The following is a 54,659-nucleotide window of genomic DNA, read 5'->3' on the forward strand; positions in this document are numbered from 1 at the left end:
AAGGACCTCGACAATCCTCATTCTTGCTGGTCAGAGGCACTTTTCGTTTATCTGACCATCCGTCGGACACCAGACTTCATGAAAGCGCGAGGTTAGTGGCGTAGCCAAGGATGCCGGAGGCGTCGACTACCCAGGCGTGCGGGCTGTCCAGGTCGAGGTTCTGGACAGCGAGGGGGTGGCCGGCGGGGCACTCGAACAGCCCGTCAGCGAGAGCACGAAACTCGGTTCCAGGGCGCCGGGATGGCTATCGGACCACGCCTGCGACGCCGGGGCCGCGGTCAGCGTTTGATGCGTCCACGGATGGCGAGGACGCCGAGGGCGAGGAGGGTGGGTTCGAGGAGACGGGACGCCATCTGGATGTAGGTGCCGGCGGTCGTGGGATTCTGGCCGCTGGAGCGGAAGACGACCGAGTTGACAGCGACACGCGTGGCTTTCTCCGCGCGGGCCCCGGTCATGCGCTGCGGCCATCCACCATAAAGAGCCGGGTCGGGGATGCTGGTGTTGAGGCTGATCCTGCTGCCATTCAGGGTTCCAGTGGTGGCGGGGTCGGGGTCGTGGGTGGGCAGACCGATGCCCATCAGGAGCAAAATGGTCACGCTCATGGCGGCCAGCAGCCAACTGAAGGCACGGGAGGCGCGCAGTCCGTAGCCGGACAGCAGCCAGTACCCCCACAGCAGGCGACGCTCGCCCTTAGTGGTGCCGACTCGGTCGTGGCGTCGCATCTCGCATTCGCCGTAGTAGAAGTCGGCGGCACCGGGTTCGTTCTTGCCGTCCTCGAAAGCCTTGCGCAGATGCCGGTACAGGGCGGCGACGTCTTCCGGGTCGGGGGTGCGGGCGGGATCGGTGGGGTGCGGGCCGGGACGCCACCTGCGGGACCCGAGGCCGGCGGTGTGGGCACGCCAGTGGTGTTCCTCGGCGAGGACACGTCGACGGGTGAAGTGGGCGGGTTGGATGCCGTGGCGGTGCCAGCCGGTGGGGGCATTGGCGAAGGTGGTGCGGCCTTCCAGGCGGATTTGGTCGAGGTGAAAGGCTCCAGAGAACAGGCAATCGGTCAGGTCGGTGTCGGTCAGCACCAGGTGCGCGGCATCCACGCCCTGTACGGAGACAAGCCGCACCTCGTGCGAGATGCTCGGTTGCAGGCTTGGGGCGGTCAGAAGGTCCTCAGTCACAGGCGTGCGATAGTCGTTAGAGGGGGTGGGATGGGTAATGACCGCGACAGGGGCGGTCAGGACCGCGTGACTGAGGTCCACGCTCGCGTACCGGACCCGCACGGTTGCCGTCGACTCCCACCGTGTCCGCTCACACACAATCTCCCGCGCCGCTATCTCCAGCGTCACCGGTAGTACAAAAACGGCCCTCGATAACATAACCCCTTCCGCGCACACCAACGGTCCCAACACTGACACACCCTCAAACCGCGCCCCGTTGAACCAGGCGGTATCTGAGAACTGCGCCCCGCCGAATCCGGCGGGGCCGGAGAATTGTGCCCTGCCAAACCAGGCTTCGCCGGAGAACTGAGCCTCCTCAAAATCCGCGTCGCCGGAGAGCTGTACCCGCTCAAACCGCGCGGTGCCGGTGAACTGCGCCCTGCCAAACCAGGCCGTATCGGAAAACTGCGCCCCGCCGAACTCAGCGTTGCTGGAAAACTGAGCCCCGCTGAATCCGGCGAAGCCGGAAAACTGTACCTGCTCGAACCGGGCGTCGCCGGAGAAATGCGCCTCGCCGAACTGGGCGTTGCCGGAGAAATGCGCCTCGATGAACCAGGCGATGCCAGAGAAGTGCGCCCCGACGAACTGGGCGTTGCCGGAGAAATGCGCCTCGATGAATCCGGCAGCGTCTGAGAACTGCGTCCTGCCGAACCGGGGGTCGCGGGAGAAATGCGCCTCGCCGAACCGGGCGTCGCGGGAGAAATGCGCCTCGCCGAACCGGGCGATGCCGAGAAATGCGCCATGTTGAACCAAGCGTCCCGAGAGAACTGCGCTCCGATGAACCCCGCCTCGCCGGTGAACTGCGCCCCGTTGAACCAGGCCGTATCGGAAAACTGCGCCCCGCCGAACTGAGCATTGCCGGAGAACTGTGCCTGGGTGAACATGGCAATGCCTAGGCGAGGTTTGCCGGTCGAGGGGTCGATGAGGGCGTTAAGGAGGGCCTGTAGCAGGTTTGGGGTGAAGGGGGTGCCGCTGTGGTTGATATCGGCGCCCGGGGGCAGCCTGCTCAGATAGGCGTCGCGGTTGGTGTCGGTGAGGTGGGCCAGGCAGGCTGTGTGGCCGGGGACGTAGATGCCACGACAGCCGACCGGGTCGATGACCGGGTCCGCGTCGTGTCCGCAGTGAGACCAGGGCGGCGGTGAGGGTGTGGTCATGGTGCGGCAGCTCCGCGGGTGTGGGTAGAGCATGTACGAACAAGGACGTGCTCTCGACCAGATCCGGTTCGAGTAACAAGTCGCGTCGGGGAGTGCCGCCGAAGTCTGCTGTCCGCTCCGAACGTGCCGTACATATCCGAAGAGCCCACGACGCGATCCATCTGCAGGACGGCACCCCAAGTCCCCTGAGTTTTAGCTAAAGCTCCGGAAATCGAGCGCTGCATTGGCTAATGTGGCGTCAGCGGGCGGCGGGTTGCCGTCCTGTATGCGATGGAGGGGGCACAAGCATGCGTATCGTCGAGGGTTCACCACAGGAGCTCGTGGAGTACGAGCGCCTCAACGGGACGGCCGCACAGACACCGGACGAGGACGGTGCCGCTTCGACCTGGAACCCGGCCAGCGGCCCGCCGTCCTGGCGGCATGGCTGCCACCCCCGACGGAGCGGTCCTCGCCGCCCAGACCCTCCACCGCGCAACCAACCTCGACGACACCGAATCCGAACACGTACAGACCAACGAAGCATGGGCCGCCCAGGCCCGCGACGCTCTCACCGCGCGCTTGGCCGAACACCTCGCTACGGCAACCCAACAACCCGCCTCACGACTCACCGAGCAAGACAGCACCCTGATCTGGATGTGGCGCCACACCGCCCCTGCCGGCATCCGCTCCTGGCTGCGCAACCGCCTCGACAACGGCTGGGAACTCCTGCCGCTCCTGGCCGCATTGATCACCCCCAAGCAGTTCCCATTTCCTCTCCTCGACCCTGCCACCCTGGCTGGCCTCGACGCGATGTTCACCCTCGACGCCCTCTACACCCACCTCGCCCCCCCTCCTCGAAAACCCGCCCGATCCACAACTCACCGATCAACACCACCTGAACCATGCAGCCATCCACGCCCAGCCCGCACGGGAACAGCCACCTAGTCACTCCATGACCGCAGTTACTCAACCCCTGCTCTTTGCTCAGGCCCCCACCCAGAACTGGCTGACGCCCACCCACTGCCGCCCCACCGCTCAGCCACATCTCTGACCAGCGCGAACTCTGCACCCGCTATAGCAGTCGGCGTGAGAATGACCTGGTCGTTCGTCACTCACGTCAGCAACCGGTGAGCACTACCCGTCAGTGCCAATCACCAGGTCGCGGAGGCTGTGCCGCTGACACTCAGATGACGATGTCCAACTGACACTCGCCCGCAGACTGTCACTCCCCGACCGGGTTGGTGCCTCCGTAGGAGCGCATCGGCTCGATCTCCATGGCCGCGTCTCCGAGCCGCCACTGGACGCTGCTCATGGTCTCGACCCAGTCCCGCCCCAGCTTGACCAGCTCGTCGTAGCGCTGCTGGGTCACACTGCCGACCATCCCGGTCATCCGGACACCACCCCCACGAGCCCCGGGGACAACACCCTTGCATGCCGTCAACTCGCCTGGAAGCCCGTCACTTCGCACCATCCGACCGACTCGCCCGGCAGAGAAGGGCTTACGGCCCCGGCGCCCGAAGGGGCCCCGCGTCCATCGAACGCGCAGGCTCACGCCTCGCCGGACCGGGCGCGCCGCGCATGCCAGGCCCGTCTGCGGCAGGCGGGAGAGCAGAACACTGCCGAGACCAGGCGGTCGACCCCGACCGTCCACGCCACCCCGCACTGCGGACACGAAGCTGTCACGCCAGCCTTCACCGCCTCGGTCCGAGCCCTCGTTCGGCGCATCCGCCGCGGGTGCCCCGAACGGCACGCCGCCTCACAGAACACCGCCGTCGACGACTTCGCCGACGGCATCAACGGCCCACCGCATCCCCGGCACAGCCTCGGGCCGCCCCCGTCGACCGCGACGACGACCAGACGCAGCCGGGGTACTCCGCCCCTGCCCATACACCCACCGTACGGCGGGCGGTGCCTGCGGCCCAGCCGTCGCTTCGCGCGGATCCGCCCGAAGCGACGAGCCCCTGAACTGCATCAACGGACCAATCGACTTGACACGCAAGGAACTGACACAGGCCCTGCTAGTCGGCCTGCAGGACGAAGAACAGGAAGCACAGGAAGCGCGGCTTGGCCGCGATGGCCTCGGGGAACATCTCGCGGGCGGCGGGATCAGGCTCCGGCTCGCTGATGACCGTGATCCGGAAACCGGCCCCGGTGAAAGCCTCGACCATCGCGTGCAGCGGCCTGTTCCAGCGACTCACCAGGGCGGTCTGGCCGCCGATGGTCCACTCTACGGTCCATTTGGTGGTGTCGAAGTAGTTGTACTCGGCCTCGCGGCCGGCCTCGCGGTGTATGAGGTTGATGGCGAAGGGATGGTCGACGGAAGCGATCAGCCGACCGCCGGGCTTGAGTATGCGTCGCAGCTCGGCCAGCGCCGGCCCCCAGTCCTCCAGGTAGTGCAGCACCAGGGACGCGACTACATCGTCGAACGTGTCATCAGGGTAAGGAAGCGGGCTGCCCAGGTCCGTCACCTGCAGGTCCGCACCGTCGCCGAGCCGCTGCCGGGCCAGCTGCAGCATCTCGGCACTCGCGTCGAAGCCACTCACAATGGCGCCACGGTCGCGCAGCGCGGCAAACAGGGGCCCCGAGCCGCAGCCGGCGTCGAGGATCCGCCGGCCGGCCACGTCTCCAGCGAGGGCCAGCATCGCGGGCCGCTCGTAGTAGGCATTGACCAGGTTGGTTTCGTTTGCGGCCGTGTACGCCTCGGCGAAGCTGTTGTAGTCGTTGGTCTTCGACGGATCCACACTCACTGCGGACGGCGAGACCAGCCTGGTGGAAATCGTGTGCTCTTGGCGCTCGCTTGAGATCATGGTGCGGGAGACGTGTGCTGCAGCAGTTCGGTTCCTGGCCCCTTCCGGTCGCCCTCACAGCCCTGAAGATCCAACGAGCCGTTCGTTTAAGCGTCACGACCACCGTCATGTCATGTCGGCCTCAGGAACAGGCACTAACGAAGGCGTGGGCCCCGCCGCGAGGTCGTCGGCGCGATCCGCTACGTACGCTCGCCTGGTAAGGAAGGACGGGCCGTCGGAGGCGTCGTGCCAGGTCGTGCCGTTGTCCCGGGACCGCAGAACGCCTTGACCGCCGGTGATCACCGCCGGGTCACCCGGGTACCAAACGCTGGCCCTGGAGGCGAACAGCACGCCGTCATGCTGAGCGAACGCGACGGGGCGCAGGGGATCGCGTCGCTGCAATGCCCTCAGACACCCCGCTTGAGCTGGTCCTCAGCGGGGGCTTCGGCGTCCCACCGGATTACTGCCCGGCGTCGACCAGTTCCTTGTTCCTGACTGCGGCGTCGAACAGCGCCGCGGCTGCCGCGCGGGCGGTCGTCGCCGCGGACGGGTCCCGGTCCATCCGCGCCGAAACACCCGCGCCGTCGTACAGAAGGTGCAGCTGCCGCGCCAGGCCCTCGGCGTCGGCGACGTCGGCCTCCCGCGCCAGATCCGTGAACATGGTCCGCACCCACAGCCGGTACCGGTCCACGGCGCCCTCGACGGGGCCGCCGTGCCGCGCCTCCGCGCTGGCCGTCATGTGCGCACAGCCGTTGAAGTCGGGCTCGGTGAACAGCTGGCCTTGCGCGTCGAAGACTCCGAGCAGGCGTTCGCGTGGCGTCCGGAACCGGGTCAGGGCGCGTTCGACCTGGTCACGGGTGTTGGCGTGGCGGGCGTCGAGGTATGCCTGGACCAGTTCTTCCTTGCTGCCGAACAGGTTGTAGAGGGATGCCTTGGCCACGCCGGCCTTCTGCACGATGCGGTCGATGCCGACGCTCTGCACGCCCTCGCTGTAGAACAGCTCGTCGGCGGCGGCCAGCAGACGTTCACGCACGGACGGCTTCGAGGCGTTGGCCTTGGTGGGCATGATGGCTTCCTTCTTTCAGACTGGCGGTCCAGTCTACGGCTCCTCGCGGGGACTCATTCGCCTCCTACCCCGTCCAACAGAGCCAGACAGACCTGTCTTCCCTCGCTGACGAGCAGAGGCGGTCACCGTGCTGCGGTGACCGCCTCTGCTCTGTGGGGCCTGCTGCCTGGCCGCCACGTCCTAGCGGTCGAGGAAGAGCTTGGTGTGGGTGACGAACCGCTCGGGGTACTGGAAGTGGGCGCCGTGGTTGGCGTCCGGGTAGAGGATCAGCTCGGCGTTGGGGAGGAACTGCTGGAGGATGTACGAGTTGATCGTCGGGATGATGATGTCGTCGGTGCCGTTGACCACCAGGACCGGGATCGTGATGTTCTTCAGGACCGAGTACGCGGGGTCCTTCGTGGCGCCGTAGGTGTGGATGGCGGTGCCCTGGCCGGCGAAGACCTGCTCGCCGAACGCGGAGTCGTCGCGGTCCTTGCGGGCCACGATCCGATCGACGTATGCGCGGCCCAGCTTCTGGCTGGTTTCGGTCGGCGCGAAGAGGACCGGGAGCCACATGTCTTCCTGCCGGGGCAGCTTGACGGTGAACAGTGCGGCGGTATCCGCCGGCGTCTCGCCGATGCCCACGCCGCCGCGCGGGCCGGTGCCCACCAGGACCAGTTTGCGGGCCAGGTCGGGGCGCTGGATGGCGACCTGCTGGGCGACCAGGCCGCCCATGGAGTGGCCGACCAGGTCCACGCTCGTCAGCCCGAGGGCGTCGATGAAGCTGCCCGCGTCGGTGGCCATCTGCTCGATGGTGTCCGGGACGTCGCCGCTGGTGGAGGCCACTCCGGTGTTGTTGAACAGGATGACCTCGCGGTCTGCGGCGAATCCGTCGCTGATCGCCGGGTCGTGGTCGTCCAGGTTGCCGATGAAGTGCTGGAAGAACACGACCGGTGTCTGGCCGGCGGCTGTGTTGCCGAAGCGCCGGTAGGCGAAACGGATGCCGCCGGCCTCGACGAACTGGGTCGGGGCGGTGTCGTGGGTGTGATCGGGCATGCTGGCGCTTCTCCTCGGATCAGCATGTGGAGGTGAGATGGTGGGCCGGGCGGCGGTTTCCGGCAGCCGCATGTGGGGGGCGTCCGGGTGCACAGGGAAGCTCTGCACCCGGAGCGGATCAGTTGGCGCTGTGGCCGCCGTCGGCGTTGAGGATGTGGCCGGTGATGAACGACGCCTGCTCCGATGCGATGAACACGATCGCGTTGGCGACTTCCTCCGAGAGGCCGAGGCGGGCCAGCGGGACCTCGCTCACCAGGGCCGCCTTGTTCTGGGGTGTGCCGGTGAAGCGGGTCAGCATGCCGGTGTCCGTGGGGCCGGGGGCCACACCGTTGACGCGGATCCCCGAGGCTGCGACCTCCAGGGCCACCGACTTGGTGATGCCTTCGACGGCGTGCTTGCTGCCGACGTAGACGGAGGCCCCGGCGGCGCCCTCGTGCCCGTAGGTCGAGGAGATGTTGACGATGCTGCCGCTGCCCTGTTCCTGCATGACGCGGACCTGGTGCTTCATGCTCAGGAGCACGCCCAGGACGTTCGTGTCGAACGTCGCGTTGTACGTTTCCGCGCTCTGGTCGGTGATCGGGCTGGGCCGGCCTTCGGTGCCGGCGTTGTTCACCGCGACATCCAGACGGCCGAACCGTGCGACGGTCTCGTCGACCATGGCGCGTACGTCGTCCTCGTTGCGGACGTCGGCGTTGATGAACTCGGCCCACGAGCCGGCCGCACGCAGTTCCTCGACCAGGGCCTTGCCGGCCTCATCGCGGCGTCCGGTGACGACCACGTTCGCGCCCTGCCTGGCGAAGGCGACGGCGGCGGCGCGGCCGATGCCGGTGAGGGCACCGGTGATCAATACGACGGGATTGTCCATTGCTTTGCTCGGTTTCTGTAGCGGTGGGGGTCAGACGGCGGTGCGTCCGCCGTCGACGGGAATGACAACGCCGGTGATGTAGCCGGCGGCCGGCGAGGCCAGGAACGCGATGACGTCTCCGATCTCCTCGGCCTCCGCCGTGCGGGCCAGGAGCGTGGTCTTGCCCAGGGCCGTGAGGCGCTCCCTGGATGAACCGCCGGTGTAGACCGGCCCGGGGGCGACGGTGACGACCCGCACACCCCGCGGGCTGTACTCGGCGGCCCAGGAACGGGTCAGCGAGGTGAGCGCGGCCTTGGTGGCGCTGTAGGCGGCGCCACCCGCCAGGCCGACCTGCCCGGCCATGCTGCCCAGGTTGATCACGACGCCCTGGCCGCGCTCGGCCATCGCCGGCGCGATGGCAGCCGTGAGGTAGTAGGCGCTGCGCACGTTGGCGTCGAACAGCGCGTCGTAGGTGTCGGGCTCCAGGTCGGCGGTGGGGCCGAACCAGGAGAACCCGGCATTGTTGACGAGAACGTCGATGTCCCCGGCCGTGGCCGCAAGCTGCCTGACAACACCGACATCGGCGAGGTCGGCGGCGAGGAACTCGGCGCTGCCGCCTGCGCTCTCGATCTCCTTGACCACTGCGGCTCCGCGGTCGGCGTCGCGTCCGTGGACCAGGACCTTGAACCCGTCCCGGGCGAGCTTCAGCGCTGCGGCCCGGCCGATGCCGGACGTCGCGCCGGTCACCAGGGCTGTCTGCGACTCGGACATGATCGCGACCCTTCTAGATTTGGTTAGACCGGTCTGTCTTCTTTCGCTATCCAGCTAAACAGGTCGGTCTAGTCTCGTCAACTCGACGAGGACGTCAGAGCATCTCATCTGGTGTTTGACACATCGATGAGCCGCTTCTATGGTTCAAGAAATAAATGAACAGACTGGTCTAATCACTCTTCGATGCAGGGAGCAGCGCATGAGTAGCGCCTTCTTCGGCGCGTCGTTCGACGCCACCGACGCCGTACGCGCGGCGCAGTTCTGGGCCGCGGTTCTGGACCGCACAGTCGCCGACGGGGCGGACGAGCACGACGCCGTGGTGGAGGCCGGTGATCCCGGCAGCGGACCACGGCTGGCCTTCCACCAGGTGCCGGAGGCCAAGACCGTCAAGAACCGGTTCCACCCGGATCTGATCACCAGGGACTATGAGGGCGAGAGCGAGCGTCTGCTCGCTCTCGGGGCGACCAAGCTCCACGAAGTCGTTCGTGGCGACGCCCGGTGGACCACGTTCGCCGACATCGAGGGCAACGAGTTCGACCTCATCTCCGGCTAGACCACCCACCACCAGGAATCGAGGAGAAGACCATGACGACGACACGGGAACCCAAGATCCACGGTCCCGACCATCCGATCACCATCGAGCCCACCGGCATGCGCGTCGTGGCGCGCGCCGGCGGACAGACCGTCGCCGACACCACCCGGGCCCTGACCCTGCACGAGGCCAACTACCCGCCCGTCCAGTACATCCCGCTCGACGACGTCGACCAGTCGCTGCTCACATCCAGCGCCACCCAGACGTACTGCCCCTACAAGGGCGACGCGTCCTACTACGGCATCGCCCTCCCCGGAGGCGGGCTCCCCGACGCGGTGTGGTCCTACCGCGAGCCGTACGACTCTGTCGCAGCCATCGCCGGCCACGTCGCCTTCTCCACCGACCAGGTAGACATCCAGGTCAGCGCCTGACAGCCGCGGGAGGAGGCCGCGGGCCTCCTCCCAGCCGGCCGGCGCTCCCACCACCCCGGCCAGCGAGACGAGCAGAGAAAAACCACCGCGAGCGTCGAAGAGTCCACACCGCCTGCCACAGGCAGTCTCCAGGAGAGCCTGCCTGGCGGTCCTGGCCGTGGCAGTGGGTAGCTTCACCCTCGTCCCCAACGAGTCCCCGACGTAAGACCTGCCCAGCCGCATCAGCAGCACAACGGTGAATTGCGCAGCATCGAAACACTGCCTCTTCACCAGTGGCACGCGGACACGGTCGACGCCACCGTGGTCGGTTTCACCGGCACGGCCCGGCATCCGTAGGTGCTCGCCGTACGGCTGCCCGACGACCGGGTGGCGCTCTCGCAGCGGCTGACCACCACGCTCGCCTCCGTCGTCGGCCCGCGCCTGGCCCCCAGGCTGGGCGAGCGTCTACGAAAGCCGGCGGCTCCTACACGCCCGCCGCCGGTGATGTGGTGGCGGAGGCCGTGGTGGGCACGACCCGGCACGCGGTCGTCACCGTGGTCCGCCTGCGCTGACCCGCGACATCGCCATAGTCAGACTGCCCACGACCCAAACTGGGTGGCATATGGCGCCTTCATGTCTTCGGGCCGTCAACAAGTCGTTCGTGATCTCATCGTCGGTCCTCATACAGTCGACCTGTGACAAGCACATGGAGACGGCTGTCTGAACCGTCCGGCGGGAAAGACCGAACCGGAAGCTCTGTGGGCAGAGGGTGTGCCGGACCACATCGACGTGCCCATCACTGAATGGCTGTACGAGGTGCTGCGCACGTTCGGCATGGCGACCCCCGTGGCGGTGCGGCTGAAGCTTCCATCCAAGATCCTCAGGACCAGCGATCCAAACCAGACGCCGGCCACACTCAGCGACCCGAAGAAGCCGATGCTCCGACTGGAGATCATCGACGCAACGCTGCGGTGCGTACAGCAAGCCTTGCGCGGGGCAGATTGGCACCACCAGCAAACGGCTGCTTCCCACGCCCGCCAGCTGGAGGGCATCCTGCGCGAGGGCGACTGCGCCTTCACAGTCTCCCAAGACGGCAGCAGGCTCGAGCGCCGTATGGACGAGGCGCTCCACGCCCCCTACGACAAAGCCGTAGACGCCGGGGCTTCGAAGGCAGAGACGGCCGCCGATCATCTCCGTGCAGCATTCACCGAGACATACGGGATCAAGCCCGACCCGAGCGCCGCATACTCTCGTGCCATCAAGGCCGTTGAGGCCATCGCCAACCCGCTCTTCCTGCCTAAAGACCCGGAACCCACCCTCGGCAAAGTCCGCTCCCGCCTGGATCAGGGGCGGCACAAGTTCGAGATGGTCATCGCCGACAGGACGGGAGCGCCTGCAGACATCGACGCTGTCGTCGCGCTGATCAGCCTGCTCTGGCACGGACAGCGAGACCGTCATGAGGCAGGACCCACCAGCGCCCCCGTGACTCAAGAGGCTGCAGAAACAGCGGTGCACACAGCAGCCATCCTGGTTCACCGGACCTCAAGCGGCAGCATCCGTGAGAAGTAGCCGAAGGATCCTGCCCGCTGCGCCCCACGTCTACGCGTCATCCCGGCTGGAGGAGACGGCCGCCTGTCCCGACCCCTTCGACCGCACGGAGGCCCTCGCAACGTGACGTGGGCGGGCCCCGCTTGTCGGACGGGTCTGCAGAGCAAGGGACAAGCCTCCGGGACCGGTTGGGCCCCGGAGGCCTCGTCGACCCCCTCGCGGGTGGTCAGGAGGCGCGCCGGGCCGCGCCAGCCGGGCCGATCGCGTGGGGCCCGAACCTGGCGCGAACCCGGTCAGCCGCCCCCTCCATGACCAGCCGGGCTTCGCGGCGGGGATCAAGGCTGAGCTGCTCAGCAGCGGTATCGGCGGCGACCGCGTCGTCGCCTTTCAGCACGATCCCCCTCAGGCGCCCGCGCTGGAGACCTGCCGCGTCCATCAGCTGGGAGACCGCCATGCGCAGGTCGCTCTCGCTGACCTCTTCCCTGCCAGTGGACCCGGCAAGAAGGCATGAGCGGCGCGCGAAGATCTCCCGGTACTGCTCGGCGGTGATACGGACCACGGCATCATCCCTCCAGCGCGGGTACCGGCTCCGGTAACCTGCCAACGCCGGCCGGGCGCGTGCGGGCGAGCACCTCACGGACCCCTGGCACCGCGTCCGAGAGCTGATCGCGGGAACGGGTTGAGGTCACAGCAATCGGTCGACCAGCCCGTCGATGTAGTCCGGGGTGAGCGGGACCATGCCGAACAAGACGCGGATATACATCGGGGCCAGGATGTGGTCCAGCACGTCGAACGCGTCAGGTGCGTGCTCGCCACGGTCACGGGAGCGATCGAGCATGGACTGCAGTTGCCGGGTGCGCTCGGCACGGAGGCCGGCACCAGCCCGCAGGCCCTGCTCACCACTGCTCGACAGGGCGACGGCCAGATGCAGCACCGCCGGACCGTCGGGTCCGGTGATCTCGCGGGCCACTTGGGCCGCGTACGTGCGCAGGTCACCGGCGAGGCTCCCGGTGTCGGGCATCGGCGACTGCGCATTGAGGCGAGTGAGCACCACGTCGGTGAGCAGGTTTTCCAGGCTGCCCCACCGGCGGTAGATGCTGCTGTCGGCTACACCTGCGCGAGCTGCGACCTCGCCGACGGTGAAGTTGCCGTAACCGCGCTCGCCGATCAGGCCGGTGACGGCCTGGTGCACCTGCGCACCGACACGGGCGCTGCGCCCGCCGGGCCGCCGGGCCCGCTGTCGCTCGTTCATACCCCCCACCTTAACGCAGTCATCGCTTGCGTTTGCGAGGCGGCCCTCCCTATAGTCGACTAACGCAGTCACCGACTGCTTTAGGGTGCTCAGGTGTATCGCCCCCGCGTCGACCGCGACCGGGCGCAACTCACGATCGAGGGGGATCCCATCGCCGCATCACGTGCGACCGCAGGCAGTCGATCAAACCGGGCCGTGCTGCTCACGGTGGCCTGCCTGGGCCAATTCATGGTCCTGCTCGACAACACGATCGTCGGAGCGGCACTGCCCGACATGCAGCACCGGCTGCACACTCAGCTGACCGGACTGCAATGGATCGTCGACGCGTACGTACTGCTGGTCGCCATGCTGCTGCTGTCCGGCGGGGTCTTCGCCGACCGATTCGGCCGCAAGCGGGTGTACCTGACCGGCGTGGCGGTGTTCACCGCCGCGTCGCTGCTGTGCAGCCTCGCGCCCTCGCTCGGCTGGCTGGTCGCCGGCCGGGCGCTGCAGGGCATCGGGGCCGCGGCGCTGAGCCCCGCCTCGCTCGCCCTGCTCGCCGCCGCCTGTCCCCTGCCGCAGGAACGCATCAAGGCGATCGGGCTGTGGGCCGGACTCAGCGGAATCGGTCTGGCCGCAGGCCCCGTGGCCGGCGGCGTGCTGACACAAGCCTTCGGCTGGCCCGCCATCTTCCTGGTCAATCTGCCCATCGGCGTGGTCCTGCTGCTGGCCGGCCTGCGCCACCTCGGCGAGTCCCGCAACCCGAGCGCCCCCGCGATCGACATCCCGGGCACGCTGCTGTCCGTTCTGGCGGTGGGGGTACTGACCTACGGGCTGATCGAGGGGGGAGCCCGCGGCTGGACCTCACCGGTCATCCTGGGCAGCTTCGCCGCCGCGGTGATCCTCCTCGCCGCCTTCGCCGCCGTCGAAGCGCGCCGCTCCGCTCCGATGCTGCCGCTGCGGCTGTTCGGGCAGCGCCTGTTCACCGTGTCCAACACCGCCATGACCGTGGTGGGGTTCGCGCTCATGGGCTCGTCGTTCTTCTTCTCCCAGTTCTTCGTGTACGTCCAGGGCAGCTCAATCCTGCGCGCCGGCCTGCAGACCCTGCCGGTATCCCTCGCCATGGTGATCGTCAGCCCGTACGCGGGCCGACTCGCCGCCCGGTACGGCTTCCGGATCGCGGTCACCACCGGCCTCGCCCTGGCCGGCCTGGGACTGCTGGCGCTCGGCACAGTGCACGCCGACACCGGCTACAGCAACGTGTGGTGGCGGCTGGGAGCCATCGGCACCGGCTTCGCACTGGCCATGTCCCCACTCACAGGCGCCGCCATCCAAGCAGTCAGCCCGCACGAAAGCGGCCTCGCCTCAGGCATCACCAGCACGACCCGGCAAATCGGTGCGGTGCTCGGCGTGGCGGTCCTCGGAGCCATCGTCCGCCCCCGGAAATCCGGCGGCACATCCCTCGAGACCGGCCTCAACAGCGCCTTCCTCACCGCCGGCACCGTCACCGTGGCCACCGCCGTGCTCACCGGCTTGTGGCTCGCAACGTCCAAGCCCGCCAAAAGCTCCACCGCGCCACAACGCTCCACTCACCGAGAAGCGGCCACCACTCCCAACAAGACACCCACGAACAACCGATGACAACAACAACCACCCCAGCCAGGAGAAACCGCAACACACCAAAGCACCAACATCACCATGCCGCTGCCGAGGCCCCCTGGGCGAACGGGCACCCGCTGCCCGCTCATGACCGCGTGATGTTCCTCAACTCGCTGGTCACGTGCGCGCCTTCGCCCGCATGGTCACCCAGTTGCAAGGCGACCGGCTACCCGAAAGGACCGCAGCGGCCACCCCAGCCACCAAACCGCCCAGTCTCCGCCGGTTCGCGCAGCACCTCGAACGCGACCTCGCCGCCGTCATCGCCGGCCTCTCACAGCCCTGGAACTCCGGCGTCGTGGAAGGCCACGTCAACCGGAGCAAAATGATCAAGCGCCAGATGTACGGTCGGGCCGGCTTCGGCCCGTTGCGGAAGCGAGTCCTGCCAGCCTGACCGCAGCTTTGTCGCTCAACGAGCGGGTCCGTTCAGCTGACCGCGAGCGGCACAGGAACCACGCCCAGCTTGTTCCGGCATGAGTCCACGGCCCGGATGACCCAGGCAGTCACGGCGTCGCAATCCGGCGCGATCACGTGAAACTCGCGTACCTTCTCCCGCCCCTTCGGCCATCCACGGGGCCAGCGGGTCCTCTCGAAGGACTCACCCGAGGAGTTCGCGGGCCGAATCCGGGCCACCCACCAGAGCGGCCGCGACCCCGGCGTCGAAGCCGTCCCAGAGGAATCCCCGTCGCACCGGCCTGGAAGCCAGGTACCGGGCTACATTCTGCAGATCCGGGAACCTCTCCCTCAGCACCCTCACGTTCGCAGCCACCTGCCGGCTGAGTCCAAGTGCCAACCGCCTGAACTGGCCCTCGGCGCGAAACAGCTCGGAGCCGGTCCGGACCACGTCCGCATCGAAAGCCAAGAGGTCCACGTCGTGCCACAGCCACATCGCACCGACGCACAGACCCGAATTCTCCCCCCTCGGCCACACCCACAGGCCGATCGCCACGGCCGCCGCGGCAGTGACCGCTCCTGCCCCAATCCACCGCTTCCGCGCTGGTCGGGCACTCTGCTCGGCGATCCCTACCGCCACGATCACGGCAGGTTCCGGCTCAGCCCCAGCTGCCGCGCTGGGTGCCCCGACGACGTCCTCCAGGGCGAAGCCGGCCGGCATCGGCGCGCGTGGCCAGGTCCACGATCTGCCCGTCGACCAGCGGGCGCAGCACCGCTTCCGCTGCCGGGGCGAACTCGAACGTGCTCCCGGCGGCGGAGAGCGTCACCGCGTCGTCGCCGACGTCCAGCACGGCGCGGGCGGTCGTCAGCCGCACCCGGAGGCCGCCGTCGGCGGGAACGCCGTCGATGTACGGCAGGCTCGGCACCATCCGACCGACGGCCTGGCCGTCCATCGCGGCCCGGTAGCGGGCGAGCAGCGTCGGGGCGTCCAGCAGTTCGGCGAGCCGCTTGCGCATCCCGTCCACGGCGTCGGCCTGAACGTCCGGTGAGACGAGCAGCGGCAGGTCGCGCCGCCAGTCCTCGTGCGCGAGCAGCTGCTCGCACACCCACGCCATCAGGTCCGTCGCGGTGTGGGTCTGCAGACCGCAGGTGCCATGCAGGGAGCGGACGCCCTGGTCGGCGGAGACCGCGTGCCACACGCAGCGCGGCACGTACAGAACGTCGCCGGGATGGAGGACCATGTCGGCCACGGGCTCGGTGGATGCCTCGCCGGGGTCCTCGATGTCGCGGTAGAGCGGGAACGGGCGGGTCGTGCCGTAGATCCGCCACCGCTCCAAGCCGTCCAGCTGGACCACGACCGTGTCGTGGTCGTCCCAATGGACGCCGAACCCCTCGATGCTGGTCCAAGAGGCGTACAGGTTCGCCTGCACACGGGTACAGAGGTCACGCTCGATCGCTTCGGCGAGGCGGGCGATCGGCGGGTGGAGTTCGTCGACGCTGTCCAGAGCGAGCAAGGCGCCCTCCTGGAGGGGTGCAGTTCGGCCGGGTGAAGGCGGTGCCACACGGTGTGCCGGCGCGTGGACACCGGGGCGGTGTAGCCGCCGACCAGCAGCGTCTCGCCATCGCGGGACAGCCTCATGCGCGGCGGCTGAAGGCGGTGGCCGGCCAGGATCTGGTTGAGTCGTCCCAGGTCATCATCCCGGCCACGTCGATCGCGCCGTCTTCTCCGCGGGCGGGCAGTACGGCTGCCGGCGTCAGCGGGTCGGTCAGACCTGGTACTGACCGACGGTGATGAAGTAGCGCAGTTCCTCCGGCGTTGCCGTCGATGGCCTTTTCGTCCGCGGCGCGCAGGGCCTTGCTGATGCCGGGGCGGGCCAGAATCCGAGCGACGGCGACGCGGTCGTCCTCGGCCTGGGCGAGCCGCAAGCCGCTCTTCAAGAATGCGGCCCGATCAGTGACCGATCCCGCTGGCAAACAGATGGAAATGATCGTATGTCAGCTGATGGTTCGTCATCGAAAGTATTGATCTCTGCGTTGACGAGGGACGGCGTCGGGTCCACGCCGGAGCTGCCCGGCCACGATGACACCGCAGTCACGAGCGTCGTATGCGACGAGATGCTTCACGCCCGGTCAGGCATGTCATGATCATGCGATGCACTATTCCCTTCCTCTTTCCCGCATGCCTACGAAAGTCGCGCTGCTGGCCCGCCTGACGGCGATCTGCTCGCTGCTGCTGGGAAGCATGTACGTGATGGCCGGCCCGGCGCAGGCGGCCAGCGAGATCGCCCCGATCCCTGCCGGCGGGTTCAAGCTGTCGCTCGACAGCGACTCGACCTCGGCCGTCAACGAGGGGGAGGCAGCCAGCACCCAACTCAGCAAGGTCGGGCTGACCACCCTCGCCGGGAGCGGCACGGCGGGGCAGGACGGTCTGTGCTACCCGGCTCCTTTCAACCCGGGTGTCGACGCCGACGGCTACTGCTGGAAGAACGACGGTGACGACAGTGGCACGAACGGCTGGAGCCCGCAGGGGCTCTCCGTGCCGCACAACGACGTGGCCGACGGCTCGTGGGAAGGCCACCTCTGGGACGTCGTCTCCTGGCACAACGAGGACAACACGCTGGCGAGGCTGCGCTTCGTGAGCCACGCCGCGGCCACCCCCCGGTACACCGACGTGCTCCTGACGACCCTGTCCGCGGACGGCAAGCTGACCCCGCTCGCCTCCCACGCCGACAGCGTCGTCTGGTACAAGGACAACCTCTTGGTCGGCAACGGCCGGTATCTGCACGTCTTCCGCCTCACCGACCTGATGCGCGCCACCAACCGACCCTCCGGCTTCGACTACGTCCTGCCCAGGTCGTACCTCTACCGGACGCCCTCGGACAGCAGTTCATCCTGCCAAGCGGTCACTGGCGACGCTCCCTGCCTCACCTCCCTCAGCTTCGACCGGTCCACCGGAGCCTTGCTGTCCAGCGAGTACGTCCAGAAGGCGGCGGGCGGCCGTCTCGTCGAATGGCCACTCGACCTGACCGCCGGCCTGCCGAGGACGGGGAACGGCAACTCGGTCACCGCCTCCGCCGCCTGGACCTCACCGGTCTGGGGCATGCAGGGCGCGGTCTACGCGCAGGGCTCCTTCTTCCTCAGCGGTCTGTGCCCGTCGTCCTTCGACACCGGGTACCGCGAGAGCGCCTGCGTCCACAAGGCCGGGCGCAGCGAGGCCCCGCACGTCCTGACGGCGGTTCCCGACATGACGCAGAACCTCGACTGGGACGGCTCCAGCGGGCGTGTGCGCGGGATCAACGAGGTGGCCCAGTCCACCCAAGTCCTTCCCCAGCGCCTGGTCTTCAACTTCTCGCCCACCGCTCGTTCCATCGAGACCGTCAGGCTCCGGAACATCAACAGTGACAAGTGCCTCCTGCCATACGGCTCCAGCCTCAATGACGGGGCGAACGTGGTCCAGTGGGACTGCAACGGTACGAGCGCGCAGAACTGGTACTGGGACGGATCCCGCATCCGCAACTTCCAGAGCAACCGCTGCCTTTCCGTGTACGGCAGGAGCACCTCCGACGGCGCCCAGATCACCCAGTGGCGCTGCAACGGCGACGCAACCCAGAACTGGTCACGGGCCAGCGGAACGGCCGGCGGATCCGTGCTCGTCAACGGCGGCAGCAACCTCTGCCTCACCATCTACGGACGGAGCACGTCCAACGGCGCCAACTCCGTGCAGTGGACCTGCCAGCCGGACCACACCGACCACAACTGGACGGGCTCCGGCACCTGACGCCATCCCCGCCGACATGGACCAGGTCGCCAGGCCGGGCTCGTTCGTCGGGACAACGGCCGCGCGCTGGTACGGAATCCCCTCGTGAAGGCCCGCCCACTCGGTCGTACGAGCGTCCGTGTCAGCACGCTGGGATTCGGTGCCGCCCCTATCGGCAATCTCTGCAGCCCGATCGACGACTGCCAGGCACAGGCCACCCTCGAGGTCGCCTGGGACGTGGGGGTGCGCTACTACGACACCGCCCCGCACTACGTCCTCGGACTGTCCGAACGGCGGCTCGGCGATGCCCTCGCTCACCGTCCACGGGCGGAGTTCACCATCTCCACCAAGGTCGGCCGGCTGCTGGAACCCCACCCGGCACCCACCGGATCCGACCTGGCGGCAGGAGACTTCGCCGTACCCGACACGTTGGTCCGTCGCCCCGACTACTCACGGGACGGTGTCCTGCGAAGTCTGGAAGGCAGCCTGAATCGCCTGCGACTGGACCATGTGGACATCGTCTACATCCATGATCCCGACGATCACCTGGACGCTGCCCTCGACCATGCCCTGCCCACGCTGACGGCTCTGCGCGACCAAGGTGTCATCGGTGCCGTCGGTGTCGGCATGAACGCGGTCGCCCCGCTGCTGCGCATCGTCACGGAGGCGGACGTCGACGCCGTGATGGTGGCCGGGCGGTGGACCCTTCTCGACCGCACCGCTCGCCCCTTGCTGGACGCGTGCGCCGAACGTGGGGTCGCGGTGGTGGCCGCCGCCCCGTTCAACTCCGGTCTGCTCAGCCGTCCTCACCCCGCGAGTGACGCCACCTTCGACTACGGCCCCGCCTCGGAATCGGCACTGCGTCGTGCTCGGCTCCTTGCCGGGGTGTCCGGCCGGCACGGCACCGCACTCCCCCACGCCGCACTGCGGTTTCCGCTGCGCGACCCCCGCGTGGCCTGCGTGGTCGCAGGTTTCCGTACCCCTGAGGAGGTCTGTCCGCTGCCCGCTGGGCCGCCACCGATCTGACCGAGGAAACATGGCTGGACCTCGACACGGCAGCCGCACAGGCGGCAGAAGACCCGCCCTCGTAAACGCGGCTGACACAGAAGGCAAGTCCTCAACCCGCCTGGCTGTTGGGGTGCTCAGCCTGCCTCCTGAGTGGAACCCCCGCCGGTCTGTGAAGACGCCCCGGCTCTGCTGGAGTCCGCGCCGCGCGCTGTGACCGAGCACGCGTCCGGGAAGGTGCCGTGGCAGTGCGGACGGCAGGTGTCGCACACCGCGACCGCCCGACCTCGGAGTCGGGCCGGGCGGCCGCATCGCTGTCGTGGTTTCAGCCCAGGTGGTAGTCGAGGAGGGCGAGACCGGCAGCCGCGGCGCGCTGTTGGTAGGCGCGCAGTCCCGTGGGCGCCGGGGGCGCGGGCTGGTGGGCGTTGCGGTGCCAGTGGCCGGTCAGCGCGGCGAGGAACGCGGTGGTGGTGGCAGGGTGGTCGCGGAGCAGGCGGGCGATGTTTGCGGGGGCGTGTGCGGCGAGGACGATTTGCGGCGCGAGGGAGGCCGCGTCGATGCAGGCCGGGCCACGGCTGGCGTGTGCCCAGTCCACGAAGGTCACGATGACGCCCACAGCCAGCCGAACTGCCGCCCAACCGTCTCCTGCCCACCCTGCTCAGCGCACTCCCCTTGAGCTCCCACTCGGACAAACTGACGTTGACCAATGAGAGGTATGCGGGCAGGACAATGGCAGGTCAAACAACTGACCTGCCAGCAATCTACAACCATCAGTTGTTCACTAAGGTGGGTCGGCGTGGACCTCGAAGCAATGCGTACCTTTGTCGTCGTCGCGGAAGCGGGCCAGTTCCAGAAAGCCGCCACCGACCTGTCGATCACCCAGCAGGCCGTCTCCAAACGCATCGCCACACTGGAGCACGACCTCGGTGTGCGGTTGTTCGCCCGTGCCCCACGCGGCGCCGAGCTCACCATCGATGGTCAGGCGTTCCTGCCCCACGCACGCGAGCTGCTGCGCGTCGCCGAGCGTGCGGGCGCGTCCGTGCGCCCGGGTAACCGTCCGCTGCGCGTCGACGTGATCGCCTCGCGCAGCGCGCAGTCGAGCCTGATGCGCGGCTTCCACCGCGCACACCCCGAGATCGACCTCGACGTGATGATGCTGTTCGACATCGAGACGGCCGTCACCGCCATCCGCTCCGGTGCGATCGACGCGTCTTTCCGCGCCGTCGCCGCGCCCGGCCGGCCCCTTCCCGAGGACGTCGAGTCCGTCCGGGTGCTCGACGAACCGCTCCAACTCCTCACCGGCCCCCGCCACGCACTGGCAGGCGCCCGCTCGGTCACCCTCGCGCAGCTCACCGGGCACCGGATCTGGATGCCCGGTATCGCCCCCGGCACCGAATGGGCCGCCTACTACGACGACCTCGTCGCCGAGTTCGGCCTCACCATCGAGGTGACCGGCCCCAACTTCGGCTCCGACGCACTCCTCGACACCGTCGCCGACACCCCGGCCCTGGCCACCTTCATGGGCGAGCCCACCCGCCTCATCTGGCCCGCCGACCACGACCTGCGCCGCATCCCGGTGACCGACCCGACGCCCGTCTACCCGCACTCGCTCCTCTGGCACCGCGACAACCCCCACCCAGCGCTGGTCACCCTCCGCGCCCACCTCGCCGCCACGGCGGCCGGCCACGACGCCGCCGGGACCTGGGCACCGGGCTGGGTGATTCCGCGCTGAACGGCTCCCCGCCCGTGCGGCCAGCCCTACCTGGCGCAGGCGGTCAGCGGCGGGCGTTCTCCGGCTTCTTGTGCCGGGACTTGGCCATCAGCATCAACAGCGAGGCACCCTGCTCGTCGAGATGGGTCAGGGCGGAGTGGCGGTATTCGTGCAGGTCCCAGCCCGAACCCGGCCCGCGCAAGGCCGTGTGTGCGAGAAGCCGGACTCATCACGACCATCCGGTACCGCAACACAGCGCTCCACAGCCCCGGCCAACTGGGGCGCGTATCGGAAGTGGGTCCTGGGGCGGCTCGGTATCTGGGCAGACAAGCCCATCTCGCAAGATCGGCAGCGGTCGATGGGCAGGTACTGGTAGTAGTCGGCCGTGGCAGGAGACGCGTGGACCCCAGTGATTTCGATGGTCGGTGTGGCTGTAGGTGGTGCGTTGACGTATCTGACCCAGCGCACGACGCAGCGGACAGCTGACCGGGCTGAAGAACAGAGGCGGGCTGCGGTACGGGCGGAAGAGCGGCGTGCCGAGCAGATCAGGACCGTGCTGGAGTTCATTCGGTGCGCGCTGGAGGCTGAGGGCGTGGCCCATGCGCGGCCGCATCAATGGGCGGTCGGTGATGACTGGTATGTGACGGCGAGGCCGGCGATGGACGGTCTTCGAATAGCCGAGAAGAGCATCGAGTTGCTGTGTGCCCCTGGCCTTCACTCACCGACGACCGCCTACGCCCGCGCCCTTAATCAAGCGGTCTGGCAGGAGCGTGACGAGGGGAGCCTGGCCGAGCGCCTGGAGCCGTTCAAGGCGGAGTTTCTCGCCGTGGCACGCCACAGCCTGACCTGACATCGCAGGTCACAGCCACTCGTTGATGGCTGCTACGAGGACGGTGGCCTCGTAGCGGACCGCGAGCTTGTCGTACCTCGTGGCCACGGCCCGGTGCCTCTTGAGGCGATTGATACCGCACTCGACCGCGTGCCGAGCTTTGTAGTCCTCCGGGTCGAACTTCGGCGGACGGCCGCCGTGGGATCCGCGCTTCTTACGGTTGCGGGCTTGGTCGGCCTTGTCCGGAATGGTGCAGCGGATGCCACGTCTGCGCAGGTAGGCGCGGTTCTTGCGGGAGGCGTATGCCTTGTCGGCGCGCACCCGACTGGGACGGGTGCGCGGTCTGCCCGGCCCCAGCCGCGGCACCCGGATGCGGCTCAGGACGACCTCGAACTGCGGGGAGTCACCGCGCCGCCCGGCGGTGATCACGATGGACATGGGTTTTTGGCCCTGCTCGACGGCCAGGTGCAGCTTGGTGGTCAGTCTGATGGGGCTATTTGAACTTCCCCACCCGGTGCTCGCGGTCTCCTCGGAGTCGCTCGGCTTGGTTCCCCAGGCGGACCGGCGCTGACCTGCGGACGGGCACCGCAAGGGAGGGCCCGCCCGATAGGCAGCCAGCATCAGAGCCGTGGTGGCCAGTCCAGGTTGCGCGCAGCGCATCGCGTGAGTGACGCCGTAGGCGCCCTTGTGCCCCCGGGGTCCTACCGCAGACACCAGCCGCAAAGTAGCGGTCAGGACTTTGCGACCGCGGACGCCGACCACCGCCAGGTCGCCGGTGCGGCTGGGAAAGCCTCTACGATCCGGTTGATCACCGAACCGGGGAGGGGACATGGCCGAGGGCCGGGAAACGGACGCGGTCGCCGAGAGACCGGTGGAGCTGGCCTACCGGCCGACCGTCGGCGAATTGGCGTCCGCGCTGCGGGCACGCGCGAGGAGCACCGGCGCGGGACGCTTTCAGCGCGGGGCGCTGGTCTGGACGGTGGCGGTCACGACCATCGGCGCCCTGCTGTCGGCGGCTGGCTCCGGCCACCGGGACACACCGTGGCCGCTGTATGCAGGGGTGGTGGTCTTCGTCGCCTTCATGACTGCGGTGCCGTGGTTGCAGGCGCGCCGCCTTCACCGGCTCGCCGAACGTCAGGGGGACATCTGCGGGACGGTCGACGACACCGGGGTCCGGCTCACCACCGCGCACAGTTCGGCCAGCCACGACTGGCACCCCTACTCGCGCTATGCCGAGACGCCGGAGCTGTTCGTGCTTCTCAGCGCCGACAAGTCCGCCGTCGGCTTCGCCGTCCTGCCCAAGCGGGCCGTGGCGGACCCCGAGGACGTGGACCGGCTCCGGGCGGTCCTCGACCGGCGGCTCGTGCGCGCGGACGACGCCAAGGCGCCCGGAAGCCCGCGGAGCCGGGGCCGGGCCGTCGGCCGCGGGGCCGGCTCTGTGGGACTGTTGCTGCTGGGGCTGCTGCTGTTCTTCTTCGCCTTCGCCGCCGTCCAACGCGCCACGCACCCGGACCGCTTTCCCGGAATCCAGAACAACACCGCCCCGGTATCGGCCGTCATGCTGGGGCTGGGGGCGCTTGCGGTCGCAGGGGCCTGGTGGCTCGTACGGCGGATGACGGCCATGCGGATATCGTGACCGCCGTGCTCGCCGTCCTTGTCCTGCTGGCCGGTGGCGCCGCCCTGTACCGCGTTGGGCCGATGCTCCACTGCTGGGGCTCGGAGCGGATCGCCCGCGGGCCCGAGGGCTCTTACGTCTGCTACGACTTCTGAGCCTGGCCACGGTTTCCAAGCCGGCCTGGAGATCATCTCTCGGCGGCGGGCCGCAGAAGCCGCGCAGTCAGCTGTGCGGCCCGCCGCTCACTGAACCTCCCCAGTCCGTTGAGAGCCGGACCGAGTGAGGCGAAGAGCACCACTGGTCGTTTTCAGGAATCCCCATCAAGTCCGCCGCACGAGCGCCCAAGGCCGTGGTCGTCGGGCTCGGTGGTGACGCCGCCGGGCAGTTCCTTCTGCAGTTCCCCCTTTTCCTCGCCCCAGGTGATCAGGTCCTGCGCATCGGGCCGAGCCTGGCGCTGGGTGAGGATGCGCTGCCAGGCGCCGTTGCGCTGCCAGCGGCGAAACATGTCGTACGCCCGGCCCCACGGCCCGTACTCCTTGGGCATGTCCCGCCACGGGACGCCGGTACGGACCCGGAAGCGTATGCCGTCGATCAGCTGCCGCCGGGTCCATATCGGTGGGCAGCCGGGCTTCGTGCCCTTCGGCAACAGCGGCTCCAGCACTGCCCCTTGCTCGTCCGTCAGATTTCCACGCGCCACAAGCCAAGATCATCTCACGGCCAAGATCCACTTCCGATACACGCCCTAAAGCGTGCTGCACAAGGCCGTGATCAGGTCATTTCTCTTGCATGGCTGGGGTGTTGAGGGCTGATCCGTTGTGGGTGGAGACGTTCACCGGGCTGCGGGTGAAGCAGTTCGAGCGGTTGCTGAAGGTGGTGCGGGAGCGGGGTGGCGACGGGCCGCGAATCGGGCGGCCATGGTGTCTGCCGCTTGCGGACCGGGTGCTGGTGGTGGCTGTCTACTACCGCACGAACCTCACGATGCGGCAGCTCGCGCCGCTGTTCGGGGTGTCGCCGGCCACGGAGTGCGGGGCATTCAGCGGTTGCGGCCCCTCCTCGCGCTCGAGCCGGCCTCCCGTCCCGTCGATGCCGCGGACCGGTTGTGGATCGTGGACGGCACGCTGGTCCCGGTCCGTGACCGCAAGGTCGGCGCCTCGAGCCGCAGCTACCGGTTCTCCGCCAACGTGCAGGTCATCATCGACGCCGAGACACGTCTGGTCGTGGCGACCGCCCGCCCGGCCCCGGGAAACAGGGCCGACGCCCATGTGTGACGCGACACCGGCCTGCCGGAGCAGTGCCAAGGCGTCACCGTGCTTGGCGACGGCGCCTATATCAACACCGGCCTGGTCGTCCCGCACCGCAAACGACCCGGCCGGCCCCTGCTGGCCGGCGAGGAAGCCGACAACGCGGAGCATCGCCGGGTCCGCGCGCGGGTCGAGCATGCGATCGGCCGGCTGAAGAACTACAAGATCCTGCGCGACTGCCGGCAGTACGGCGACGGCCTCCACCATGCGGTCCGAGCCGTCGCGCACATGCACAACCTCGCCCTCGCCGCGTGATCAAGGAGCCGTAGTCGGACCCTGACCTGCAAAATCACGGCCTTCTGCAACGCGCTTTAGGAATCAACCTCTTGAACCGCACGTCAGCCCCATGCCGGGAGGACGAGGTGACGGCCGAGGCACGGACGCGGCGTGAGCGAGTCCGGCCTTGCATGTTCGGCATCAGGCCGGTGGAGAGCACTCAGCCGTGAGGAGTTGCCCGCTCGATTTCAGTCGATCGGTTCTCGCATCACGGGCTGACCGCTTGGCCGTCCTTGAACTCGGTGAAGTAGTCACTGGAGGGGAAGGTGAGCTTGAACACCATGCCGTACTTGCGGCGCATCTTCGTAACGCTGGTGGAGGCCGGTTCGCGCAGGCATCGCTGAACAGGCGGATCGCTGGGGGAGCATGCCGGTGGTTCCTCGATCAGCTCACGCTTTCCGGTCTGGCGGACTTGGTCCCAGTCGAGCGTGACCGTACCCGCGCTGAATAGTTGGGTCGGCTCACCGGTTCCTGGGCCCTGCGGGTCGCCTGTCGTGCCCCGGTAGTAGTCAACGACCTTGGTCGCGTAGATGAAGTCGTGGCCGAAAGGAATCGGGGAGCCCTCGGGGTCGCCTGCGGTGAGGACACTGTCGATCGTGTCGGAGACATGGCGTGGGCTGGCGCCGAAGTAGGCGTTGAGGTACATCCTGCAGCGGATCTTGTACTGATCATCGCCATCTTGGAAGAACCACTCCTTCGCCCGGCCGCCCACGCACAAGTCGTCCACGGTGACCAGGCCAAGGGTGAGTGCTGTGCGGGCATCCCAGTAGGTGATGGTTTTCCGGATCTCCTGCTCCACCTGCTTGCGGGCCTTGACCGCCTCGGCACTGCCGGCGAGTTCGCGGACAGTCTTCGGGTTGGTGGCGCCGCCCTGCGAACAGGCAGATACCGCCAGCAGCGCCCCGCCGCACACCATGCCCAGAATGGCTCTGGTACGCCGTCGATGCCCCACCACTGTCGCCCCCTTTCGTATCCGTGACCACTGTGGACGGCGGGAGCGAGAGGTCGCATGAGTACGGGTACTTAACTGTCGCTGTGCCTCAACGGACGCCGAGCCTGCCGCAGGCAGCGGTATGGGGCGTAGCGCTGAGAGAACAGCCTTTCGGCGCCAAACCTCGCAGGTGACAACAATCCTGCCTATGTGACAGCTATCGCGCTTCGGCTCAACTGGAATTCGGCGGGGGCCACGCTTTTCCTGTAACTCTTTGTCCGGTTCGCCGTTATGTGGATGAGGCGCAGTGATCAGTTGCCTGGGGTCAGCCGATACCGGGTGCCGAGCGGCAGAGCTCAGTGGGCGGGAACCGGCTCGGACGACGGCCGCCACTCCCGCCTGATCAGCCCGTAGACCCACGAGTCAGAGACCTCGCCGTTGACGACGCAGTCTTCCCGCAACGTCCCTTCCCGCACGAAGCCGAGCTTCTCCAGCACGCGGGCAGAAGCCACGTTGCGCGTATCGGTCTCAGCTTGGACGCGATTTAGGTCCAGCGTGTCGAATGCCCACCGCAGCAGAGCGCGCGCGGCCTCGGTCGCGTAGCCGTTGCCCACGCTGCATCGTCGAAGCAGTAGCCAAGCGACGCGCTGCGGTAGTGCGGATTCCACCTGTTCAGGCTGCACCAGCCGATGAACGCCCCGTCGGAGACACGATCTACGGCCAGCCGCGCCCCGGTGCCCTCCTGTGCCATCTGCCGGCAAGCCGTGATGAACTTCTCGGCGCGCACGTGTTCGCTCCACGGTGGCGCGTCCCAGTAGCGCAGCACGTAGGCGCTGCTGTGCAGTGCGAAGAGGTCGTTCGCATCCGCGTCTTCGAAGGCACGCAGTCGAAGGCGGGCGGTGAACAGTCGCTAGTTCAGAGAAGTCACGAGCCCGAACGAGATGACACCTGACCAGATGGTTCGGGGCACAGGGCGCCTCCGCGACGGCCCCAAGCACGATCAGGTGTGGGGTCTCAAATCCCGTGTCACTTTCTCCGGCGCAGTCTCACGCCGATGTCACGTCGCAGGTCAGCGGCTCGCATCGAACACGAGAACTGAGGAAATGACACGAAAGCCGAGGCGCTGTCAGTGCCGGCGGCGATGATGAACGCATAGCCGTCAAGGTGATCAACTACGGGCTCACCTGGACCGACACGGCAGGGGTACGCCGTGCATCCGCCGTCTTCCCTGTCAAGTTGTTCTGTTCAGCCGGCGGCCTGGGTGAGTGTTTTTGATCGTCGGCACCACCTGGTAGCACGCCTCCGCTTTGAGGAACCTGTTCAACCGCTTGGTCGGCCAGATGTACCACTGTCTCCAGCCTGGCGAGCGCTATGAGATGGGAGCCCCGCCGCCTACGTATGCGACTCATCTCCGCCGCGGCCCGACTCGTCACCACCGCCCGCCGCCCCGGCCGCGGTTACGCGCTGGGCGGCGAGCACTCGATGTCGGAGACCGTCGCGGCCGCCGAGGAGGCCTGGCCGGGTGCGGATACGGCGCGCTCGTCGAGCCCACGGGCGGTGTGGACCCGCAGCAGTCCCTCAATGCCACGCAGCAAGGTCTCGCCGGCCAGGACGGGGTCGCCGAGGTAACCGGCACTCATCGCACCGTCACGGAGCATGACGAAGTGCCGCCCGGCGTGCTCGGCCTCTGCTGCGGCGATCTCGGCGAACAGTCCGGTGATCGTCTGCAGGAACCATGCGCGGTGCTGCACGACGGCACGGTGGACCGGGTGGTCGGGATCAGGGAATTCCGCTGCCGCGTTGAGGAAGGCGCATCCGCGGTAACCGGGCGAGCGGATCTGCTCGACCAGGGACACACCGATGCCCCGCAGGATGCCGTCGGTCGGCACGTCCGCCGCCGTCAGGGAGTCGATCTGGGTGCGGATCGACTGGTCGACGCCTTCGATGTAGGCGACGGCCAGGTCTTCTTTGCTGCGGAAGTGGCGATAGAAGGTGGCGTTGGTGACCTTCGACTCGGCGACCAGACGGTCGACGCCCACCGTGTGGATGCCCTCCGCGTAGAAGAGCTGCCCGGCGATCCTCAAGAGCCGTTCCCGGGCCTCGGAGACCCGCCGGCCGGTGCCTGTGCCAGCTTCCGTCTTTGTCATGTCACCCATTGTAGCGGGTAGAACGCTCTCTCTTGTTTTCCCGGGAAGGGCATGCCAGGCTGCACGCAAGAGAGAGCGTTCTCTCTATCCCGCAGTCATTGGAGAATCCCATGGCATCCACCGCTTCCGCCGAGCCCATCGGTGCCGCACCCGCCCTGCGTCGGCTGTACGTCATCCGCTTCGTCTTCGCCGCCGCTTGGGCCTCGCTCCTGCTGCTGTCCGGCTCCGAGCTCACCGCCGAGGCCAAGTTGCTGCTGTTCCTCTACCCCGCCTTCGACGTGGCCGCGGCCGTCGTCGATGCCAGGTCGGCACGCGCCGCCGGGCCGGTCAAGGGCCTGTACGCCAACATGGCCGCCAGCGTGCTCGCCGCCATCGGGGTGGCGGTCGCCAGTACCTCGGGCGTCGCCGACGTGCTCCGCGTCTGGGGCGCGTGGGCGGTCGGCTCCGGGCTCATCCAGCTCCTCGTGGGCGTCGCGCGCCGACCCATGGGCGGCCAGTGGGCCATGATCCTCAGCGGCGGCATCTCCGTCCTCGCCGGCGCGACCTTCATCCGAAGCGCCGCACAGGACAACCCCTCGCTGACCACCCTCGCCGGCTATGCCACGCTCGGCGGGATCTTCTTCCTCGTCTCGGCGATCCGCCTGTCCCGGTCGACCCCCAGGCACTGACCCGCGTCGACCGAGGACCGCGCCGGCCAGGCGCGGCTCACGAGTCGAGACGTGCCCCGCCAAGGTCCGGCCCGGTGACAGGCCGGTGCGGTGGATGGCGTTCGGCACCACGAGGCCGGCCGGGCCGGGAATCGGGGGCTGCCAGCGAACAGGGACCCCTCGATCCGGCGGTCAGGTGGCGGATAGGCGGCGCTGAGAAGCGCCATCGCCAGTGGCATCACCAGTGCCCTGTGGCACTCGGGCCCCGATCAGCCAGCCCACGCCGGGGGCGAGTGCACAGGCCACCGAGGCCGCGGTGAACAGCCCCAGCCCGGCGGTGAAGACCAGTCGCCGTCCGAACCGGTCGCCCAGCACCGTTCCCGTCATCAGCAGGACGGCGAAGCTGAGACTCACGCGATACACCGCCTTGACCAGCAACTCCTCCAGGCCGCCGGCGCGGGCGAAGCGCCGGACGGTCGAGTGGTCCAGCCGAAGTTGGCGGCTGATCTGAATCAACGACAGTCCATGAGACAGAAGTTGCTGCACCGCTTGGTAGCGCTCGGTGGTGCGGGCGACCAGCCTTCGAGGACAGCCGAGCACGTCCAATGTGCCATCCGGCGGGACGAAGACGGTCTCTGCCGTGCCGGTGGGCTCCGCGGCGGCCAGCGGCGCCGTGGTCGACATCGCCTGGACCGGGGGCGCCATGAACGCCTCGCGGATGCAGTGGTGGTGGGCGCCGACCGTCTTCTCCACGGCCTTGGCGAGGATTCGCCACAAGTGCCAGGCGTCGGCGACCTGGTGGGCCTGGGGTGCCCCGCCGCGGGCTCCCTCCGCGTAGGCACCGGCCCGGTCCCGGCAGATCACCTCTACTTCCGGATGGCCCTTCAGCCATGCGGCCAGCGGTTCGGCATCCCGGCCAGGCAGCACGTCCACCGGGCGCCGCCTCCCCAGGTCCACCAGTATCGTGGCGTACGAGTCGCCCTTCCGCAGCGCGAAATCGTCGACACCGAGCACGCGGATTGGCATGACGGGTTCTTCCGGCGCGGCGCGGACCAGACGTAACAGGGTGTCCTTGGCCACGCGCAGGCCCGGCATCCCGGCCAGACGGACACCCGCGCGACCGGCCGGCGCGAGAGCGATCGAGGTCAACTGCTCAGGAACCAGTGGCGTGTAGCGGGCATGTGGGCTCGTCAGCCCCGCGATCTGCTCAGCGAAAGTCACCGCCCGGCACCCCGGGTTCCGGCACTTGAACCGCCGTACCAGCAACTCGATCACCACATTGGCACCACCGACCGCGGCATCCGCGAGCCGTCGCATGTACCGGCCGTGCACCCGGTCCGAGGCACTACCGCAATGCGGACAGTCCGCACCCGCCGAGCGGCCCCGCGCATGCAACGTGACGACCCCGGCCGCAGCCCAATCCACCAACTCCACCACGACACCGGCCAGATGAGGAAACAGCACCTCGAAACTCCGCGAAGAACACACGAGACATGATCACAGCCAACCGCTGGTTCCTCGCGTACTCCTCTCCGTCATGCTTGCCGGACCAGGAGCGTGAGCGCAGCCCGGGCCCTGGGCGCCGCGCAGGGCCCAACATGGGGGCCGGCAGCGCGGGTTCGGCCACTTCGTACGGCATCGTGGCCGGTCAGCGATGGCGTACCGGCTCGGCGGGAAGATCGCTGGGTATAGTGCAGGCGTTTCGGGGAACCGGCGACCCGGAGTCGGCCGACCTCACGCGCCACCTCGCGTTCATCGGCATCCGGGACCCTGGCGGAGCCCCGCTGACCCATATCGCTGAGGAGGCCGTCCCATGGAACCCGCCACGCTGATCACCGGTGGCTCGACCGGAATCGGCGCCGCCACCGCCCGTGCCCTGCTCAAGGAGGGCCACCGCGTGGCCGTCACCGGACGTGACGCAGACAAGCTGGCCGCCTTCGCCGCTTCGGCCGGAGCGGGCGAGCGGCTGCTGACGATCACCGGCGACACCAGCGACGCGCACGACGTCGCCTCCGCCGTGCGCCACGTGGTGGACGCGTGGGGCCGACTGGACAACGTCATCGCCAACGCCGGTTTCTCACTGCCCGGCAACCTGGAGAGCCACGCCCCCGAGGACATGCGCGCCATGGTCCTCACCAACGTCCTGGGCCCGGCCCTGCTGGTGCGGGAGACCCTGCCGCACCTCAGGGAGTCCAAGGGCCGGATCGTGATCATCGGTTCGGTCGCCGGGGTGCGCAACACGCCTGGCAACCTGTACTCGGTCACCAAGTGGGCCGCGCACGCGCTGGCCGAGAACACCCGACTGCTGGTCGGCAAGGACGGAGTCGGCGTGACCGTCGTCGCCCCCGGGGTGGTGGACACCCCCTTCTGGGACGAGCGCGGCGGCACCCCCGAGGCGACGCCGACGATGACCGCCGAGCAGATCGCGGACACGATCGTCTTCGCCGTCAACCAGCCCGCGGGCGTGGACATCAACCACATCACCATGCGGCCGACCGGGCAGCTCGGCTGACCACGTCCCGGAGATCGGCGTCACCCTGGCGCGCAGCCGCATGCTGGCGCTCACCGATCCGCGTCGGGTACACCTGTGCCGCCTCATCGCACGCCAGGCGAGGACCACCACCGACCTGGCGGACCGGCTGTCGATGACCCGCCCGCAGGTCGCGCGGCATCTGCGCGCCCTGCGCGACCTGGGCTTGGTCCAGGTGGAGCGCCATGGTCGCTATGTGCACTACGGGCTCGACCTCACCGCCGTCGAACGCATCGGACGGGACGTGTCGACGGCCCTGCAGTACTGAGCAGGACAAGGAGGCGGTCCGCGTGACAGGCCGATATCCGGTCGTCTGCCACCTCGCGCTGCGCCGTCGGTGGCGGTGGAGCGCGTGGCGCGAGCGGCGCCATCCGCTGATCGCCGGGCGAGGTGAGGTTCTCGTGTACGTCGTCGAGGGGGCGTTCACGACCGAGCTGGCCGATCCCGCGCGGTGCACCGCCGTGGCCCCGGTCGATGTCCGCCCCAAGCATGAGTCCGCCGACTGGGAGCTGACGGCGTCCGGCAACGACTGGGAATTCCCGTCACGGTGACCTTCCGCTGCACGGTCGTCGACCCGGCCGCGGTCACCCGCAGCCGGGCTCACGGGTGGTTCCCCGTGGGACGCGCAGCACGTTCTCGCCCAGGACCCCAGGCCATCCAGGCTGATGCGGGTACACCCCGTGGGCGACGAGGGCGGCCTGCGCCTGGCCCTGACCGCGCTGCTCCAAGCGCGACCGGCCCACCAGGACATCGCAGGGGTGCGGGTCAGCCTCGTGGAGGTGAGTGTGGGAGCGGCCCGAGACTGGGTCGACGACAAGGCGTAAAGCATCGAGGTGACCGCCGGACGCGTACGAAACTGCCGTCTGGCGGCACGATTCTGGGAAACGGTCTCCAGTGAGCCGGGAAGCGATCTTCAAGCGGCCATGGCGCCCCACGTCAGATGCACTCGTGAACACCCCCACCGGTCCGCTGACACCAGACCGTCACATCGCTGCTCCCGGCGTATCCCGTGAGATCACTTGGTCGTTGGGTGAGTCATGAAGAAGATCATGCTCGCGGTACTTCCCGCTCTTGCCCTGTCCCTCGCGGCTCCCGTAGCTCACGCCGACAACGACTCCAAATTCGCGGGGCCAGTGAACGCCGCCGACAACTGGAACTTCTCGGCGGGTGTCGTCTGCATGCAGGAAGTCGCCATCGTCCCGGCCCTTGCCGGTACCACTGGCTATGTCGGCGACCAGGACAACAACTGCTCGAACGGCAACGTGATCGACCACTCCTGAGTGCCGCGGCTGACCGAGAGGACGCAGGCCACGCGGTCGAGGAAGACGTGCCGGCCGGGCTGAGCCTGGACATGCCCGTCGAGGATCACCTGGAGGAGCTGGTGCGCGGTCTGGATGCCGGGTGGAAGCAACTCGCCGAACGCCTGGAAGAGGCGGGGCCGGCCGCGAAGGTATCCATCGAGGTACAGGACGACGGGCGGGTGAAGCTGAACGTCGACAAGCTCGGCGCGCTCGGCGAGCCGAAGTCCCTGACCTGGCTGCGCAAGCGGGTCGAGCGGATGCTCCCGAAGATCGACCTGCCGGACCTGCTGTTCGAGGTGAACGCCTGGACCGGCTTCCTGAACGCCTTCGTGCACCTCGGCGACGGCACCACCCGGATGAAGGACCTGTCCACCTCGGTGGTCGCGCTGCTGGTGTCGGAGGCGTGCAACATCGGCCTGGCCCCGGTGGTCAACCCCGCCCATGAGGCCCTGACCCGCGCCCGGCTCGTGCACGTCGACCAGTACTACCTGCGCGCCGCCACCATCGCCGCGGCGAACGCGAAGCTGATCGAGGCCCAGGCCGAGGTGCCCATCGTGCAGTTCTGGGGCGAGGGGCTGCTCGCCTCGGTGCACGGGCTGCGGTTCGTCGTCCCCGTCCGCACCGTGAATGCGGCGCCGTCGCCGAAGTACTTCGGGTTCAAGCGGGGCACTACCTGACTCAACGCCGTCAACGACCAGGTCGCGGGCATCGGGTAGATGGGCGTCCCCGGCACCCCGCGCGACTCCCTGCACATCCTGGACGCGCTGCTGAACCTGGACGGCGGGGTGAAGCCAGAGATGGTGGCGACCGACAACGCCTCGTACTCCGACATGGTGTTCGGCCTGTTCAAGATCCTCGGGTACAACTTCAGCCCGCGGTTCCGCGACCTGGACGACCAGCGGTTCTGGCGGACCACGATGCCCGGCGTCGAGACGGGCACGGACGGCGCGGTGGAGGACCTGGCCCGCAACCCCTCGTGAACCTGAACAAGGTCATCACGCACTGGCAGGACATGCTGAAGGTCGCTGGGTCCCTGGTCACCGACCAGGCCCGTGCCTACGACCTGCCGCGCATGTTCGGACGCGAGGGGCGCCCGACTTCGCAGGGGCGGCGTTCGCGGAGTACGGGCGGATTGCGAAGACCGAGCACCTGTTGCGGGTGGTCGACCCGGTTGACGACACCTACCGGCGGCAGATGAACCGGCAGCTCACCGTGCAGGAGTCCCGCCACAAGCTGGCCCGGGACGTGTGCCACGGCAAGCGCCGCACCATCCACCAGGCGTACCGCGACGGGATGCAGGACCGGCTCGGCGCGCTCGGCCTGGTCCTCAACGCCATCGTGCTGTGGACGACCCGCTACATCGACGCCGCCGTCGCCCAGTTCCAGGCCGAGGGCCATGAGATCCGCGAGGAGGACACGCCCGGCTCTCCCCTCTCAAGCACCGCAACCTGAACCTGCTCGGCCGCTACAGCTTCACCGCCAGCGTCCCAGCCGTCGGCGCCTTGCGCCCACTGCGCGACCCGGACGCGCCGGAGCTGGACGAGGACGACGACGGCGGGAACTAGTGCCGCATCAGGCAACCTTCGCCTCTTGGGACGTCGACTGGTGGTTGGCCAGACACCCACGCCCGGTCGTAGGAAAGGACCTGTGGCGGCCAGGTCCCACGTAGGGTGCTCAGGTGTTCAATCGGCTTGAGGTCAGTGTGTTGCCACCGGGCCCCCGTTGGGCTGCCCAGTTGCGGTTCCGGATCGACGGCGAGGAAGTGGTGGAAGAGGCGGTTGGAGAGGGAGGCCGCGGGCCGTTTGCGGAGGAGGCGCTGCCCGTCGGCGATCACGGTGCCCTCTGGGCGACCGGTGAAGGGCGACGTGTAGTGCTGGGCGAGCCTGAGTGCACGGGCGGATGCTGTGGCTACCTGTCCGTGTTCGTGCAGCTGCACGGCGGGATCGTGGAGTGGTCCGACTGGCGGGTGCCCATAGACCAAGTGCGGCCCCAGCGTTTTCTTTTGACGCCGATCAGTACGACGCCGAACTAACCCGAGCACTGGCAGGCCGGCGGTAGCAGGTCTACAGGGGTGATTGACGCGCCGCCGGTCCTGTCCTGGGTGGCGCGTGGCCGTCAGGCTGTGCGGGTGGCTGAACGAGTACGCGTCCGTGAGATCGATGACGACGAGGGCCGGCGGTTGCTGCGGACTGTCCGCCGCGGCACAGGATCGGTGGTGACCTGGCGCCGGGCCCAGATGGTGCTGCTGTCGGTGCAGGGCATGACCGTGGCGAAGATCGCGAGGTCACGTTCGCCAGCACGGACCGGGTCCGGGACGTGATCCACAACTTCAATGCCGACGGCTTCGATTCGCTCTATCCGAAGTACAAGGGCGGCCGGCCGAGAACCTTCAGCCTCCCGGAGCGTCGGGATATCAAGAAGATCGCCAAGTCCAGGCCGGCCGAGCACGACCTGCCGTTTTCAACCTGGAGCCTGGCCAAGTTGGCCGACTTCCTGGTCGCCGAGGGGGTGGTCGGCGACATCAGCCACGAGGGCCTTCGGATCCTGCTCCGCGCGGAGGGCGTCTCCTTTCAACTCAACGCCTGAAGACCTGGAAGACCTCCCGCGACCCCGACTACGCCGTCATGAAGGCCCGCGTTGAACACCTCTACGCGATCGCCGACGGCGAGGTCATACCCGAGGAAGTCGAGCCCGAAGTCGTCTTATGTATCAACGAGTTCGGCCCGCTCAACCTCCAGCCCCACCCCGGCCGGCAGTGGGCCGCCCGCGGCGGCCGGCACAAGGACCCCGGCCGGGAACCCAGGCCCCGCCGACGGGCGACCTATACGCGCCCGCACGGCGTCAGGCACCTGTTCGCCCCCTACGACCTGGGTGAAGACAAGCTCTACGGCCACATCAAACCGAAGAAGAACCGGACAAGGTTCCTGGAGTTCTGCCGATATCTGCGCAGCCTCTCCCCCCATATTCGCATCGCGATCGTGCTCGACAACTTCTCCCCGCACCTGACCACGAAGAAGGACACCCGGGTCGGGGAACGGGCCGAGGTCAACAACGCCGAGTTCGCCTACACACCGACCAACAGCTCCTGGCTGAACCGGATCAAGGCCCAGTTCACCGCCCTGCGCTACTTCGCGCTGGACGGCGCCGACCACGCCAGCCACAAGGAGCAGGGCAGCATGATCCGCCGCTACATCATCTGGCGGAACAAGCACGCCACCGACGAACACCTTCGCGAGTTCGTGGACAGGCCGAACGTTGCCTGATCCGGCACTAGTTGGTGACGCCCTTCACGGGAGCGGGCCGGTATACCCCAGAATCCTGCTGCTTCAGTGAAGATCCGACTGGACCCCGGTCAGTCGATGCCTTCGACGATGCGGAAGTCGCGCTCGACGCCGTCGGAGAGGGCGACCAGCGCCTCCTGGTAGGCCGCACTCTCGTGCGCCGCGACGGCCTGCTCGAAGCTGTCGAACTCGATCAGGACGGTGCGTTCGGCGATTCCGGCGTCGTGCGCCACGACCCGACCGCCACGGACGAAGGTCCGACCGCCCCCGGCCTTGACGGCCGGAGCGGCCAGCTTGTTGTAAGCAGCCAGCTTCTCAGGGTCTGAAATGGTGCGGTAGACGCTGACCCAGTAGCCCTTGGGCATGGAACCTCCAGTGTTGGGATGAGTGCATCTGACTTACGGGTTGGTCTGGGACGAGCGTCGGCGGGCGAGAGCGAGGCTTGTCAGCGTCGTGATCGCCATGGCGCCGATGCCGACCAGCGCCGCGGTGGTGTAGGCGCTGTCGTTGGGGAAGAGGTGGCCGGGGCCGGTGCCCGCGGCGAGGATCAGGCCGCCGATGGCGCTGCCCAGGGAGTACCCGACGCTGCGGACGACGTAGTTGAAGCTCATGGCGCTCGACGTCTCGCTCTTGGGGGTGACGGCCAGGATGACGCCGGGCATCGCGGCCGAGAAGCCGCCGACGCCGAAGCCGAGCACGCCCATCGCCGCGAGCAGTTCGGCCAGGTCCGACCGGGCCGCCGCGAACAGGGCGAACCCGCCGCCGACCACGACGGCGCTGCCGGCCAGGAGCAGGGGGCCGGCGATCCGCGTCCGGACCCGCGGCGTGAGCTTGCCGGCGACGAACCCCAGCACCGAGAACGGGATGAGGACCAGCCCGGCGACGAAGGTCGTCAGCCCGAAGCCGTAGCCGGCGCCGTGCGGCGTCTGCGCGTACCGGGTGATGAGCGTGAGCAGGAGGTACATGCCGATCCCGCCGACGAACATGGCGAGGTTCGCCCCGGCGACCGCCGGGTGCCGCATCGCCCGCACATCGACCAGGGGCGTCGTGCTGCGCAGCTCGATGACGGCCCAGACGCAGAGCAGCACCACCGCGACGACGGCGAGGCCCGCCGCCACGGCGAGGTGCCGGCTCCACAGATTCCGTTCGCCGGCGAGGAACAGCACCAGGAGCAGCGCAGCGGCCAGGACGACCGCGCCTGCCACGTCCACGTGGGCGGAGCGGCCTTCGGGGGCTTCGGGCATGGAACGCCACGCGGTCAGAAGGGCGGCGGCGGTGACGACCAGGCCGAGTCCGTAGGCGGCCCGTACCCCGCCGAGCTCGGCGAGCAGTGCGGCCAGCGGGTAGCCGACGCCGGCCCCGATGATCGAGACCACCGAGATCAGGGCGATCACGCCCGCGCTGCGCTCCTCGGGGAGGTGGTCCCGGGCCACGCCCATCATCAGCGCCGTCAGCCCGAGCCCGACCCCCTGGGCCGCCCTGCCGGCCAGCAGCCACGCAAAGGGCAGCGGCAGCACGGTGAGCGCGCTGCCGGCGACGACGACCGCCAGCGTGGCGAGGATCGTGGCCCGCCGGTGCCGGCCGGCTCCGAGCCGGCCCAGGACCGGCGTGGCGACGGCGCCGCTGAGCAGCGCGACGGTCAGCGTCCACTGCGCGCTGCCGAGCGAGACGTGGAACGAGGTCGCCACGCTGGTGATGAGCGGCGTCCCGAGGCTGGCGACCGCCGCCACGACCAGAGCGATGAACATCAGGGCGGGGACCAGCAGCCGCGCCTCGGAACGCGCCACCGGGAACGCCTTCGCCGCGACCCCGTCGACCGGCTGCCCGGTCACCGCTTCGGCCCTTCGCGGTCCTGGCTTTCGACCTCCGCCAGATGCTTCAGCGCCGGAAGCGCCGCCACCAGCGCCTCGACCTCGTCGCCGGTGAGCTCGCCGGTCAACCGCTCGAACGCGTGGACGCCCGCCTGGCGCCGCGTCCGGACATAGGAGGCGCCGGCCTCGGTCAGGCACACCAGCGTGACCCGCTTGTCGGACGCGTCGCCCCGCCGCTCGACCAGGCCGGACTCCTCCATCACCCGGACCAGGGCGGTCATCGCGGGCTGGGTGACGCCCTCGACCGCGGCCAGATCGGTGATGCGCCGCGGGCCGGTCCGGTCCAGGGTGGCCAGGGTGGCGGCGGACGTCAGGCTCATGTCCCGGGGCAGGCGTCTCGCGGCCCTGGTGGCCAGGCCGTAGAGGGCTGCCCCTATGGCGGCGGACGCGCCAGGAGCGGTGTCTTGACGACTCACGCTCGAAGCATAGCAATTTTATATTCATAGTTTATGGAAATGGCCGACTGGCGCGGGCGGCGCGCCCCTTGAGCAGGCCGGCCCGCCGGTTCCGGGTCAGTGCCAGGCCCAGCAGCCGGTCGGCGCGGTCGCCCTCGGCGAGCCGGTCGCGGAAGTCGGACAGCGCGCCGTGGTGGAAGCCGGGGTCTTCCGGCTCCAGGCCGAGGGCGTACTTGAAGTCCATGCGGCAGCGCACCGCCTCGGCGGCCTGGCGGTGACGTCCTCGTCGCTGAACAGGCCGTCGAGGCGGTCGCGGATCCACATCGCAGCGGTGCCGTGGGGGTTGCCGGCCCGGGCGACCCGCACGGTCAGCGCCGGGATCTCGGCTCCGGGACGGGGCTGGAGGGACATGTCAGGCTCCTGGGGGACATGGGCAGAACACTCCCACAAGCCTGACGCAACGTCACGATCGTTGACTGTCCGCCCTCAAGATTCCCGACAGAGTCCAACCCAGAAGGCCTGGCGCACATCTCGCCGTACCTGACCGAACACATCAACCGATTCGGCGAGTACAGCACCCACGAACTCGGCATCCAGCCCGAGGCCTACGACCCGAAACTCGACGTCGACTTCACCCCGCTGCGCGAGCAGGTCCTGACCGCCGCCGGTCTCGGCCAGGCTGCCTGAGCGGTGAGGGAACCAGCTGGTGACGCCCTTCACGGGAGCGGGCCGGTATACCCCGGAATCCTGCTGCGAGGGTCAGCCTCCAACACCGTGGGCCGGGCAGGTGATCCGACAGCGCTGCCGTGGGGGCGGGGTTTGTGGCGGTTCTTGTGGGCCCTCGCCGTATTTCAGAGGGATACCCGCGCTGCTCTGCCAGCAGCAGAACACCGGCCGGACCGGGCTCGACGATCACTACAGTCCAGTCTCATGACGACGATTACGACGCGTACGGTCGAGTATCCGGCCGACGGTTTGACGATGGTCGGGCACCTCGCGCTCCCGGCCGGTGTCGACCGTCGGCCCGCGGTGCTGCTCGGACCAGAGGGCATGGGGCTCAGCGACGTCGAGCGCCGCCGGGCCGATGCTCTCGCCGAGCTGGGATATGTAGCGCTGGCCTTCGACCTTCATGGCGGGCGCTATTTGGGCGACCCCGAGGAGATGCTGGCCCGTTGCCTGCCGCTGCTCGCTGATCCCGACCGGATGCGGGGCATCGGCCATGCGGCGCTCGACGTGTTGCGCACCGAACCGCGGACCGACCCCGACCGGATCGCCGCCGTCGGTTATGGCACGGGGGGTGCCGTCGGGCTGGAACTCGGGCGCGGCGGCGTCAGCCTGCGCGCGATCGGGACAGTCAACGCACTGACCACGGGCCGACCGGGCGAGGCGACGCGCATTCGCTGCCCGGTGTGGGCCGGGGTCGGGTCGGAAGACCCGATCATGCCGCCCGCGCAACGGAACGCGTTCACCTCTGAGATGCAGGCCGCGGGCGTCGACTGGCGCCTCGCGGTCTACGGCGGCGCCTTGCACGCCTTCCACCACCCGCCGGTCGGCCACCCTGTGGTCCCCGGCGTCGGCTACCACCCACGGCACGCACAGCGAGCCTGGCGCGACGTCGTCGACCTGCTCGCCGAGTGCCTGCCCGTGACGGAGGATCTGGGGCATGACCCAGATAAGCATGCTGGCCCCGGGCACTGACAGTCCGCCCCCCTCAAGTCCGCACAGCGGAAACGCATTCGGGCGGTTACTCGATCGCGGAGACGTATTCACAACTACCGCAGCAAATACCGGATTTACTGCGGCAGAGCCCCTACCGTGATCAGCACGACCTGCGGCCGACCAATCCGGCCGCCGGGGCGAGGCGTACGCATTTACTGCGGCAGTGTCAGGGGCGCGGGACGGCGTGACGATCGAACCGGTGACAGAACTCGGGAGCGGGGGCGCACTTCGGTTGCCGCGCGCTCGGGTCGTACCTCTGTCCGCCCCGCCGTCGTCGTACACCGCAGCGGTCGAGCGGTACCTCACCGGCGCGGCATCGCGAAGTCCTCCGCGCGGATCTACCGGATCTCCCCCACGACGTAGGGATGGATGCTCGCCGGCGAACCGCCGCCGACCGGACCCGCCCGCCGAGGCGCGAAACCGCCCGTCTTCCCCGCCGCCGCGATCGACGACCCGGCGCTGCCGCAGTTGCTGGCCGAGCCGGCAGCGGCGCGGGCGGACGAGATGGACGCCGACACCGTCAACCGGGAACTGTCCATCGCGCGCAAGGCGATCGGCTGGTGGCAGCGCCAAGGCTGGATCGAGTGCGATCCGACGATCGGCAGCGAGCGGCGGCCGGCGCCGGCCGAGCGCACCAAGGCCCTGGCACAGAACCAGACACGACTGAACACTGAGCGTATTGACTCAGTTGCATACGGTGGACCTATAGTACAACTGACGTCGCGGGGGTGACAACTTCGTTGGCGAGAAAGCCCACTTGATTGGGTCCGCTGTCAAGCGCCTTGGGATGGCAACGGACACACGCTCCACAAAAATCTCGCCTGAACAAGATTCAAATATCGCCATCACTGTGCCTCAACGTGGAAGACCTCTACCCGCAGGACAAGCGCGGCAGGATCACCGGCAAGGGCGGGGCGACCGAGTGGATCCACTGGCAGTCCGGCACCGCCCAGCTCCTGCCCCGCCTCATCGCCCGCCGTACCCGCGGCCCGCTGTTCCTCACCGACCGCAAGGCCCCGGCCGGAACACCCGGCTGCTGGCCAACCCACTCGCCTCACCCGACGACATCAAGGACCTGGACGGCTGGACCCGGCACCGGCTACGGCACAGTGCCCTGACGCACGACGCGGAGGACGGCACCTCCACCCCGATGCTGCTCCCCGCTCCCGCCACGCCTCCGTCCGCTCCCTGGAGCGCTACGCCCGCCCCGGCGTCGACTCGGTCGCCCGGCACGTCGCCGAACGCGACCCCGCTGCACGTCGCCGCACGTAAATCCGATCGGATCAGGGCTTCAAGATCATCCCGTTGCCTCTTTGACGCGTATCCCGGTCACACCCCTACGCGCGCGTGCGGCCGTCGAGATCCTCGAAGGCGGCGGCGATCTGGGGCGCAACGGTGTCCGTGGGTGTGGCCGGGCGGTTCGGGGCCGGTGATCCGCCGCACGGGTAGGGCGCCGGCGGTCTCGCGGAGCAGGCCGACGGCGGTCGGCACGACGTCCTCGCCGATCTCGTCCAGGGCGCAGCGGGCCCGCTGGACAACGGCCGCGAGCCGGGTCACCGGGCCCCAGGCGGGGTCGGCGGCGACCCCGGCAAGCCAGTCCATCAGCTGGTGCGTGACCGCCGGCACGCGCAGGGCCAGGGTGGCCACCGCCTCTACGATCCGCAGCCGCGCCGCGATGCCGCGCTCGGCGGCCAGCCGCTCGCGCAGCACGGCGGCGGCCCGGTCGGCGTCGTCGAGGAAGAGCCCCAGTCCGGGGATCGCGGCCAGACGCGCGTCCGGGTCGACGTCACGGGCGAGTTCGGCGAACTCCGTACCCCGCGCGCGCAGGAATGCGGCAGCCTGCCCGCAGCCCGTTGGTGGGTAGTACGCGATCTCAGTGCCGTCGTCCTCGAAGCCCCGCTCGAAGGACTCCCGGCCGATACTGACCAGCAACGCGACCACGGCCGCCCGTTCAGGCGTGGCACTGTCGGCGGCCAGCTCGAAAAGGAGGGGCAGGCAGGCTGCCGTGGCCGGGTACACGTCACCCTGGTGGTGAACCGCGCCGTAGAAACGGTCAAGGGTCTTGCGGCGCTCCCCGGCCTCCGGAGAGCGCAGCGCCCACAGCAGCGCCGGCACCCCCTCGGCCGAGCTGTACGCGTGCTCCATCGACGCCCAGTCGATGTCATGAAGTCCGTCGAACATGATCCAAACCATGCCAGGCGGCACTGACAACAGACACGTCCCGGGACGGGACCGTACGACACCATCGGCACGGGCCAGGACGAACAGGGTCCGGGGCCCGCGTTGAAGGGGCGTACAGACGGCGACTGCCGCGGGCACGGACTACTTCGCTGCTGCCACACCTAGGAGTTCTCAGCGGCGTCAGGGAATCCCGCAAAACGGAGGTGCCAGGGAGCGGGTGCGGCACCGGTACCTCGACTGCACGCGCGAGCGGCAGCACCCTGGAACGCCGGTCAGCTCATCTTCTGGGGGTGGCGATGGAATGGGTCTCGCTGGCCAGCACCATAGCGGGCGGAGGAATAGCTACCGCCTCAGCCGTGATCCTGGACCATCGCCGGTGGAGAAGGGAGCGAGGCGATCAGCACACGGAAAGCCGCCGCTCGCTCTACGTCTCCTACCTGAGCGCACTCGCAGCGGCTCGTCATGCCTGCCGCCTTGCTGTTCGCGAGCCGGGCCCCGATGCTGACCAGCGCAGGCGTGCCGTGTGGGAAGCGTTCGAGGCCTGCACGAGCTTGCGGTACGAACTATCGATCTGCGCGCCGCGTTACGTGGTCGAGGCGTCGGACGACTCGTTCCGGCGGCTTCGCGACTTACGCGACGTGGCCGCTGACGGATTCAGCCGGGCCAGCGACGAGTACGTTGCCAGCCGGCTGCGTTACGACCGGGCTTACCAGGCTCTCCGGGACGCCATGCGCAAGGACCTTGGCGCTGACTGATGTCCGCACGCGCGATGGCTTGGTCGAGTCTGCGGGCGATGGCCTGGCCGTAGTGCGCGCTGGGCGGACGTCCGCAGGCGGCTCGGCCGTCGGCCAGGTCCCGGACCCGACGCAGGCAACGGCAAGGTTGATCATTCTGGCTGCCCTGAGCCGGGTCGCCGGGAAGCCGTCATGACCGCCCGCCGGCCCGCTCCCCCAAGAACGGGACCCCCTGCTGGTTCTTGAGGTCGTCGGTCTCCTCAACGCCGTCGAGCACTACCCGACCGCCGGCGCCGGTGCCCACCTGCACTATCTGGACATGCGGGTAGCCCTGCTGCACCGGCTCGTCGACGCCACCGGCCACCCATGCCCGTACACCCGTTCACGCCGGAGCCCCTCCCCGCCGGGCGTCATTCCAGCAGACCAGGGAGGAAGCCGAGGCGACCCTGCCGGCCGGAGCCGGGGATTCGCTGCCGCCCGCAATCCGGCGTCACCAGCAGCGAGTCCTGCCGCTCTGGCCGCACACCTGCGTTTCCTGCACCGCACTGGCAGTGCCCCCCGCCAACAAGGACGGTTCGGTCATCGCGGGAGCCAGCGGGAGTCGGCTGCCGGGACCCTGAAGTAGCCGATGAACAGCGCCCCTGCCGGCAGTTCGCTGATCGCCGGTGCCGCCGAGGGCATCCGCCCCTGCTCGGAGCCGTCCTACGAGCCCATGCCGCGGACGCTGTACATGCTGTGTGCACGAGAGCACGCGGCCTGCTCCAGTTGTTGTCGGCGCGACTCGGCCACCAGGGGGCTGGGGCTTCTTCTCTCCTTCCAGGGCAAGCAGGGTGGCGCAGTTGCGCAAGATGCGGGCAGCCGGGCAAGCGGCTGACCCGCAACCGGCTGGCGGAGGCCCGGCGCTTGGAGCGCAAGCGTCGTCCACGGCCGTGGACGACTTCGACAGCGCGCACCTGGGGCCATGAGCTCCCCGGCACGGTCGTCACCGTGGTGCCGCTGCCCTGACTGGCTAGTCCGGTGCGGGCGGGCCGAGCGGCTGGCGCAGGTCCAGGCAGCAGCGCAGCCGTACGCCGTGCTCGCCCGCGTCGCGGGTCGTGTTAGGCGGGGGACGTCGCCCACCGGCCGGGGAGCAGTTGCTGGAAGGCGAGCGCGGTGGCGTCGTCGGCGGCCGCGACGTCGACGACGACCAGGCCCGGCTCGCTCACGTGCGCCTCGTAGATCGGGTCCATGCAGGGCACTACGCCCGAGCACCCGGCGGAAGTTCCGCTCGTGCGGTGACTTCACCCGACCGAGTGCCCCGAGCGTGTCCGTGAGCCGGTCAGCCGGAGTCGAGCGTGTCCCGAACCGGGCCCGGGGCGGACTGGGATGGCGGCGTTCCGCCCTGCCACTGTGCGGCATGCCAGCGCACGAAAGGCAGAAGCCTACGGTTGCCATGGGAGGTGTCGGTGTACCGTCCGTGTCCCGGCCGTCCAGCCATGGCTTGTTGAGCGGCTCCTCCCGCATCTCGGCCAGGCGGTAGAAGGTTCCGGTGTTGCCGTGCTCGGCGGTGAGCAGGCTCAGCGGTCGATCGCCGGCACCCGCTCCAGGCCGGTCTCGCGCATGATGCGGTCCACGGTGACGTGCAGGGCGCTGTCCGCGTCGACGACGGTCTCAATTGCGCCGGGCAGCAGGTCCCGATCGCGGAACCACTCAAGCAGGTGCTCATCGGTGACTTGCCCCCGGTACTCCGCGGGCTTCGTCCCGTGCCGCACAAGGGTTTCCTGCAGCGGCACATCGAGGTAGTAGCAGCGAGTGGTGCCCCGGTGGTCCCTGACAAGGCCCTCGAGCATCTCGCCATACCGGTCGGCGTACAGGATCCCCTCGACGACCGTGTGGAACCCGGCGGACAACGCGTAGCGGGCTGTCACGTCGATCAGGCCGATGTTGGCCGCGCCGGGCCGGTCCCGCTCGCGCAGCACGATCCGGCGCAGGTTGTCCTGGCCGACCAGGGCCAGGTTGCGGCCGAACCGCTCGCGCAGAGCAGCCGCAACGGACGACTTGCCCGAGGCGCTGTTGCCGCGCAGCACGACCAGCCGGGTCTCCTCTGTTCCCACCATCACCCCGGACACGTTACCGACGAGCTTCGACACCCCCACAGCCAGCTCGCGGCGGATGGCCCGCCCGCGCGCCCCAGGGGAGACGTCCGCGCTTCACGGACCTGCTCCCCGTCCAGACCCAGGACGAGGCTTAGCGCGATCACTGGATCGCCCTGGGCCTCTCAAGGCGCCACAGTTGGTTGCCCCAGCCGCCCGACACCCCGCACATGGCCCAGCCCTGCAAGGTCTGGATGTTGCTCCTGCAGCAGGTCGCGGACCAGGTCTGCGGTGATGTCCGGCTTTGTGAAGGGGATATCGCGTGGCGCACGGCGGGTGTTGCGCCCTTGTCGCCTTCGCGGTCGCCGACGGATGGGCGCGCAAGGGGTTCTACGCGCGGTTTTGCGCTCCTGTGCGCCGATCTATCGAAGCAACGTGACCTGTCTGTCGGTCGTCAACGTGTGTGAGATCTGGGGGTGTCTCATGCGTATTTCGAACACGAGTCGTCAGTGGCTCAACAGGGTCAGGTGGATTCTGTGGCTGGCTGCACTGGGCTGGCTGCTCTACGTTCTGGCAGCGAACAGGGACCCGTCCGCAGCCGATACCTGGTCGTCGATCATCAGCGGCCTGGTCGTGCTGAGCACGCCGTTCATCGGGACTCCCGAGCGAACAATCAAGGTGAGTGCCGAGGAAGTCCTGCCCACGCTTCGGCACAGCATGGCGGAGTACTGGACCGAGGAACGCAGACGCCGCGGGCTGGCCAGTGACGAGCTCATTCCGGTCACTCTCGTGGACGATGCCGGGACGGTCCGGATGAGCGCGCCCGCAGGCGCAGCGGCCTGGCCTTTCGACAACTACGCCCAGACGGTCGCCACGCTCATCGAGGGCACGCGTCGGGCTCTGATCTGCGGGGAGGCCGGCAGTGGCAAGACCACACTGGCAGTGATGCTCGCCAACGGACTCGCTGCTCGTGAGGACCTCGTACCGCTCTACCTGTCCCTGGCGTCGTGGAGCCCGCAGGAAGAGACGTTCACGAGGTGGTTCGACCGGCAGGCGAGCATCACCTACCGTTGTCTGCGGCAGGTTCGGGTCGAGGGCTCCTCACTGCTGCGTCAGCTCCTGCTGACGCGCAAGGTGGTCCTCGTCCTGGACAGCCTCGACGAGATTCGTCGGGGAGCCACCCGGGAAGGCGCGCTCCGGCAGATCAGTGACGTCATCGACCATGATCTGCCGGTCGTGGTGCTGACGCGCGGCACTACTCCGCTGCCGTCGCTGGAGCGGTCCGTACGTCTGCACATCAAACTGCTCGACGTCCCAGCGGTCAGTGACTATCTCGATGTCAGGACAGCTTCCCTCCCAGCAGGCAGCCTGGGCCCCTGGAACGCGGTGCGGGCCACGGCCGGAACCGCGTCTGCTGTGCGGTACCTGCTCGCCCGTCCCTTGTACCTGGACTTGCTGCTGCGCACCGGGCTGAGCCGGGCGGGTGTTCCCGCTCGTTTCCTTGCGGCTGCCGCGGTGCACGGGGTGGGGGCCGGGCAGCGGGTCCTGTACGAGGCGTATGTCGACGACGCTCTGGCCATGCGCCGGACGACCGTGGACGGTCAGGACAGCTGGTTCAGGCAGCTGGTCACCGACCGGCAGGTGCGACGCGCCAAGCGGCTGGCCGTGGGGCTGGCGCAGGAGATGTCGGCGCCGGCAACCGCGACGTGGACGATGGGGTGGTGGCGGCTGTACCGGCGGGTGCCGCCAGCGATGTTCGGCCTCGCCGCGGGCGTGGTGACGGCACCCGCCTACGGGCTGTGCCTGCTGATGCCTCCCGGGCTTACGCGGGGATTCGCGTTGGGCACGGTGGCGGGTGTGGTGCTCGGCATGTGTCGCGGTGTGCGGACCCGTTCTGCGGGAGCGATCGCGGCGTCCGTCGTGTGCAGCGGCAGCGCCGTACTGGCCGTGGGCACCATGTGGGTGGGGTGGCGGACGTCGGCCGTGGACGCCGTCGAAATCGCACTGGCCGTAGCGCTGGTCTTCCTCCTGAAAACGGAGCTCACCGATACCACGTGGTGGCATTCCGCCCTGGTTGTCGCCGGAGCCAGTATCGGTACAGCGGTGCCGACGTGGGCGATGGCGCAGCTTCTCGGACCGCAGGTCACTCCGCCACGGCAGCTGGACACCGTGGCCTTCGCTGTCTGCATGGGGTTGGGTGTGGCCGTGTTCTCCGCCCGCTGGCTGAGCACACCGGCCGATGCCCTGTGCCCGGCATCGGCAGCCTTCCGCCCTCACGGCCGTCCGTACTCTCACATCGCCGCCGCGATGACGGCCGCCACGGCGGTGGGGGGTGCGGGAGGCTTCGTCGGAGGCTACTCGCACAACGCCAGCCATGGTGTGCATGTCGCCGTGTTCTTCGGCATCATCATCGGCCCCGCCATCGGCCTCGCCGCAGGTCTGATCAAGTGGCTGAACGAGCCGGCCCAGGACCCCATGGCAACGGCCCAGCGCATCTACGGGCATGACCGTGCCCTCGCCGCATGGAGCGTGCTCGCTGTCATGGCAGCGGCCACCGGCGCGCTGGCCTTCATGGACGCCTTCTTCGCCCCGCTACTCGCGTCCCTTGACGATGACGCTTTTCATCCGCACCCCGCTGAGGGTGTTCTGTTCGGGGTCACCCTCGGGGTGATCGTCGCGGCGTTCAACACGGCCTGGCCCAACTATGCGGTCTGCATGGTCTGGTTCAGCATGCGCCGCCGCATTCCATGGTCTTTGCTGCGCTATCTCGATCACCTGCACGAATGCGGGATCCTCCGTCAGGAAGCCGCAGTACAGCTACCGGGCCCGCGAACTCCAGCAGCATCTGGCATCTCCGTAGTCCGTACGGATACCGAGGGTGTCACTGCGGCGAGCACACATGCGGCAGCTCATGCCGGGGGAATTGAGTCACGCAGTCGGATCCCGGTCCGCGGAGCTTGTGCAGCCACTCGTAGGTCGTCGACACGCGGATCGCGCTTGGCCGCACAGCACGACGAGATCGCGCGTCTACGGGAACAGGCCGCAGCCCTCGGCAACGTCCGCGGCCTGCCCGCCGCCCGCCCTGAAAAGGCCCCGTACGGATCGTGCACCTGAGCCTGACGTCTACCGGCAGTTCGAGGACGACGAGGGAGTCCGTCAGCGTGGCCTGCCGTGTTCCCTCGCCGCAGACACCATTCACCCTGCGCATCATCTCCTGCCCCAAAGGCACCAAGGGCTTCGTCGTCCTGCCCCGCCGCTGGAAAGTCGAGCGCACGATCGGCTGATGCATGAACGCCCGCCGCAAGGCACGCGACTACGAACGGCTGCCCCAGCACTCCGAAGCCCACCTGAACTGGGCACTCATCACCATGATGACCCGGCGCCTGACCCGCAAAAGCCCCCGGACAGGCTGGACGAAGAAGCCCGGCAACTGAGGGTTGGCTTCTGATCAGTACCGGCTGGGAGCATCCAGACGCTCGGTCGGCCCGCCGAAAGGCAGGGCGAGTGTGCGTGTCGCCATGAGCCAGACGCCGTCGACCTTGCGGAAGGTGTCCTCATAGTGGCCGATGTTGGCTGGCAGACGAGGCGGAATCAGCGCACCATCGGTATAGCCGTCCACTCGGTAGGTCGCGAAGTACGTGGTCGCTGCCGCGGTATCCGGCGAGTCGACGGTGACCAGGATGTTCGTGCACATCCTCCGGGACAAGCGGTCCACCGGCCGGGACCCGAAGTACGCACGCAGGGCTTCCCGACCCTCGATCCGGCGCCCGTCATATGGCCATTCCCAGATCCCGTCCGTGGTGAAAAGGTCGCAGACCGTACTCGGATCACCCAGGTCGAGCCGACGCACGAGTTCCAAGACCAAACGCTCGCAGCTACGTTCCGCGAGAAGACGCGCTATGGGATCAAGATCGTGAGTAGTCATCTCCATTTCTTACCAGCTCAGTTGGGGCCCCACGACTCCTTTTCGACGCATCACCAAAGGGTGTCGCCTCACGCAGCGCGGCACGTTGAAAAACACCTACTGAGAAAGCGGTGGTGCTGTGCGTGGACGAGAAGAGCCAAATCCAGGCGCTGGACCGGCCCCAGCCGGTGCTGCCGTGATGCCGGGCATGCCCGAGCGGCGCGCTCATGACTACTACCGGCACGGCATCACCAGCCTGTTCGCCGCCTTCAACATCGCCGAGATCAAATGGCCACGTCGGCGGCGGTCGCCGCGGGCCGGACCGACGTGGGTGGCCGGCGCGCGAGCCGTGTCAGTGCGTGAAAGTGCGTCGGTAGGCGGTGGGGGTGGTGTTGAGGGTTCGTCGGAAGTGCAGACGCAGGTTCGCCGCTGTGCCGAGGCCGCACTCCCGGGCCACCTGGTCCACCGAGTGGGTCGTCGTCTCCAGTAGTTCGCGTGCCTTGCCGAGGCGGGCGCCCAGCAGCCACTGGAGGGGCGTGGTGCCCGTCTCCGTGGCGAACCGGCGCATGAAGGTGCGTGGCGAGACGCCCCCGTGCCGGGCGAGCTCGCGGAGCGTGAGCGGCTCGTCGAGGTGGCGCAGCGCCCAGCCCCGGGTCTCGGAGAGTGACGCCTCCCCGGCCACGGTGACCGGAGCCGGGATGTACTGGGCCTGCCCGCCGTCGCGGTGCGGCGCGGCCACCAGGCTGCGGGCGATCCGGTTGGCCACGATCGCCCCCAGGTCGCGACGCACGAGGTGCAGGCACAGATCGATGCCGCAGCACACTCCGGCCGACGTGAGCACGTCCCCCTCGTCGACGTAGAGCACGTCGCGGTCGACCGTGACGGACGGGAAGTTCCGTTCGAGCTCGTCGATGTGCAGCCAGTGGGTCGTGGCATGCAGTCCATCCAGAATGCCCGCCGCGGCCAGCGCGAAGGCGCCCGTGCAGATCGACACCACCCGTCGGCCCCGGTCGCGCGTCTGGGCCAGTGCGTCGAGGACCTCCTCCGACGGCGGTACCAGCGGCTCGCTACCCGGCTCGTATCCCGGCACGATCACGGTGTCGGCGGCGCGTACTTGGTCCAGGCCGCCCTCGGTCACGAGGGAGAAGCCGCCGGTGGTCGCCACCTTGGAGCCGAGCCCACACACGGTCGTCTCGTAGGGAGTCTCCGGGCGGGTGTTGAAGATCTGCGCCGGTATCGCCAGGTCGAGCGGGGTGACGCCGTCCAATGCCAGGATCGCGACCCGGTGTGTCGTCATGTCAATATTCTAACGATAATAGTCAAGATTGCCACTCACCTGGCCAGGGAGTGCGTGCCAGCCTGGTGGACATGACCGGATCGACCCGAAACCAGGTGCCCCCCGAGGCGGCCGCCGACCTGATCGCGCTGCCCGGCACACCGCTCACCGGTGCTGTCGTACAGCTCATCAAGCCGGTGGAATCGCCCTCGGTGTTCAACCACAGCATTCGCACCTACCTGTTCGCCCGGCTCGTGGCCGCGCGTCTCGCACTGGCCGCCGGCCAGGACTACGAAGACGACCTGCTGTTCGCGGCGTGCACGATGCACGACTTCGGCGTGGCTTCGGACGGCCCGCACACCCAGCGGTTCGAGGTCGAGGGCGCCGACCGGGCCGCCGCGTTCCTCGTCGAACACGGACGGTCCGAGGCGGAGGCCGACGAAGTCTGGCAGGCCATCGCCCTGCACACCTCCTCGGGCATCGCGGAGCGCCGCGGCACGCTGTGCGTGCTCGTCCGCGAAGGCGTCGCGCTCGACTTCGGCGGCCCGATGGGCAACACCTACGCCGATTGCCTCAGCGACGAGCAGGCCGACGTCGTCCACGCCGCCTACCCGCGGTTGGAGATGATCCGCTCACTCACCGACGCGATCGTCGCGCAAGCCGCCAAGAACCCGAAGAACGGCCCGCGTTACGCGCTACCTGGTGAATTCCTGCGCGAACGCGAGACCTTCGGCCGGACCCGGATGGAGCACGCCTGCGGCTCCTCCCGATGGGGCAACTGACCGGCCCTGCCCGGCCCGCCACCCGGTCGACAAAGACGACACAGACATCAGTGAAAAGGACACACCGTCATGGCCATCCACCCCGTAGACGTCCCCGACAACTCGCCGGTCTTCGGAGGAACCACCAGCGCCTTCGCACGCTTCGGCCACGCCCCCGCGATCCGTTCGCACGGGCACCTGTTCATCTCCGGCCAGATCGGCCGCCGTCCCGACGGTGTCCCCGGGGAGACCGCCGAGGAGCAGACCGAGCTCGCCATCCGGCGTCTTGAGGAGATCCTCCGGCTGGAGAACCTCGACCTCAGTGACCTGGTGGATGTGACCAGCTATCACGTCGACATCCGCGAGAACATGTCCGGCTTCCTCGCGGCCAAGCAGCGCCTCGTCAAGGCTCCCTACCCCGCCTGGTCGATCATCGGCGTCAGTGGCCTCGCCAGCCCGGAACTCCTCGTGGAGATCCAGGCGACCGCCGCCTACCCCGACGACGCGGCCCGATAGAGCGCCGCTCCGGGGCCTCCGGGGGTCTCGCCCCCCGCAGGCCCCGGAGCCGTGCAGTGAGGTTTGTCATGAAGACTACGACGCCACCGAGTGACGTCCCCCTGACCGTCCGGCGTACGGGCGGCTCCGCCGCCCTGGCGCTGCTGGCGTCAATCATCGTCTCGTTCCTCGCCGCGTCGAGCGCGCCGACACCGGTCTACGCCCTCTACGCGGCCCGGTGGCACTTCTCCCCGATCACCACCACGGTTGTCTTCGGCGTGTACGCCGTCGTCGTCCTGACCGCCCTGCTCGTGCTGGGCCGGGCGTCCGGCCACCTCGGTCGCAGGCCGGTGCTGCTGGCCGCGCTGGCCCTGCAGGTCATCGCCATGGTGGTGTTCAGCATGGCCGGCGGCGTCGGCGCGCTGATCATCGGGCGGGTGCTGCAGGGCATCGCCACCGGCGGTGCCCTGGGCGCGCTGGGCGCGGCGATGCTGGACATCGACCGCGAGCGCGGCACCCGTGCCAACGCCGTCGCCCCGGGGCTGGGATCCGGCGTCGGCGCACTGCTGTCAGGCCTGGTCGTCCAGTACCTGCCGGCTCCCACGCACCTCGTCTACCTCGTGTTCATCGGTGTCTTCGCCCTACAGGCCGCCGGGGTCGCTGTGCTGCCGGACACCGGGGGCCGGGCGCCCGGGCTGCGCTCCTCCCTCGTGCCCGAACTCGCGGTGCCGCAACGCCTGCGCGGTCCGCTGCTCGCGGTGGCCCCGGTGTTGTTCGCGGTGTGGTCGCTCGGTGGTTTCTACGGCTCGCTCGCCCCGGCGCTGGCCCGCGAACTCTCAGGCTCGGGCTCCGCGGTGATCGGCGGCCTCGGCCTGTTCGTCCTGACCGTGGTCTCGTCCGCCACCGCCGTCTCGCTCGCGCGCACGCCGCCCAGGGCCGTGATGTTCTTCGGCATCACCCTGCTCGTGCTGGGATCGCTCGGGACCCTCACGGCCGTCGGACTCTCGTCGTTCGCCGGATTCTTCGCCGGTACTTTCGTGTCCGGGGTCGGCTTCGGAGCCGGGTTCCAGGGAGGGATGCGTACCGTCGTGCCCCTGGTCGCCGAGCACGAGCGTGCCGGTGTTCTGTCGGCGGTCTACGTGGTCTGCTACCTGGGCATGAGCCTGCCCGCCGTCATCGCCGGGGTCCTCGTCGTACACGGGGGCGGCCTGGCGGCCGCGACACGGGACTATTCGTGGTTCGTGGTGGCGCTCGCCGTCATGACGCTGATCGCCCTCCTGCGCCTCAAAGCGCCGGCCACGGCCGGATGCCAGGACACGCCAGGCTGAGGAGGGGCCGGTGGCCCAGAGTTCCACGAACCTGCGCGCTGCCTCGGCCCAGGGGGCGTCGATCCCGTCGACGTCGAGGGCGCGAGCACGTTGGTGGGCACGCCCAGCCCGGGCGGCGTCCGCACCTGAGCGCTCGGCGACCGCCCACCCCAGCGATCCGAAGGTCGCGTACGGCATCGCGCACAGCGGTGTCTCCGCTCGCTGCGCACGCCTGCAACCGGAGCAGCAGGCGCTGCCGGTCCGTGAGGCGGTCGGCGTAGGCCTGCCGCTTCGACGGCGTGCTCCCGTGTCTCCGGGTACGGGGGCGCTTGCCCACGTAGCCCTTCTCCACCTCGACGTAACCGTGCGAGCCCAGCGTGCCCACTTGCTGGGACAGTGCGGAGGCCGACAGTCCAGACACCTCGCGCACCCAGCCGAACTCCGCGCACTCCGCGCACTCCGCCCACTCCGCGCCGACGAGCAGCCCGCCGCGAACGCGCCGTCACCGTGCGGGCCCGCCTCGCCTCCCTGGCCAAGTAGCCGGGGCGCTGAGGGTGAGAGCGGTGGCGGCGGGCGGGAGTGGGAACGGGACGGCGAGCGTACAGGCGGTGGCCGGGGAGCATGGCCCGGCGCGTCCACCGATGCGACGTACAGGGTGTGGACGCCCCAGGGCAGTGCGGTCTCAGAGTCGCACCGCCCGACACGTCGGCGGACAGCGCGGCGGCGCCGCTGCCGGGCTGCTGCTCCAGGGCGTGGAGGAAGCGGTCGAGGCTGCTCGCCGCGCAGTCCGGCGTGCCAGCCGTCGTGCCGTTCGTGGACCGTCTTCCACCTGCGGAAACGTTCGGGAGGATCACGCCAGCTGATCCCAGTCCGCTTCCGTCGCAGGGCTGCCTTGATCACCCTCCTGTGACGGGCCCATCTCTCTCCACGCCGCCCGCTCAGCAGGCACTGAGGCTCCAGCGACGCGACGCCGGGTATCAAGGGCGCTGTCCGCCGGCCGGGCCGGAACCGGGGCGGGCAAGCACACCGGAGGTACAGCGGTGGCCCGACGCCACCGAGTGACATATTCATGAAATAGCAAAGTCGGCGAACCAGGGAGAACGGTGCGATGACGTCAGGCGACAAAGCAATCACCTGTCCATTCGACTTCAGTGAGGGCCTGGAGTTCGATCCCTCCCTGGCGGCGCTCATGGACCGTGGTTCCATCGCCCGGATCCGGCTCCCCTACGGTGACGCCGATGCGTGGCTGGTCACCGGCTTCGAGCAGGTGCAGCAGGTGACCACTGATCAGCGGTTCAGCCGGGCAGGGATCATGGGGTCCGACTTCCCCCGGCTGACGCCGGAGCCCATCGTCTCCGCCGAGTCGATCAATGTGATGGACCCGCCGCACAGCAGCCGCCTGCGCCACCTGGCGTCGCAGGCGTTCACCCAGCGTCAGGTGGACGCGATGCGAGCAAGGATCACCCGCCTCGCGGACGCCCTGCTCGACGAGATGGCTGAGCAGGGACCGCCGGCGGATCTCGTAGGCCATCTGTCGAACCCGCTTCCCCAGCACACCGTCTTCGACCTGCTCGGCATTCCCCGGGGCGACTGGAGCCGGATGCAGCAGAACCTGCAGCGACTCCTCGCCACCGGCCCGGACAGCCGCACGACCGCCGCAGCCGCCAAGACCGAACTGCGCGATTACTTCACCGCGCTGGTCGAACAGCGACGGAGTACTCCCGGCAACGACCTGATCAGCGCGTTGGCCACCGCGAGGGACGGCGAGGACACACTCGACGACCAGGAAGTGGCCGTCATGGCGCTCACGCTGACACTCAGCGGGCAGGACACGGCCACCTGCCAGATCAGCGACATCTGCTATCTCCTCCTGACCCGGCCCGAACTGATGAAACGCCTGCGCTCCCGACCGGAGACCCTCACGGACGTCCTGAACGAGCTGCTCCGCGTCATCCCTTTCCGCAAGGGAGTCGGCATTCCCCGCGTGGCGCGGGAGGACG

The 54,659-nt window shown here is 68.7% G+C and carries 57 protein-coding genes and 11 pseudogenes (1 of these 68 running past the window's edge); 33 read left to right on the top strand and 35 right to left on the bottom strand.

Annotated features, from left to right (window positions below):
• Window positions 1-278 precede the first annotated feature (278 nt).
• Both ACGFZQ_RS50010 and ACGFZQ_RS50015 read right to left on the bottom strand, forming a co-directional pair.
• Window positions 279-1,961: a pentapeptide repeat-containing protein gene (locus tag ACGFZQ_RS50010; RefSeq protein WP_393846167.1), complete on the bottom strand. Its 1,683-nt coding sequence runs from the start codon at window positions 1,959-1,961 to the stop codon at window positions 279-281.
• 50 nt (window positions 1,962-2,011) lie between these two features.
• Window positions 2,012-2,395 (bottom strand): annotated as a pseudogene (locus tag ACGFZQ_RS50015) (pentapeptide repeat-containing protein); the annotation flags it as partial.
• Window positions 2,396-2,782: 387 nt separating this feature from the next.
• On the opposite strand from ACGFZQ_RS50015, the gene ACGFZQ_RS50020 reads away from it, so the two are divergent.
• Window positions 2,783-3,286, top strand: coding sequence for a hypothetical protein (locus tag ACGFZQ_RS50020; RefSeq protein WP_393846168.1), 504 nt, complete (start codon window positions 2,783-2,785; stop codon window positions 3,284-3,286).
• Between the two features lie 277 nt (window positions 3,287-3,563).
• On the opposite strand, the gene ACGFZQ_RS50025 is transcribed toward ACGFZQ_RS50020, so the two are convergent.
• The 6 genes from ACGFZQ_RS50025 to ACGFZQ_RS50050 form a co-directional block, all read right to left on the bottom strand.
• On the bottom strand, window positions 3,564-3,731 hold the full coding sequence (locus tag ACGFZQ_RS50025) for a hypothetical protein (RefSeq protein ID WP_393846169.1): 168 nt from the start codon (window positions 3,729-3,731) through the stop codon (window positions 3,564-3,566).
• A 628-nt stretch (window positions 3,732-4,359) separates the two neighbouring features.
• Window positions 4,360-5,148, bottom strand: a complete 789-nt coding sequence (locus tag ACGFZQ_RS50030; protein WP_393846170.1) for a class I SAM-dependent methyltransferase — start codon at window positions 5,146-5,148, stop codon at window positions 4,360-4,362.
• A 439-nt stretch (window positions 5,149-5,587) separates the two neighbouring features.
• Window positions 5,588-6,193, bottom strand: a complete 606-nt coding sequence (locus tag ACGFZQ_RS50035) for a TetR/AcrR family transcriptional regulator (RefSeq protein WP_393846171.1) — start codon at window positions 6,191-6,193, stop codon at window positions 5,588-5,590.
• Window positions 6,194-6,373: 180 nt separating this feature from the next.
• On the bottom strand, window positions 6,374-7,228 hold the full coding sequence (locus ACGFZQ_RS50040) for an alpha/beta fold hydrolase (protein ID WP_393846172.1): 855 nt from the start codon (window positions 7,226-7,228) through the stop codon (window positions 6,374-6,376).
• Window positions 7,229-7,346: 118 nt separating this feature from the next.
• A complete protein-coding gene (locus ACGFZQ_RS50045) occupies window positions 7,347-8,093 on the bottom strand; it encodes an SDR family NAD(P)-dependent oxidoreductase (protein WP_393846173.1) in 747 nt (248 codons plus the stop codon).
• A 30-nt stretch (window positions 8,094-8,123) separates the two neighbouring features.
• Window positions 8,124-8,843, bottom strand: a complete 720-nt coding sequence (locus ACGFZQ_RS50050) for an SDR family NAD(P)-dependent oxidoreductase (protein ID WP_393846174.1) — start codon at window positions 8,841-8,843, stop codon at window positions 8,124-8,126.
• 199 nt (window positions 8,844-9,042) lie between these two features.
• Here ACGFZQ_RS50050 and ACGFZQ_RS50055 point away from each other — a divergent pair, with 199 nt between their 5' ends.
• From ACGFZQ_RS50055 to ACGFZQ_RS50065, 3 genes are all read left to right on the top strand, one after another.
• The gene (locus tag ACGFZQ_RS50055) at window positions 9,043-9,396 is read left to right on the top strand and encodes a VOC family protein (protein WP_393846175.1); all 354 of its coding nucleotides are present in this window, start codon (window positions 9,043-9,045) and stop codon (window positions 9,394-9,396) included.
• A 32-nt stretch (window positions 9,397-9,428) separates the two neighbouring features.
• The gene (locus tag ACGFZQ_RS50060) at window positions 9,429-9,806 is read left to right on the top strand and encodes a DUF427 domain-containing protein (protein ID WP_393846176.1); all 378 of its coding nucleotides are present in this window, start codon (window positions 9,429-9,431) and stop codon (window positions 9,804-9,806) included.
• 750 nt (window positions 9,807-10,556) lie between these two features.
• Entirely contained in the window at window positions 10,557-11,354 is a 798-nt protein-coding gene (locus ACGFZQ_RS50065; RefSeq protein ID WP_393846177.1) for a hypothetical protein, read from the top strand.
• Window positions 11,355-11,559: 205 nt separating this feature from the next.
• On the opposite strand, the gene ACGFZQ_RS50070 is transcribed toward ACGFZQ_RS50065, so the two are convergent.
• Window positions 11,560-11,892 carry a hypothetical protein gene (locus ACGFZQ_RS50070; RefSeq protein ID WP_393846178.1) on the bottom strand — a complete coding sequence of 111 codons (333 nt, stop codon included), beginning with the start codon at window positions 11,890-11,892 and terminating at the stop codon, window positions 11,560-11,562.
• A 126-nt stretch (window positions 11,893-12,018) separates the two neighbouring features.
• Entirely contained in the window at window positions 12,019-12,585 is a 567-nt protein-coding gene (locus tag ACGFZQ_RS50075) for a TetR/AcrR family transcriptional regulator (protein WP_393846179.1), read from the bottom strand.
• Window positions 12,586-12,735: 150 nt separating this feature from the next.
• Between ACGFZQ_RS50075 and ACGFZQ_RS50080 the strand changes: the two genes are divergently transcribed.
• Entirely contained in the window at window positions 12,736-14,205 is a 1,470-nt protein-coding gene (locus ACGFZQ_RS50080) for an MFS transporter (protein ID WP_393846227.1), read from the top strand.
• A gap of 235 nt (window positions 14,206-14,440) precedes the next feature.
• Window positions 14,441-14,614, top strand: a pseudogene (locus ACGFZQ_RS50085) (ISL3 family transposase); the annotation flags it as partial.
• 204 nt (window positions 14,615-14,818) lie between these two features.
• Here the strand turns inward: ACGFZQ_RS50085 and ACGFZQ_RS50090 are convergent.
• The 3 genes from ACGFZQ_RS50090 to ACGFZQ_RS50100 form a co-directional block, all read right to left on the bottom strand.
• A complete protein-coding gene (locus ACGFZQ_RS50090) occupies window positions 14,819-15,169 on the bottom strand; it encodes a hypothetical protein (RefSeq protein WP_393846180.1) in 351 nt (116 codons plus the stop codon).
• Between the two features lie 103 nt (window positions 15,170-15,272).
• A complete protein-coding gene (locus ACGFZQ_RS50095; protein WP_393846181.1) occupies window positions 15,273-16,127 on the bottom strand; it encodes a JmjC domain-containing protein in 855 nt (284 codons plus the stop codon).
• Window positions 16,128-16,248: 121 nt separating this feature from the next.
• A complete protein-coding gene (locus tag ACGFZQ_RS50100) occupies window positions 16,249-16,539 on the bottom strand; it encodes a hypothetical protein (RefSeq protein ID WP_393846233.1) in 291 nt (96 codons plus the stop codon).
• A gap of 253 nt (window positions 16,540-16,792) precedes the next feature.
• On the opposite strand from ACGFZQ_RS50100, the gene ACGFZQ_RS50105 reads away from it, so the two are divergent.
• Both ACGFZQ_RS50105 and ACGFZQ_RS50110 read left to right on the top strand, forming a co-directional pair.
• Window positions 16,793-18,391, top strand: coding sequence for an RICIN domain-containing protein (locus ACGFZQ_RS50105; protein WP_393846182.1), 1,599 nt, complete (start codon window positions 16,793-16,795; stop codon window positions 18,389-18,391).
• Between the two features lie 84 nt (window positions 18,392-18,475).
• A complete protein-coding gene (locus tag ACGFZQ_RS50110; RefSeq protein ID WP_393846183.1) occupies window positions 18,476-19,396 on the top strand; it encodes an aldo/keto reductase in 921 nt (306 codons plus the stop codon).
• A 304-nt stretch (window positions 19,397-19,700) separates the two neighbouring features.
• On the opposite strand, the gene ACGFZQ_RS50115 is transcribed toward ACGFZQ_RS50110, so the two are convergent.
• Window positions 19,701-19,970, bottom strand: a complete 270-nt coding sequence (locus ACGFZQ_RS50115) for a hypothetical protein (RefSeq protein ID WP_393846184.1) — start codon at window positions 19,968-19,970, stop codon at window positions 19,701-19,703.
• A 201-nt stretch (window positions 19,971-20,171) separates the two neighbouring features.
• On the opposite strand from ACGFZQ_RS50115, the gene ACGFZQ_RS50120 reads away from it, so the two are divergent.
• Window positions 20,172-21,107 carry a LysR family transcriptional regulator gene (locus ACGFZQ_RS50120; protein WP_393846185.1) on the top strand — a complete coding sequence of 312 codons (936 nt, stop codon included), beginning with the start codon at window positions 20,172-20,174 and terminating at the stop codon, window positions 21,105-21,107.
• A 43-nt stretch (window positions 21,108-21,150) separates the two neighbouring features.
• On the opposite strand, the pseudogene ACGFZQ_RS50125 reads toward ACGFZQ_RS50120, so the two are convergent.
• Window positions 21,151-21,297 (bottom strand): annotated as a pseudogene (locus tag ACGFZQ_RS50125) (site-specific integrase); the annotation flags it as partial.
• Between the two features lie 234 nt (window positions 21,298-21,531).
• Between ACGFZQ_RS50125 and ACGFZQ_RS50130 the strand changes: the two are divergent.
• Complete coding sequence (locus tag ACGFZQ_RS50130; RefSeq protein WP_350783781.1) at window positions 21,532-21,936, top strand: hypothetical protein; 405 nt, start codon at window positions 21,532-21,534, stop codon at window positions 21,934-21,936.
• A 9-nt stretch (window positions 21,937-21,945) separates the two neighbouring features.
• Here ACGFZQ_RS50130 and ACGFZQ_RS50135 read toward each other — a convergent pair whose 3' ends face one another.
• On the bottom strand, window positions 21,946-22,746 hold the full coding sequence (locus tag ACGFZQ_RS50135) for a transposase (protein ID WP_393846186.1): 801 nt from the start codon (window positions 22,744-22,746) through the stop codon (window positions 21,946-21,948).
• Between ACGFZQ_RS50135 and ACGFZQ_RS50140 the strand changes: the two genes are divergently transcribed.
• Window positions 22,745-23,551: a YcxB family protein gene (locus ACGFZQ_RS50140; RefSeq protein WP_393846187.1), complete on the top strand. Its 807-nt coding sequence runs from the start codon at window positions 22,745-22,747 to the stop codon at window positions 23,549-23,551. The genes ACGFZQ_RS50135 and ACGFZQ_RS50140 overlap by 2 nt on opposite strands.
• Window positions 23,552-23,556: 5 nt before the next feature.
• Window positions 23,557-23,685 carry a hypothetical protein gene (locus ACGFZQ_RS50145; RefSeq protein ID WP_393846188.1) on the top strand — a complete coding sequence of 43 codons (129 nt, stop codon included), beginning with the start codon at window positions 23,557-23,559 and terminating at the stop codon, window positions 23,683-23,685.
• A gap of 152 nt (window positions 23,686-23,837) precedes the next feature.
• On the opposite strand, the gene ACGFZQ_RS50150 is transcribed toward ACGFZQ_RS50145, so the two are convergent.
• Window positions 23,838-24,191: a transposase gene (locus ACGFZQ_RS50150; protein WP_393846189.1), complete on the bottom strand. Its 354-nt coding sequence runs from the start codon at window positions 24,189-24,191 to the stop codon at window positions 23,838-23,840.
• A 125-nt stretch (window positions 24,192-24,316) separates the two neighbouring features.
• Here ACGFZQ_RS50150 and ACGFZQ_RS50155 point away from each other — a divergent pair.
• Window positions 24,317-25,086, top strand: a pseudogene (locus ACGFZQ_RS50155) (transposase family protein).
• 229 nt (window positions 25,087-25,315) lie between these two features.
• Here the strand turns inward: ACGFZQ_RS50155 and ACGFZQ_RS50160 are convergent.
• From ACGFZQ_RS50160 to ACGFZQ_RS50170, 3 genes and pseudogenes are all read right to left on the bottom strand, one after another.
• Window positions 25,316-26,062: a hypothetical protein gene (locus ACGFZQ_RS50160; RefSeq protein ID WP_393846190.1), complete on the bottom strand. Its 747-nt coding sequence runs from the start codon at window positions 26,060-26,062 to the stop codon at window positions 25,316-25,318.
• A gap of 332 nt (window positions 26,063-26,394) precedes the next feature.
• Window positions 26,395-26,945, bottom strand: a pseudogene (locus ACGFZQ_RS50165) (GNAT family N-acetyltransferase).
• Between the two features lie 550 nt (window positions 26,946-27,495).
• A complete protein-coding gene (locus ACGFZQ_RS50170; RefSeq protein ID WP_393846191.1) occupies window positions 27,496-28,194 on the bottom strand; it encodes a TetR/AcrR family transcriptional regulator in 699 nt (232 codons plus the stop codon).
• A gap of 101 nt (window positions 28,195-28,295) precedes the next feature.
• Between ACGFZQ_RS50170 and ACGFZQ_RS50175 the strand changes: the two genes are divergently transcribed.
• On the top strand, window positions 28,296-28,853 hold the full coding sequence (locus tag ACGFZQ_RS50175) for a hypothetical protein (RefSeq protein ID WP_393846192.1): 558 nt from the start codon (window positions 28,296-28,298) through the stop codon (window positions 28,851-28,853).
• A gap of 171 nt (window positions 28,854-29,024) precedes the next feature.
• Here ACGFZQ_RS50175 and ACGFZQ_RS50180 read toward each other — a convergent pair whose 3' ends face one another.
• On the bottom strand, window positions 29,025-30,296 hold the full coding sequence (locus ACGFZQ_RS50180) for an ISL3 family transposase (protein ID WP_393846193.1): 1,272 nt from the start codon (window positions 30,294-30,296) through the stop codon (window positions 29,025-29,027).
• A gap of 349 nt (window positions 30,297-30,645) precedes the next feature.
• On the opposite strand from ACGFZQ_RS50180, the gene ACGFZQ_RS50185 reads away from it, so the two are divergent.
• The 8 genes and pseudogenes from ACGFZQ_RS50185 (at window position 30,646) to ACGFZQ_RS50220 (ending at window position 35,926) form a co-directional block, all read left to right on the top strand.
• A complete protein-coding gene (locus ACGFZQ_RS50185; RefSeq protein ID WP_393846194.1) occupies window positions 30,646-31,344 on the top strand; it encodes an SDR family oxidoreductase in 699 nt (232 codons plus the stop codon).
• 40 nt (window positions 31,345-31,384) lie between these two features.
• Window positions 31,385-31,630: an ArsR/SmtB family transcription factor gene (locus ACGFZQ_RS50190; RefSeq protein WP_393846195.1), complete on the top strand. Its 246-nt coding sequence runs from the start codon at window positions 31,385-31,387 to the stop codon at window positions 31,628-31,630.
• Between the two features lie 22 nt (window positions 31,631-31,652).
• A complete protein-coding gene (locus ACGFZQ_RS50195; protein WP_393846196.1) occupies window positions 31,653-31,913 on the top strand; it encodes a hypothetical protein in 261 nt (86 codons plus the stop codon).
• Between the two features lie 114 nt (window positions 31,914-32,027).
• Window positions 32,028-32,186 (top strand): hypothetical protein, encoded by a 159-nt coding sequence (locus ACGFZQ_RS50200; protein WP_393846197.1) that lies wholly within the window; start codon window positions 32,028-32,030, stop codon window positions 32,184-32,186.
• 213 nt (window positions 32,187-32,399) lie between these two features.
• Entirely contained in the window at window positions 32,400-32,642 is a 243-nt protein-coding gene (locus ACGFZQ_RS50205) for a hypothetical protein (protein WP_393846228.1), read from the top strand.
• Window positions 32,643-32,674: 32 nt separating this feature from the next.
• Window positions 32,675-34,228: pseudogene (locus ACGFZQ_RS50210) on the top strand (transposase); the annotation flags it as partial.
• A 113-nt stretch (window positions 34,229-34,341) separates the two neighbouring features.
• A complete protein-coding gene (locus tag ACGFZQ_RS50215) occupies window positions 34,342-34,695 on the top strand; it encodes a hypothetical protein (protein WP_393846198.1) in 354 nt (117 codons plus the stop codon).
• A gap of 96 nt (window positions 34,696-34,791) precedes the next feature.
• Window positions 34,792-35,926 (top strand): annotated as a pseudogene (locus tag ACGFZQ_RS50220) (IS630 family transposase).
• 89 nt (window positions 35,927-36,015) lie between these two features.
• Here ACGFZQ_RS50220 and ACGFZQ_RS50225 read toward each other — a convergent pair.
• The 5 genes from ACGFZQ_RS50225 to ACGFZQ_RS50245 all read right to left on the bottom strand — a co-directional run bounded on the left by ACGFZQ_RS50225 (window position 36,016) and on the right by ACGFZQ_RS50245 (window position 38,930).
• The gene (locus tag ACGFZQ_RS50225; protein WP_060897481.1) at window positions 36,016-36,309 is read right to left on the bottom strand and encodes a DUF1330 domain-containing protein; all 294 of its coding nucleotides are present in this window, start codon (window positions 36,307-36,309) and stop codon (window positions 36,016-36,018) included.
• A 33-nt stretch (window positions 36,310-36,342) separates the two neighbouring features.
• Window positions 36,343-37,776: an MFS transporter gene (locus ACGFZQ_RS50230; RefSeq protein ID WP_393846199.1), complete on the bottom strand. Its 1,434-nt coding sequence runs from the start codon at window positions 37,774-37,776 to the stop codon at window positions 36,343-36,345.
• The gene (locus tag ACGFZQ_RS50235; protein WP_393846229.1) at window positions 37,773-38,135 is read right to left on the bottom strand and encodes a MarR family winged helix-turn-helix transcriptional regulator; all 363 of its coding nucleotides are present in this window, start codon (window positions 38,133-38,135) and stop codon (window positions 37,773-37,775) included. Before ACGFZQ_RS50235 ends, ACGFZQ_RS50230 begins: the two co-directional genes overlap by 4 nt.
• 127 nt (window positions 38,136-38,262) lie before the next feature.
• On the bottom strand, window positions 38,263-38,454 hold the full coding sequence (locus ACGFZQ_RS50240; protein ID WP_393846200.1) for a transposase: 192 nt from the start codon (window positions 38,452-38,454) through the stop codon (window positions 38,263-38,265).
• A 242-nt stretch (window positions 38,455-38,696) separates the two neighbouring features.
• Entirely contained in the window at window positions 38,697-38,930 is a 234-nt protein-coding gene (locus ACGFZQ_RS50245; protein WP_393846201.1) for a hypothetical protein, read from the bottom strand.
• 210 nt (window positions 38,931-39,140) lie between these two features.
• Here ACGFZQ_RS50245 and ACGFZQ_RS50250 point away from each other — a divergent pair, with 210 nt between their 5' ends.
• From ACGFZQ_RS50250 to ACGFZQ_RS50260, 3 genes are all read left to right on the top strand, one after another.
• The gene (locus ACGFZQ_RS50250) at window positions 39,141-39,908 is read left to right on the top strand and encodes a dienelactone hydrolase family protein (RefSeq protein ID WP_393846202.1); all 768 of its coding nucleotides are present in this window, start codon (window positions 39,141-39,143) and stop codon (window positions 39,906-39,908) included.
• A 390-nt stretch (window positions 39,909-40,298) separates the two neighbouring features.
• On the top strand, window positions 40,299-40,661 hold the full coding sequence (locus ACGFZQ_RS50255; RefSeq protein ID WP_393846203.1) for a hypothetical protein: 363 nt from the start codon (window positions 40,299-40,301) through the stop codon (window positions 40,659-40,661).
• A 128-nt stretch (window positions 40,662-40,789) separates the two neighbouring features.
• Window positions 40,790-41,047 carry a hypothetical protein gene (locus ACGFZQ_RS50260; RefSeq protein ID WP_393846204.1) on the top strand — a complete coding sequence of 86 codons (258 nt, stop codon included), beginning with the start codon at window positions 40,790-40,792 and terminating at the stop codon, window positions 41,045-41,047.
• Between the two features lie 211 nt (window positions 41,048-41,258).
• Here the strand turns inward: ACGFZQ_RS50260 and ACGFZQ_RS50265 are convergent, their stop codons facing one another.
• Window positions 41,259-42,110, bottom strand: a complete 852-nt coding sequence (locus ACGFZQ_RS50265) for a hypothetical protein (RefSeq protein ID WP_393846205.1) — start codon at window positions 42,108-42,110, stop codon at window positions 41,259-41,261.
• A 356-nt stretch (window positions 42,111-42,466) separates the two neighbouring features.
• Here ACGFZQ_RS50265 and ACGFZQ_RS50270 point away from each other — a divergent pair, with 356 nt between their 5' ends.
• Window positions 42,467-42,865, top strand: coding sequence for a hypothetical protein (locus tag ACGFZQ_RS50270; protein ID WP_393846206.1), 399 nt, complete (start codon window positions 42,467-42,469; stop codon window positions 42,863-42,865).
• 169 nt (window positions 42,866-43,034) lie between these two features.
• Here the strand turns inward: ACGFZQ_RS50270 and ACGFZQ_RS50275 are convergent, their stop codons facing one another.
• From ACGFZQ_RS50275 to ACGFZQ_RS50290, 4 genes and pseudogenes are all read right to left on the bottom strand, one after another.
• Window positions 43,035-43,208 carry a hypothetical protein gene (locus ACGFZQ_RS50275; protein ID WP_393846207.1) on the bottom strand — a complete coding sequence of 58 codons (174 nt, stop codon included), beginning with the start codon at window positions 43,206-43,208 and terminating at the stop codon, window positions 43,035-43,037.
• Between the two features lie 645 nt (window positions 43,209-43,853).
• A pseudogene (locus tag ACGFZQ_RS50280) lies at window positions 43,854-43,913 on the bottom strand (hypothetical protein); the annotation flags it as partial.
• Window positions 43,914-43,941: 28 nt separating this feature from the next.
• A complete protein-coding gene (locus ACGFZQ_RS50285; protein ID WP_393846208.1) occupies window positions 43,942-44,073 on the bottom strand; it encodes a DUF6207 family protein in 132 nt (43 codons plus the stop codon).
• 327 nt (window positions 44,074-44,400) lie between these two features.
• Window positions 44,401-44,940 (bottom strand): AAA family ATPase, encoded by a 540-nt coding sequence (locus tag ACGFZQ_RS50290; protein ID WP_393846230.1) that lies wholly within the window; start codon window positions 44,938-44,940, stop codon window positions 44,401-44,403.
• A 459-nt stretch (window positions 44,941-45,399) separates the two neighbouring features.
• Here ACGFZQ_RS50290 and ACGFZQ_RS50295 point away from each other — a divergent pair, with 459 nt between their 5' ends.
• Window positions 45,400-48,030 carry an NACHT domain-containing protein gene (locus ACGFZQ_RS50295; protein ID WP_393846209.1) on the top strand — a complete coding sequence of 877 codons (2,631 nt, stop codon included), beginning with the start codon at window positions 45,400-45,402 and terminating at the stop codon, window positions 48,028-48,030.
• A gap of 98 nt (window positions 48,031-48,128) precedes the next feature.
• Window positions 48,129-48,350 (top strand): annotated as a pseudogene (locus tag ACGFZQ_RS50300) (IS5/IS1182 family transposase); the annotation flags it as partial.
• 14 nt (window positions 48,351-48,364) lie between these two features.
• Here ACGFZQ_RS50300 and ACGFZQ_RS50305 read toward each other — a convergent pair.
• The gene (locus ACGFZQ_RS50305) at window positions 48,365-48,841 is read right to left on the bottom strand and encodes a nuclear transport factor 2 family protein (RefSeq protein WP_393846210.1); all 477 of its coding nucleotides are present in this window, start codon (window positions 48,839-48,841) and stop codon (window positions 48,365-48,367) included.
• 95 nt (window positions 48,842-48,936) lie between these two features.
• On the opposite strand from ACGFZQ_RS50305, the pseudogene ACGFZQ_RS50310 reads away from it, so the two are divergent.
• A pseudogene (locus tag ACGFZQ_RS50310) lies at window positions 48,937-49,100 on the top strand (IS630 family transposase); the annotation flags it as partial.
• A 72-nt stretch (window positions 49,101-49,172) separates the two neighbouring features.
• Here the strand turns inward: ACGFZQ_RS50310 and ACGFZQ_RS50315 are convergent.
• Window positions 49,173-50,117 (bottom strand): GlxA family transcriptional regulator, encoded by a 945-nt coding sequence (locus ACGFZQ_RS50315; RefSeq protein WP_393846211.1) that lies wholly within the window; start codon window positions 50,115-50,117, stop codon window positions 49,173-49,175.
• A gap of 71 nt (window positions 50,118-50,188) precedes the next feature.
• On the opposite strand from ACGFZQ_RS50315, the gene ACGFZQ_RS50320 reads away from it, so the two are divergent.
• The 3 genes from ACGFZQ_RS50320 to ACGFZQ_RS50330 all read left to right on the top strand — a co-directional run bounded on the left by ACGFZQ_RS50320 (window position 50,189) and on the right by ACGFZQ_RS50330 (window position 52,680).
• Window positions 50,189-50,878, top strand: coding sequence for an HD domain-containing protein (locus ACGFZQ_RS50320; RefSeq protein ID WP_393846212.1), 690 nt, complete (start codon window positions 50,189-50,191; stop codon window positions 50,876-50,878).
• A gap of 69 nt (window positions 50,879-50,947) precedes the next feature.
• Window positions 50,948-51,373 carry a RidA family protein gene (locus ACGFZQ_RS50325; protein ID WP_393846213.1) on the top strand — a complete coding sequence of 142 codons (426 nt, stop codon included), beginning with the start codon at window positions 50,948-50,950 and terminating at the stop codon, window positions 51,371-51,373.
• A gap of 68 nt (window positions 51,374-51,441) precedes the next feature.
• Window positions 51,442-52,680 carry an MFS transporter gene (locus ACGFZQ_RS50330; protein ID WP_393846214.1) on the top strand — a complete coding sequence of 413 codons (1,239 nt, stop codon included), beginning with the start codon at window positions 51,442-51,444 and terminating at the stop codon, window positions 52,678-52,680.
• On the opposite strand, the gene ACGFZQ_RS50335 is transcribed toward ACGFZQ_RS50330, so the two are convergent.
• Complete coding sequence (locus ACGFZQ_RS50335) at window positions 52,637-53,143, bottom strand: transcriptional regulator (RefSeq protein WP_393846231.1); 507 nt, start codon at window positions 53,141-53,143, stop codon at window positions 52,637-52,639. The genes ACGFZQ_RS50330 and ACGFZQ_RS50335 overlap by 44 nt on opposite strands.
• A gap of 320 nt (window positions 53,144-53,463) precedes the next feature.
• Window positions 53,464-53,865 (bottom strand): annotated as a pseudogene (locus ACGFZQ_RS50340) (transposase); the annotation flags it as partial.
• On the opposite strand from ACGFZQ_RS50340, the gene ACGFZQ_RS50345 reads away from it, so the two are divergent.
• A protein-coding gene (locus ACGFZQ_RS50345; protein WP_393846215.1) for a cytochrome P450 crosses the window boundary here: on the top strand, window positions 53,768-54,659 show its 5' portion. Its footprint extends 314 nt past the window's final position; the window shows 892 of its 1,206 coding nt (coding positions 1-892); the start codon lies at window positions 53,768-53,770; the stop codon falls past the right edge of the window. The pseudogene ACGFZQ_RS50340 and the gene ACGFZQ_RS50345 sit on opposite strands and share 98 nt — an antisense overlap.

Source organism: Streptomyces sp. NPDC048254, from assembly GCF_043201895.1.
Taxonomy (GTDB): domain Bacteria; phylum Actinomycetota; class Actinomycetes; order Streptomycetales; family Streptomycetaceae; genus Streptomyces.

Coding starts and splice junctions, on each gene's coding strand:
- ACGFZQ_RS50020 (WP_393846168.1), top strand. CDS start 2,783: ATGGCTGCCACCCCCGACGGAGCGGTCCTCGCCGCCCAGACCCTCCAC.
- ACGFZQ_RS50025 (WP_393846169.1), bottom strand. CDS start 3,731: ATGACCGGGATGGTCGGCAGTGTGACCCAGCAGCGCTACGACGAGCTG.
- ACGFZQ_RS50030 (WP_393846170.1), bottom strand. CDS start 5,148: ATGATCTCAAGCGAGCGCCAAGAGCACACGATTTCCACCAGGCTGGTC.
- ACGFZQ_RS50035 (WP_393846171.1), bottom strand. CDS start 6,193: ATGCCCACCAAGGCCAACGCCTCGAAGCCGTCCGTGCGTGAACGTCTG.
- ACGFZQ_RS50040 (WP_393846172.1), bottom strand. CDS start 7,228: ATGCCCGATCACACCCACGACACCGCCCCGACCCAGTTCGTCGAGGCC.
- ACGFZQ_RS50045 (WP_393846173.1), bottom strand. CDS start 8,093: ATGGACAATCCCGTCGTATTGATCACCGGTGCCCTCACCGGCATCGGC.
- ACGFZQ_RS50050 (WP_393846174.1), bottom strand. CDS start 8,843: ATGTCCGAGTCGCAGACAGCCCTGGTGACCGGCGCGACGTCCGGCATC.
- ACGFZQ_RS50055 (WP_393846175.1), top strand. CDS start 9,043: ATGAGTAGCGCCTTCTTCGGCGCGTCGTTCGACGCCACCGACGCCGTA.
- ACGFZQ_RS50060 (WP_393846176.1), top strand. CDS start 9,429: ATGACGACGACACGGGAACCCAAGATCCACGGTCCCGACCATCCGATC.
- ACGFZQ_RS50075 (WP_393846179.1), bottom strand. CDS start 12,585: ATGAACGAGCGACAGCGGGCCCGGCGGCCCGGCGGGCGCAGCGCCCGT.
- ACGFZQ_RS50105 (WP_393846182.1), top strand. CDS start 16,793: ATGCCTACGAAAGTCGCGCTGCTGGCCCGCCTGACGGCGATCTGCTCG.
- ACGFZQ_RS50140 (WP_393846187.1), top strand. CDS start 22,745: ATGGCCGAGGGCCGGGAAACGGACGCGGTCGCCGAGAGACCGGTGGAG.
- ACGFZQ_RS50135 (WP_393846186.1), bottom strand. CDS start 22,746: ATGTCCCCTCCCCGGTTCGGTGATCAACCGGATCGTAGAGGCTTTCCC.
- ACGFZQ_RS50170 (WP_393846191.1), bottom strand. CDS start 28,194: ATGGGTGACATGACAAAGACGGAAGCTGGCACAGGCACCGGCCGGCGG.
- ACGFZQ_RS50175 (WP_393846192.1), top strand. CDS start 28,296: ATGGCATCCACCGCTTCCGCCGAGCCCATCGGTGCCGCACCCGCCCTG.
- ACGFZQ_RS50185 (WP_393846194.1), top strand. CDS start 30,646: ATGGAACCCGCCACGCTGATCACCGGTGGCTCGACCGGAATCGGCGCC.
- ACGFZQ_RS50190 (WP_393846195.1), top strand. CDS start 31,385: ATGCTGGCGCTCACCGATCCGCGTCGGGTACACCTGTGCCGCCTCATC.
- ACGFZQ_RS50200 (WP_393846197.1), top strand. CDS start 32,028: ATGCGGGTACACCCCGTGGGCGACGAGGGCGGCCTGCGCCTGGCCCTG.
- ACGFZQ_RS50205 (WP_393846228.1), top strand. CDS start 32,400: ATGAAGAAGATCATGCTCGCGGTACTTCCCGCTCTTGCCCTGTCCCTC.
- ACGFZQ_RS50225 (WP_060897481.1), bottom strand. CDS start 36,309: ATGCCCAAGGGCTACTGGGTCAGCGTCTACCGCACCATTTCAGACCCT.
- ACGFZQ_RS50235 (WP_393846229.1), bottom strand. CDS start 38,135: ATGAGCCTGACGTCCGCCGCCACCCTGGCCACCCTGGACCGGACCGGC.
- ACGFZQ_RS50240 (WP_393846200.1), bottom strand. CDS start 38,454: ATGGACTTCAAGTACGCCCTCGGCCTGGAGCCGGAAGACCCCGGCTTC.
- ACGFZQ_RS50250 (WP_393846202.1), top strand. CDS start 39,141: ATGACGACGATTACGACGCGTACGGTCGAGTATCCGGCCGACGGTTTG.
- ACGFZQ_RS50255 (WP_393846203.1), top strand. CDS start 40,299: ATGCTCGCCGGCGAACCGCCGCCGACCGGACCCGCCCGCCGAGGCGCG.
- ACGFZQ_RS50265 (WP_393846205.1), bottom strand. CDS start 42,110: ATGTTCGACGGACTTCATGACATCGACTGGGCGTCGATGGAGCACGCG.
- ACGFZQ_RS50285 (WP_393846208.1), bottom strand. CDS start 44,073: ATGGACCCGATCTACGAGGCGCACGTGAGCGAGCCGGGCCTGGTCGTC.
- ACGFZQ_RS50290 (WP_393846230.1), bottom strand. CDS start 44,940: ATGGTGGGAACAGAGGAGACCCGGCTGGTCGTGCTGCGCGGCAACAGC.
- ACGFZQ_RS50295 (WP_393846209.1), top strand. CDS start 45,400: ATGCGTATTTCGAACACGAGTCGTCAGTGGCTCAACAGGGTCAGGTGG.
- ACGFZQ_RS50305 (WP_393846210.1), bottom strand. CDS start 48,841: ATGACTACTCACGATCTTGATCCCATAGCGCGTCTTCTCGCGGAACGT.
- ACGFZQ_RS50315 (WP_393846211.1), bottom strand. CDS start 50,117: ATGACGACACACCGGGTCGCGATCCTGGCATTGGACGGCGTCACCCCG.
- ACGFZQ_RS50320 (WP_393846212.1), top strand. CDS start 50,189: ATGACCGGATCGACCCGAAACCAGGTGCCCCCCGAGGCGGCCGCCGAC.
- ACGFZQ_RS50325 (WP_393846213.1), top strand. CDS start 50,948: ATGGCCATCCACCCCGTAGACGTCCCCGACAACTCGCCGGTCTTCGGA.
- ACGFZQ_RS50330 (WP_393846214.1), top strand. CDS start 51,442: ATGAAGACTACGACGCCACCGAGTGACGTCCCCCTGACCGTCCGGCGT.